The following is a 57671-nucleotide window of genomic DNA, read 5'->3' as shown; positions in this document are numbered from 1 at the left end:
ATCTCCCAATGCACAACAGGACAGTTCATGGTCATACCTTTCACGAGATGGTGTCGACGTATGTAAGTCGTTCCGCTGCCGACGATTCGGGCGCGTGGTACCACTCTCGTCCTGAGACGTAGAGACAGGAAGGTCCGGTAGCCCTCGGTATCGGGGTCGTTGGACCCGGCATGGGTGCATCAGCTGTCGATCGACCTCCGTACCGTGTGCACCGCATGACTTTGGGACCTGGATGGGAGGTCGAAGGTCATCGAGGTGCGAATACCGGCCGAAATGTAGTAGCAGACTGCGGACACTGGTGTATGCACGCCAATGATGTTGTTGCGCAACAATTCGCACACATTCGCAGGAGTTGATCGAAATGTTTGGCTGGCGGAGGTCGTTACTTTCGTTTGTGGGAGCGTTGGGCATCTCGGTAGCGACCGTCACGGTGGCCGCGCCATCCGCCTCCGCAGATATCTGGCAGGCCACCGTCTCGCCCGGTATGAGTGTCGGTCTGGGCGGAACTCAGTACGGCACCAGCTGCACCTACACGGTCACCGTGGAAGGGAGCAGGTGGACGAACGTATGGTTCGACGACAACGTCTCCGCCTCGTTCGCTCCCATCTCGATCAATCTCGGCAGTTCCGGCCGGGCTACCACCAGTTGGACGCCCCATGCACCCGGCTGGCATCGGATCGACGTATGGTCTCCGGACAGCGACCGCGGAATTTGGGTGAATGTCGGAATCGGCATCAATCTCGGCAGCGCTTGCGTGGTGCGTTGACCTCGACATAGACACCAGGTCGTCTCGCTCCTCGGACCGAGGCGACCTGCCGTCCTCAGGTGATGCGCCGTTCGCCATTGTCCGTTACGGCGTGCATATACGGCAGAGTCGAGTGCCATTTTCCTCGCCTACCAATGACCTGTGGCCTGCTCGCGTTCGGCCCTGTCGAAAACCGTTGTGTCCGGCGCACACTCACGACACTAGGTCAGTGAAAGCCGTTGGGGCGCGGGAGCAGAGATGAAGCACAAGAAGGTAGGCGATGTCATGACGCGCGATGTGGTGTCGGTCCGGGCGTCCACATCGTTCCAGCAGATCGTGCGCATACTGGCGGAACAGGACATCAGTGCGGTACCGGTGCTCGGCCCGCGCGGCCGAGTACTCGGTGTGGTCAGCGAAGCCGACTTACTCGCCAGACCGGCGAAGGCCGGCGGCGCACTCCGGGGAGTGGTTCAATTTCTGTTACGGCGCAACGCATTCGCACGCCGCAGCCCGGCGCTTACTGCTGCCGACTTGATGACCGCACCGGCGGTCACGGTGCAGCCGGAGCTCACGCTCACCGCAGTGTCGGCCTTACTGGCCAGGCGCGGGCTCGAGCATCTGCCTGTCGTCGACGCCGACGGCCGACTCGTCGGCATGGTCAGTCGCAAGGATCTGCTCTCGGTCTATCTGCGCGACGATGCGGAGTTGGCCGCCGAGATCGGCACCGAGGTGTTGTTGCACGCGATGTACCTTGCACCTCAGGATGTTTCGGTCGAGGTTGTCGACGGAATTGTCACTCTGCGTGGCAGGGTCGAGCGTCGGAGCATGCTCGATGTGATCACCGCTCTCACTGCGACGGTGGACGGGGTTGTCGATGTCCACAACGACATCGTCGCCGAGGTCGACGACACCCACCTGCCACCGCCCCCGCCGGAGAACGTGGGTATTTTCCATCTGCCCACGAAACACTGAACTCGACCGTACGCGATCTGTCTCGGCACCGAAGCATCGCCTGTGGTGGTCGGCGAGCACACAGCGTAAAAACCTTCCGGTCACTGCGGCGGTAGCCGCGGCCATCGCCAGCCCGCTCAGCGCTGCACCGGCCAGACCGACTGCGCTACCGCGTGTCTGCGGCCACGGCAGTAGAGTGCAGGCGGCGAAGGCCGCGGCTCCAGCGATCCAGGCAACGGCACTTGCCCAGGGCCACAACGGAGCTCGATCCGTCCACCGGCGCAGCAGGTACCACTGCGCGACGCCGACCGTGAGAACGGCTCCCAGCGCGCCTGCGACTTCGACAGGTATCTGAATCGTGGTCGATTGGTTCGCCGACGGCTGCGGGCGCAGCATAGGCGACAGGCCGACGGCCCAGCCGATGCCGACGGCCGCGGCGGTCGCGGCCGTCCAGGCGGAGGACTGGAACCCGATGAGGATCGACCGCAGTATCCGCGCCTGCGACCAGCCGACGGCGCTACCGTGCGCCATGCCCGCAAGGAGCAGCGAACCTGCGGCGATGCTCGGTCTGCTCTGGGTGGCTGCGGCAGCGGTGAGTGTCGCGGGCAGAATGCCGAAGAAACCACCGAGGGTGACCATGGAGAACCAGCGCTGCCGTAACAGCCTGTCGGCAAGGGCTACTTCGTACCGGGTGATCACGGCTGCCTGCCGATGATCTCGCAATTCCACGTCATTGGTTTATGGTGTCGGCGGAGCGGATATCACCCCAGGAGCGAAAGCCCTTACGGTGAAGGCCATTCGACATTCGATTTCGAGTTCGATCGGAGAATGCGAACGAGAAATGCACCGCTGACGGCGGCCATGGTGAGCGCCATCAGTAGTCCGCCGAAGAGTCCGATCAGCGCAACGAGGGCGGTGGATTGCCCGGGCTGCCACAGTGGGGTGGTGACGGCGGTGAAGACGAGCAGCGCGACGAGCCAGGCCGCGGCGTTGGCCCGAATCCATTGGCCTGCATGGTGTATATGGCGGCGCAGAACCAGCCATTGAGCCCCGCCGATCGACAGCAGGATGACGACACCGCCGATGGTCGCGGCGGGAATGACTACAGCGGGTGGCCAGGAGCCGAGCCCTTCGCCGGCGACGACCGGGATCACACCGATGGTCCAGGCCAGTAGTGCGCCCAGTGCGGTCGCGAGAATCCAATCGGCGCGACGCAATCCGGGTATGACGATGTGGAGTACGCGCGCTTGGAACCAGCCGAGGACGGTGCCTTCGAGCGCACCGGCGGCGAGCAGCGCGAGGGCGGCAGTGGCAGGTGCGGCGTCCCGCACGAGTGCTCCCGCCAGCGCGGGTGCCGCGAAGCCGAACAGTTCGCCGAGGGTGACGCTGGTGCACCAGCGTCGCCAGAGGCCGCCATGCTCGGGTTCGGTTGCCCCAGTGCTCGGCAGGTTGTGGGCGGCCTGCAATTCGATCACGACGAAGGGATCTGTCGCGGGGATGACCATGCGGGGATACTTCGCCTGGTAGACCGCTGCCACCTCTTCGTGTTCCAGCGATCCCGGTGGTGTCACGTGACCCGTACCGTATTGCCACCGGCCGTCGAGCCATACCGAGAGCGGCCGGGGTGTACGGAAGTTGCGCCACCACGACTTTGTGTGGGCGCGAGCTACCCGGACGACGACGTTGTCGTCCGAGCGGGCGTAGGACACCGGGAGAGCGACGTGGCGACCCGAAAGTCGGCCCTGGTAGCGCAGTTCCGTGAGATTCCGCCGCAGCCCGGCCGTCATGGGCGAGTGCAGCATCCTCGAGATCACGGATGCGCCGAAGCCTGGTGCCTCGTATCGAGTGGTGCTCGTCATATTTCTATGTTCGTCGGCGCGCACGCTGGTCGGCAGGCCCGAAAGGCTCTTGTTCCAGTTGCCGATGGTCCCTCACCCGCAGGTCCGACCGGCCGTTCCGGGCGCAGGGCGCGCGTCGTCGGTCTGCCGCGGCGTCGTTGCGCCGAGACGCCGGAACCTGGTGGCGAGCGCGTCGGTGAGACTGCTCTGCTCGGTGAGGATGTCCGGGTCGGCGATGACGGTGACGCCCAGGGTGCCCGCGTAGGAGAGCACCGCGAAAGTCACGCCGACGTTGCCCGGTGTGGCCACCATCGGCACGATCGCTTCGATCCGGCTGCCGTCCAGGTGCAGGGCCACCCCCGGTCCGCGCAGGTTCGTCTCGAAGGTGTGGACGAGACGTTGGTGTGCGATGAACGACTGGAACAGTCCGGTGCGTTGCAGCATGCGGAACAGCCCGCCCAGTGGTGCTGCCGAGGAAGCGCGGATGGTGGTCTTACTCAGAGTGTTCGTCACAGCGGTGATGTCGGCGAGTCTGGTCGAATCGTCGTCGATCGCGGGGACCGCGATCGGCCGGACGCCGGTGTCGTTGCCTAGATCGGTCGATCGGCTCACACGACGACCCGAGACAGGTACCGAGAACACCAGCTGGCGTGGCCGCTCACCGCGAGCCCGCAGCGTGTCGAACAATGCACCGCTGATCGCGGCGAGCACGACATCATTGACCGTGCCGTCCGCCGAGTGCGCGGTCGCGAGGATGTCGGCAAGGTCGACGGTCACCCGGGTGAGGCGGCGCCGTGGTGACGTGGGCTGGTTCAAGGAGATTCGTTCGACCGGCCGCATGGTTGTCCAGCCGAACCCGAGTTCACGCAGCCCTACGACTATCTTCCGGATCCCGTGTGGCATCGAGCGTAAGGCGCGCAGCCGTGTGCGAGCGGCATCTGCCGCCAGCGCCCACACGCTGGGCGGCGGCCGGGGGAAATCGGATTCCGCGGGCGCTACCCCTTCGTCTGCGAGCGTCGCGAGCACCGCCAAACCCCCGATACCGTCGGTGAGGACATGGTGCGCGACGACCACCAGCGCCCACCGGCCCGGCGAGCGCATCAAGCCGGCCCGCCACAGCGGCCGGTTCTTCGCCAGCGGTGTGCAGAGCAAGTCGGTGGCGAGATCGAAGAGTTCCGATTCGGAAACCTGAGCTGTCCGGTCGATCACCTGAAGGTGCTGGTCCACGGTGAAGTACGGGTCGTCCACCCAGATGGGACGACCGCAACCGAACGGCGTGCGCCGCAACGTCTGTCGGAATCGCGGTATCCGCGATATCCGCTCGGCCAGCAGTGTGCGAAGGTGTGCCGGATCCGGCGGGCAAGTGCTGTCGAAAAGCAGGATCGCCCCGAGGTGCATGGGCGTCGACCCATGGTCGTCGACCATGACCGTGAGATCTGTCCGGTTCGCGCGGTCGATCACCGGTGGACGGGACCGCGCGGGCCTGCCGGGTACGGGTGCTCTGGTCATCGCTGGACCCTCCGTGCCCCGGCTCAACTGCCCGCGATATCGCGGCGATCGAAAATCGGCAGTGCGGCCAGGACACAGCAGATTCCGGCTGCCGCGAGCCATAGGTAAGAGAGGGGAAGGCCGGCACCCATCGGTCCATCGGCTACCGCCTGGTGGAACGGCGACCACGGTCCCCACGGCTGCACCGCGGTGACCAGTTTGCTCGCTACGTAGAGCACATAGGCGGCTACGGCGAGCACCGAGGCGACAGCGAGCGCGAGCACTCGCCTGCCGGTAGCGGCGCCGATCGCAACGGCGAGCAACCCGAACTCGATACCCAGCAGGGTCATCGACAACGCGCCCGATGCGGCGGCGCTCACCGTCACACCCAAGCCGAAAACGGCCGAGCACACGACGAGGGACCCGAACAGCACCGACCCGAGGACCGCGACGGCGGTCACGACCACGCCAGCCTGCTCCAGCGTCAGCCGTATCGGTGAAACACCGTTCACGAGAAGCACTTCCAGAGTGCCGCGTTCTTCCTCGCCCGCGATGCCGCGCGCGCCGCGACCGATGGCGAAGACCATGAACAGAATCGGCAGCAGCATGCTGAACAGCTCGGCGTTCAAGAATCCGGTTCCGGTGGTGAACTCCTCGAGGTTGAACAGTTTGCGCATGGCCTCCGGGTAGTTGTTCAGGAAGTCCTGCATGCCGGACATATCCGAGAACGTCGGCCAGATCGCGGATTCGAGTAGTACGAGCAGAACTACCCCGATGCTCCAGCCGAGGAGGCCGCGGCGTTGATCACGCAACGATTTGGTGTACACGGTGCGCAGCATGGTGATTCAACCCCGTCCGTAATAGTTGAGGAAGACCTCTTCGAGGTCGGGTTCGTGGCTGACGATGTCGGTGACCTCGAACGGCGCCACGGCACGCAGCAACGCCGCCGTCGATCCCTCCAGGTCGATATGCACCGCCTTGCTGTTGCGTACGACCGATCGCACCCCGCTGAGGTGGCGGAGCCGGTCGAGATCCGGTGGCGTTCCACCGAATACGAGGTCGATGCGGCGTAGCGGGCGCGCGGTCAGCTCATCGATCGAGCGGACCTCCACCAGGCGGCCCTGGCGCAGGATGCCGACCATGTCAGCGACCTCCTGAACCTCCGACAGCACGTGGGAGGACAGGAATACGGTGCGTCCCGCGGCCTTCACCTCGTGGATCAAGGTGTGGAATTCTCGCTGCACCAACGGGTCCAGCCCTGCGGTGGGCTCATCCAAGACCAGTAGATCCGGTTCGGACATGAATGCCTGGACGAGACCGACCTTCTGCCGGTTACCGTGCGACATCGCACCGATGCGCACCGTGGGATCGAGATCGAGTCGTTCGATCAGCTGGGTGCGGACCTTTTCGTCGACTTCGCCGCGCAGATGCGACAGATACCGCAGGTACTGGTCCGCGGTGAGATCGGAATATCCGACGAATTCACCTGGGAGATAACCGATGTGACGTTGCGCCGCAGATCGCCGGCGGACGGTGTCCGCACCGGCGATGGCCACGCTACCGCTCGTCGGGCGCATCAAACCGACCAACAGCCGGATCGTCGTGGTCTTACCCGCGCCGTTCGGCCCCAGGTAGCCGAAGACGACTCCGGCGGGAACTTCCAGATCTACGTCGACCAGGGCGGTCTTGTGCCCGTAGCGCTTGGCCAACCCGGTGGTACTGACTATCGATGGCATGGCAGATGTCTTTCGCGCTGCGACGGCCGGTTCAGCCTGCCGCGCCCGCGGTCGCGCCGCCGTCGAGGACGAATTCCGAACCGGTGGAGAAGGTGGCCTCGGTGATGAGGAAGCGCACCATCGCCGCGACCTCGTCCGGCTCGCCGAAGCGGGCCAATGGCTGGGCGGCCGCCATCGACTCGTCCAGGCCGGCGGTCATCGGCGTGTGGATCGGGCCGGGATGCACCGAGCACACCCGGATGTCGTCGGGGCCGAGCTCGATGGCGGCGGCTTTGGTCAGGCCACGCAGACCCCATTTGCTGGCGACGTAGCCGCCGATGCCCGCGTAACCGACCAGCCCCGCCGTCGAGGAGATATTGACGATCACGCCGCCGCCCCCGGCCCGCAGGTGCGGAACGGCCATGTGCATGCCGAGCCACGAACCGTACAGGTTGACCTCGACGACGTGCCGGAACATCGCCGGTGACTCGTCCTCGATGCTGCCGAAGTCGAGGATGCCCGCGTTGTTGACCAGGATCGCGAGCGGCCCGAAAGTGGCTGCGGTCTGGTCGATGACATCGCGCCACATCGACTTGTCGGTGACATCGAGACGCTGGAACATGACGTTGGGTCCGAGCGAACGGGCGAGTTCGGTGCCTTCCCGCTCGAGCAGATCGGCGACGACGACCGCGATGTTCTCTTTCGCGAGTGCGCGCACGATCGCGGCGCCGATGCCGCGCGCGCCGCCGGTGACGATGGCGCTTCGTCCGGTGAAACTGTTCATGGCGACAACCTCCTGTGTTCGGTGTCCTTAGAGCGTGGCGCGTGACGGTGCCGGGCGAGTCTGGCGAAAGTCCTCAGTGCGCAGGACTATCCGACTCTGTGTCGGGCTACTCGACCGGCAGTCGAGCATCGGCGGGCGTGAGGTCGAATTCGCGGGTCTGTCCGCTGTCGAGGGTCGCCGGCGTTCCCGCGACATCGAGATCGATGGTCGTAGCGCTTGCGGACGGTCGGCTGGTCAGGCGCAGTCGGTGGTGTTCGAGGGCGACATCGATGCGGTGCCCGCGGTAGTGCAGGCCGAACCGGACACCGGAGAGCTGCTGCGGCAGCCTCGGGTCGAAGACGAGCCGATCCCGGTGGCAGCGCAGGCCGGCGAACGCGCGGATCACGATGTCGACCGTGCCCGCCATGGCGGCGAGATGGATGCCGTGCTGGGTGGTGCCGCCCTGGGTGTCGTCGAGGTCGGCCACCAGCGCCTGCTGAAAGACTGCCCAGGCACGCTCGGGTCGCATACGGGCCAGCACCGAGGCGTGTACCACCTGGCTCAGGGTGGATCCGTCGCTGGTGCGGCGCAGGTAGTAATCCACTGTGCGATCGAGGGTTTCGCGCGTACACGAGTAGCCGAGACGATCGAGGAATTCGAGCAGCCGGCCGGCCCAGCAGATAGATGAGCATCAGGACATCGGCCTGTTTCGCGAGCTTGTACCGGTTGGTGGTGTCGCCTTCGGCTTCGAGAATGAGATCGAGCCGGCCGATGTTGCCGTAGCGGTGCCGGTAGTTGGCCCAGTCGAGTTCGGCGAGATCGGCGTAGCCGTCGAATTGGCTGAGCACACCGTCGTGGAACGGAACCGCCATGCGCAGGCTGCGGCGCGTCCACTGCGCGGGTTCCGCAGGGTCATCGATATGCATTCGGCGGCAGAGCGTTTCGCGGGCGTGCCCGGCGAGCAGGTCCAATGTTTCGACCGCTTTTCCGCACACCCAGGCGGCGAGAACGTTGGTATACGCATTGTCGCGCAGCCCGGTCCCCGGGGTATCGGGATACCCGTCGTGGTATTCGTCGGGACCCATCACACCGTCGAGGTGGTAGCGATCGGCGGCGCGGTCATGGCGGGTCATGGCAGTGAACAGCCGCGCCACCTCGATGATCAGTTCGGCGCCGTGCTCGGCGAGCCAGCTGAGATCGCCGGTGCACTCGTAGAACTGCCAGGCGTTGTAGGCGATAGCGAGCCCTACGTGGCGTTGCCGCCACGAGTTGTCGGGCATCCACCGCGTCGAACGCGGATTGAACAGTTGCGCCGGCGTCTCCTCCCGGCCGTCGCTGCCGCTCTGCCACGGAAACATCGCGCCGCGCCAGCCGTGTTCGGCCGCCGCGAAACGGGCGGCGGGGAGCCTGCGCGCGCGGTACCGGAGCACGGCCTTCGCCACTTCGGGCCGGTGCAGGGTGAGCAGCGGCATGACGAACAGTTCGTCCCAGAAGACGTGGCCGCGATAGCCTTCCCCGTGCAGACCGCGCACCGGTATCCCCGCATCATGTTCGGCCGTGTGCTCGGTGAGCGTTTGCGCGAGGTGGAACAGGTGCAGATTCAGCACGAGCCGGGTCTGGGGTGTCGGTCCCGTCGAGGTCGATCGCGAGCTGGTCCCACAGCGCGGCCCAGGCCTCATGATGCTCGACGAGTAGGTCGGTGAAAGTCGCGGGCGCGCGGGTCAATTCGGTGACCGCGCCGAGCGCGGGCGCGGCGATGGCGTGGTCTCTGGACGTGACGATCGCGACGATCTTGTCGATGACGGTGGGTTGTCCGTCTTGCACGGCGACGTGCAGCACTTGGGAGTAGTGCTCTGCGCCATCGTTTTCGGCGATCGCGGGGCTCGCGCTCGTGCCACGCGGCGTGGTCCGGGCCGCGACGGCGATTCGGATGCGGCTCGAACTCGTCTCGGCCTGCACGGTGAAGGTGTGCTCGTCGACCGGATCGGCCTCGATCCGGCTCAGCTGGCGATGGGTGAAGGACGGGTACTCCGTGACGTTGGAGTTCGTCACGCCGGCGTCTACGCCCGATCGAATGTCCACCTCGCCGCTCCACCCCTGTGGGACGAGTGTTGTCTCCAATGCGGCGACGTGTGGCCGGGCCATCGAGACCAGACGGCGCTGAGTGACCAGGAGCGTGCGCCCCTGGGGTTCCACCAGTAATGCGGTCCGCCGGAAGATTCCGGCGCGCAGGTCGAGGTCGCGGCGTTCGTTGCGGACCGCCACCGCATCGTCGGACCACCAGACACCGCCGAAGCGGATGTCCAGCGGGAGCCAATTCGGGACATTGACGATCTGCTCTTCTTCGACCGTGCGCTGCCCGAGGGCGCCGGTGCGACGGTTGTAGACCCCTGCGATGTAGGTCCCCGGGTAATGCGTTCGGCCGCAGAAATATTCGGGGGAGCAACCGCGAGTGCCGAAGTAGCCGTTGGCCAGCGTCGTGAGTGCCTCGCGCTGGCGCTCGTGTGCCGAGTCCGAACCGCCATAGCTGAGCAGCCACGGGTCGGTGAGCAGCACGCCGAGATCGAGCTCGGCGACGTCGCGCACGACGAAATCGGCGCCGGCGGCGGCGAGTCCGTCCGGATGCAGTCGACGATCGATGCCGACGACGAGCCCGAATCCGCCCGCGACGCCGGCCCGAACTCCCGAAGGCGCGTCCTCGACAACGGCCGCTCGCTGTGGTGGGACGCCGAGTCGGTGTGCTGCTTCGAGAAAGAGTGCTGGATCGGGTTTGCCCGGCAGCGCGAGTGTTTCGGCGACATCGCCGTCGATCACCACGTCGAACAGATCGGTGAGCCCCGCCGCGGTCAGGATCGCGCGCGCGTTGCGGCTCGCGGTGACCAGACCGACGGGCACCCCTCCGGTCCGCAACCGGCACACCAGATCGACGGTGCCGGGAAACGCCCGGACACCTTGCTGCGCAAGTAATGTCAGAAAGATCGTGTTCTTGCGGTTGGCCAGACCGTGCACCGTCCATGCGTCGTCCGGGTCCGTGGCGACGCCCAGTGGCAACGTGATGCCACGGGACGAGAGAAAAGCGATGACTCCGTCGGCGCGGGCCCGGCCGTCGATCAGACGGTGGTAGTCCTCGTCATCGAACGGCTGCGCTCGCATCGCCGTGCCGAGTCGGCTATCCCGTAGTACGTTGTCGAACAACTGTTTCCATGCTGCGGCATGGACGGTGGCGGTGTCGGTGACCACTCCGTCCATGTCGAACAGCACGGCGTCGTAGGGCGGTCGAGCGCCGAGTGGCCCGGACTGCGTGGTGTGCTCCATAGCTGCATCGGCCTTCGCGGTCAGCCTGCCTGAACATCGACCGCACGCTCGGAAAGCGGTGTGCTGGTGCGTTCGGCCCGCTGTTTTATGCCGGTGAGCATCTTGCGCTCCATGATCCAGCTGCCGGGCTCCATGACGAGCCGATTGAACAGCTTGGTCGGCAGGCCGGCCTGCGGTGCGGCGATACGGTTGCGGCTCACCAGCCGGGTGCCCGCGTCGGTCGGGTACAGGCCGAACGCCCACACCCAGGTGCCGTCCGTGGCGGCGAAGACCAACGCACGCTCGGGTTCGGCGATCGCCACGCGCATCCGCGGCCCGCTCGCCCCGAGGGCGAAAGTGTCACCGACCGCGATGTTCTGGTACTGCGGGAGGATCTCGTCCGCGCTGTGCATGTTCAGTCCGAGCAGGTTTTCGATCCAGTCGTAGGTGTACGCGCCGCCGCGGCCGGGCCCGAGCTGGGCCAGCCACGGCCAGATCGCCGCCGGGCCGGTCGCGATCGTGATCGCTCTGGTGGCGACGATGTCCGGCGCGGTCAGCAATTCGTCACCCGGCATCGCGCGAGTGACCTCGTCCTCGGTCGCGCCCCAGGTCAGGCACCAGCGCCGCAGCAGCACCTGATAGCCCACGGCCAAACCGGCCAGATACGTCGTGGTTCCCACCGCGAGTGCGGTCTTCGTCTGCATTTCAGGGCTCGTCTGCGTATTCGGCCAGGAGCAGCCGGTGGGCCTCCTGCGCGGCGATTTCGGTTCGCGTGCCGTCAGGCTCGATGTCGGGGCGATATTCCAGCCCGCGCGTGAGCACCGCGACCGCCTCGGTCAGCGTCTGCAGACGCTCGGACAGTTCGGTGAGACGATCCTCCACTGTCTCTTCGTCATTCGGTCCCGGCGAGGTACCCAGCAGGATCCGGTTCAGCGGGGCAGGCAGCCGGGAGAACAGATGGTCGAGCAGTCCGGGAGAGCACAGATCGCGCAACGCGTCGGTGACGATCCACAGCAAGCCGACCGCTTCGTCGTCGGTGACACCGGCCGCGCAGGCGAAGTCAGCGAGCATGTCGTTGACGTCACGCCGTTTCGGCGCGCGGTCGGGCACCCAGCCCTCGAAGAACACGCCGCGCAGCAATTCCGGCAACTGTGCGCTCAGGTGCGCGGCGGCATGCAGTTCGAGCCGGTCGCGCACGGTGTGCAGCCAAGCGCGGGTAGCTCGGTAGGCGAAGAGGCGATCGTCGGTGGCCATCCCATCGGCGATGTGGCGCAACCAGACGTTGGCGGAGTGGACGGCGGGGCCGAACGGATCTCTTTTGTGCGACATGATGGTTCCTCGGTCATTCCTGGTGGGTGACCATGACGGGGCAATGGGCATGCTGGACAAGGAAATTGCTGGTGGATCCCAGCAGCAGTCCGGTGAACGCGCCGTGGCCGCGGGTGCCGACGACGAGCAGCTGGGCCGTGCCCGACAATTCCAGCAACGGCCGCACCGGTCCGCCGGGGCGGAGTTGCCGGGTGACGCGCACGTCCGGGTACTTCTCCTGCCAGCCGGCGAGACGTTCGGCGAGCAACGCGTCCTCGGAATTCTCGATCTCGCTCTCGACCAGGCCGAGATCGGCTCTGCCCGCGAATCCGTAGAAGTTCCAGTCACTCCAGGCGTGGACGACGATCAACTCCGCATCGCGATCCGATGCTTCAGCGAAAGCGGCGCCGATGGCCGCGTCACCCGCGGTGGTTGCGTCGACCCCGGCCACCACCGCACCGGTTCGCTCGCTCACCTGCTCGGATCCGTTGCCGCGCACGACCACGACCGAACCGTGGGCATGGCTGGTGACCGCGAGCAGGGTGGAGCCCAGATGCGCGAAGGTGCCCGCGTTGCCGGTGGCGCCGAGTACGACCAGATGTGCTGTCTGCGAAGCCTGAATGAGCACCTCGGCAGCCTTGTCGTCGGAAACCGCGGTGGTGACGCTGAGTTCCGGGTCGATCTGCAGTGCGAGCCGGTACGCGTCGTCGACGATCTTGCGGCCGCGCCGGAAGCTCATCTCGATGATCGGGACGGTCAAGACGTCGTGTCTGGCGAGTTTGGCTCGGGTGGCGGCAAGGTCGAGTCCGTGTATCAGGTGCAGTCCTCTGCGACGGTGTGCCGCGGTCTGCGCGGCCCAGCGGACTGCGTCGTCGGACCCGGCCGAGCCGTCGACGCCGACCACGATGCGCGCCGACGCGAGGCGGTGCGGGTCTGTGTTCTCCGGGATGTTCATATCGTCTTCCTCGAGGCTCAAAGGGATTGTGATGCGCCGGGCGCGGAGCGGTCGGCCGTGGCGCGGGAGACCATGACCTTGAGTGCGCCGGTCTGCGCCGAGCGGGCGAAAACGTCATAGGCGCTCGGGAAGTCCGACATCTCGAAGCGATGTGTGACGATCGGCGCCGGATCGAGCTGCCCGCTGCGAATCAGTCGGATCAGCGTTGGGGTGGAGTCGGTATCGACCAGGCCGGTGGTGATCGTCAGATCCCGGATCCAGATCCGTTCCAGATGCAAAGTGGCCGGTGCGCCGTGCACGCCGATGTTGGCGACATGCCCACCTGGTCGTACGAGATCGACTGACAGCTCGAAGGTTTCGGGCACCCCGACGGCTTCCATGACGACGTCGGCACCCAGTCCCTCGGTCAGTTGCGAGATACGTGCGCGCACGTCGTCGCGTGTGCTGTTGAGGGTGCTGTCCGCCCCGAGCTTGGTGGCCGCCACCAGCCGGCTGTCGGTCACGTCGACGACCACGATATGGCCCGGACTGTACAAGCGCGCGGTCATGATCGCGGCCAGGCCGATGGGTCCGGCGCCGACGATGACGACCACGTCGCCGGGCCGGACTCGCCCGTTGCGCACGCCCACTTCGTGGCTGGTGGGCAGGATGTCGGCCAGCATCAGCATTTGCTCATCGGTCATGCCGTCCGGGATCGCGTGCGTGGACAGGTCGGCGAAGGGCACGCGGACGAATTCGGCCTGGGTGCCGTCGATCAGATGTCCGAGAATCCAGCCGCCGCCGCCGAGGCACTGGCCGTAGCGCCCCTCTTTGCAGAATCGGCACGCGCCGCATGCCGAGATGCACGAGATCAACACTCGGTCACCGACTTTGCGCGTGCGCACACCTGGACCGACGGCGGTCACCGTGCCGACCGCTTCGTGGCCGAGAATGCGTCCCGGCGTCACTTCTGGGACATCGCCTTTGAGGATGTGCAGATCCGTGCCGCAGATCGTGACGGCGTCCACGCGCACGATCGCGTCGGTGTTGTCCTGGATCACCGGATCGGGAACCTGCTCCCAGCTCGGTTGGCCGGGGCCGCGAAAGGTCATGGCGTACATCGAGATCACCTCCAGATGGTCAGTTCGGCGGGCGGGTGATGATGACGGGGCAGTCGGCGCCGTGCAGTACCGCCTGGCTCACCGACCCGAGTGTCATTCCGGGGAAGCCACCGTGTCCGTGGCTGCCGACCACGATCAGCTGCGCCGAGCGGGCGGCATCGAGCAGACACTTGGCCGGGCGTGCTTCCTTGACGAGCCGGGACACCGCGACATCGGGGTACTTCTCCTGATAGCCGGCGATCGTCTCGGCGAGCACCGTTTCGGCTTCGGTCTGCATGTCCGTGCGCGGGATGTATCGGTTGAACTCCGACCAGGTGAGGACCGCGAGCAAGGGCGCGCCGCGGTGGGATGCCTGCTCGAACGCGACATCGAGTGCGTATGCACCACCGGGCGATCCGTCGACGCCGACCACCACCGGTCCGTCGATCCGCTCCGCAGCGCCGTCGGTCGACTCGGGCACCACCGCGACGGGGCACTTCGCGTGCCGGGCCAAGGAGGTGCTGACCGAGCCGAGCAGACCTCGGCGGATGGCCCCGTATCCATGCGTGCCGACCACGAGTAGACGCGCGTGCGCGGACCGGTCGCGCAGCACCGGGACGGCGGGCGCCTCGACAACGAAGGTGCGGACCTCCAGTTCGGCCGCTCCCGCCGCGGCAACGGCCGTCTCCCTGGCTTCGGCAGTGATGTCGGCGCCGGCCTTCCGGTACGCGTCGTAGTCGATCTGGGCGAACGCGATACCTGGTCCGAAGTCCATCGGAGCGTCGATCGCGTGGACGATGTGCAGGGGTGCGCCGTAGCGGGCCGCGGCGCGGGCGGCCCAGCGCACGGCGACGGTAGCGGCGGGAGAGCCGTCGGTGCCGACCAGTACCGGCGGGTTGATGTCGTTGCTGGACATGTGCTTTCAGCCTTTCGAGGCAGGGGTTGGGGGAGTGGGTCAGGCTCGCGTGGACGACCTGCACCGGGCAGTGCGCGCGCTGGACCAACGCGTTGCTGGTGGAGCCGAGCAGCAGACCGCGGAATCCGCCACGGCCACGGCTACCGACGACGACGAGCTGGGCCGCTTTGGACCACTCGAGCAGATAATGCCGAGGTCCGGACAGATACATCTCGCTGGTGACCACGACCTCGGGGTATTTGTCCTGCCACCCGGACAGCTGCGCGGCGAGCAGAGCGTGCGCCTGAGCCGCTACGGTGGGATCGGTGATGGCGCCGGAGAACCCGGCGAATCTGTCGAAGTGCAGATCGCTCCACGCGTGCACCGCGACCAGGCGCGCGTTGCGGTCCCGCGCTTCGGCGAAAGCGGCGCCGACCGCGATCTCGCTCGCTGAGCTGCCGTCGACACCGACCACCACGGGCTCGGCGCGCACGGACCGCTCTGCGCCGCGGACGACCACGATGGACCCGTGTCCATGGCTTGCGACCGCCAGCAGGGTGGACCCGAGATGACGGACTGTGGCGCCTTCGCCGGATGCGCCGATCGCGACGAAATGCGCCGAAGCGGATCGATCGATCAGCAACTCTGCCGGATTCCCCGGGGAGACTTCAGTTTCCACCACCAACGTCGGCTCGACGCGCAGGGCCAGCGCCCGAGCGGCACTCACCCGGTCGGCCCCCTGACGGCGGATCGAATCGATCACCGCGGGAATCATCAGGTCATAGCTGCCCAGCACGCCCCGCTTGGCGGCGATATCGAGTCCGTTCACGAGCCGCAAGCGACGGCCCCGTGCCGCGGCGGTTGCGGCGGCCCAGCGGACGGCATGGTCGGCGGCGGGTGAGCCGTCGACGCCGACTACCACTGGGGCCGTGGCGATTCGGTGCGGATCATCGGTGAGCTGGGTGGCCATTGGTCTGCCCTTCGGGTGCGGTGTCGCGGTACCTGTACGTTAGGAACGCGGAGGGGTCCGGCGCGTCTGTCGTTGGTCCTGACCTGAGAGGCCCAAAGGCCGTGATCCAGTTCAGGTGTGGTGCGCGAGGCGGTCGTGTTCGGTGTGGGCGAGGCGCTCTGCCCACGCGCGGGCGCGGTCCGGTTCACCCGCACGCAGCGGACCCGTCATGCCGTCGACGAAGAAGTCCACGGGTTCGTCGGCGAGCTCGTAGCCGATGCGGCGCAACCGTTTTCCCGTCGCGTGGGCGGCGGAGCCCGGCAACCACGGCGGCTTGGCCACCTTGGTACCGAACGCCGCCGCGCGACGTCCCTCCGGAACGCCGAGTGCCGCATCGAGCCACTCGCGGATTCCGATCTCCACCACGACGGGTGCCTCGGTGTGTGTCGCGGCGTCGAGCCGGGTCTTTCGCCGACTCAGGCCGAAGGCGTGCGTCGGTGCACCCACGACGAGCAGGTCGACCGTCGGCGCGGGCACGTTCGCGGCGGCGGATACATTGATCACCTCGACGGTGCCGAACTTGCCCAACCCCTCGGCGATGGCTTCGGCGATGGCGGCGGTATTGCCGAACATGGATTCATAGACAACGCGTGATCGCATTGCGTTCTCCTCAGGAAATTTCGGGTTCGTGGCGGCGGCGGCCGGTCTCGAACTGGACTGCGCCGAGACCGAGAACGATCAGGCCGAAGAGCACACAGATCGGTTGGAGCACGCTGAATTCGCGAATTACCGCGAGCTGCACCGCGATCCAGCCGACCAGGGCGAGGCCGGCCAGCATCGCGAAGATCGGCGTCCGCCGGTCGTCTCTAGCCGCGAGCACTCCGGCGACGGTCATCGGCAGGCCGACGACGACGGCCAGCATGATGCCGCCGAAGACCGGGCTGTGAAAGGGGAGCCGTTGATCGAGGTCGGCGCCGAGACCGATGACCCCGGTGATCAGGCCGAGCGCTCCGGCGAAGGCCCAGATCGCGACGACACCGGACACCAGGCACACTGCGGTCTGCAACGTTCCGGCTCTGCGTATGTAAGTAGTGAGTACCATTCACTCACTCTTCGCCGCTCGATCGTCGCGCGGCAGGGCCCGATGGCCCCGGTCACCGGGCCGGAAGTCGTGTTCGGTGGCTTTCGTCGTCCGGTCGCCGCGCGCCGTGCACAATGCTGGAACAGTGCTGAGACGATTGCTGCCGGGGCTCCGGCAATTCGAGGGTTACCAACGGGCGTGGCTGCGGTCCGACGTGGTCGCCGGCGTCACGGTGGCCGCGTACCTGATCCCGCAGGTGATGGCCTACGCGACGGTGGCGGGATTGCCGCCGGTGGTCGGTCTCTGGTCGGCGATCGGTCCGCTGGCCGTGTACACGTTGCTGGCTACCTCGCGGCAGCTGTCGGTAGGCCCGGAGTCGACGACCGCTCTGCTGACGGCGGTGGCGCTGGCACCGCTCGCGTTGGGGGACCCGGACCGATACGCCGCGCTGGCCGCGGTACTCGCTCTGCTGGTCGGCGGGCTGTGCCTGGCGGCTTCGGCGGCCCGCCTCGGGGTGCTGGCCGACCTGTTGTCCAAGCCGGTGCTGGTGGGCTATCTCGCGGGCACGGCGGGCATGATGATCGCGGGCCAGCTCGGGCGGGTCACGGGGGTATCGGTCGAGGGTGAGTCGCTGTTCGCGCAACTGCGCTCGTTCGCAGGTCACGTCGACCAGTGGCATTGGCAGACCAGCGTGCTCGCGGTAGGTGTGCTCAGTGGACTGTTGCTGCTGGCCTGGCGCACACCCCGGATACCCGGTCCGCTGCTTGCCGTATTGCTATCAGCCGGTGTTGTGGCCGCATTTTCCTTGCAGCGCTTCGGGATACGAGTCGTGGGAACGGTTCCCTCCGGCATCCCGGTGCCGGGTCTGTCGGGGGTCGCCTTCGCCGATGTGGCGTCGCTGCTCCTGCCCGCGGTGGGGATCGCAGTCGTCGGATTTTCCGACAATGCGCTCACTGCAAGAGCTTTCGCCGCCCGTCACGGTACGCACGTGGATGCCAACACCGAGCTCGCCGCGCTGGGTGCGACCAATGTGGCGGCCGGACTGACGCACGGATTTCCAGTGAGCTGCAGTGGCAGCAGAACCACGATCGCCGATGTCATGGGGGCGCGGACACAGCTGTATTCCGTTGTCGCGCTCGGTGGCATCCTCGTGGTGTTGTTCGGCGCACGTGGTGTACTCGCCGCCTTTCCCACCGCGGCACTCGGTGCGTTGGTGATCTACGCGGCACTACGGCTGATCGATGTGGCGGAGTTCCGGCGGATCGCTCGATTCCGGCGCAGCGAACTGTTGCTGGCGCTCGGCACGGTCGCCGCAGTGCTGGCGTTGGGTGTGCTCTACGGCGTGCTCGTGGCGATCGCACTGTCGATCTTCGATCTGCTTCGGCGCATCGCCCGCGGCCACGACGCCATTCTCGGATTCGTGCCCGGACTCGCGGGCATGCACGACATCGACGACTATCCGGCGGCGAAACCGCTTACCGGGCTTGTCATCTACCGATACGACGCCCCGCTCTGCTTCGCGAACGCGGAGGACTTCCACCGGCGGGCACTTGCCGCCGTGCAGACGTGGAAGCGGCAAAGCGGCGCGCCGGTGCGCTGGTTCGTCCTCAACGCCGAAGCCAACGTCGAAGTCGATCTGACCGCACTCGACGCGGTCGAACAGTTGCGGGCCGATCTGGCCGCGCAGGGCATCGTGTTCGCGATGGCGCGGGTCAAACAGGACCTGCGCGACGATCTGGATGCGTCCGGGCTGACCGACGCGATCGGTGCGCATCGTCTCTACCCGACGCTGCCGACCGCCATCGCGGCTTTTCGGGCGGACCAGCACGCTGGACCGCCCGAGCCTTGATGCTCCGAATACCCGGGAGCGCTATTGCCCATAGGCCCGTGCGATGCGGGCACCGACGATCAGAGCAGTGACTGCGACGACTCCGACGGCGAAGATCAGACGGTTGATATCGATCGCCGGTTGCCAGCTCACCTGACCGTCTTTGATCACGAAGGCCCCCACCGGCTTTGCTCCGAGACCGAATCCGCCGCCGGAACCCTGCTGCCCTTCGTTGTCGGACCCTTCGCCTGCGCCGCTGCCTCCGGACACTGCTGCGGCCGTGATCACGGTCGTGCCGTCGCGTTCCACCGGCTCAGCGAATACGCGGCCGGCTTTCATCGAATCGGTCGCCGCTGCCAAGACATCTGTAGCTTTCATTGTGATTCACCTATTTCGTTCGGGCGATGATGATCGGAATGTGGACGGCGTGCAGCACGGCTTGGCTGACCGAGCCGAGGGTCATGCCGGCAAACCCACCCCGGCCGTGGCTGCCGAGGACGATCAACTGGGCGTGCGCGGCTTCGGCGAGGAGACGATGCGCGGGACGCTCCTCGACGACGACACGACGCACCGGCACGTCCGGGTACTGATCGGCGTATCCGGCGAGGCATTCGGCGAGCAGTTCCTCGTCTTCCTGCTGCATTTCGACCCGGGAGTTGTAGCGGAAGAATTCGGACCAGGTGTGCACCGCGACCAGACCGACACCCCGGTTGGACGCCTCTTCGAAGGCGATCGCCACCGCGCGCACGCTGCTCGGCGAGCCGTCGACACCGACGACCACCGGCTGCGCGCTTCGGTCCGGCGCGTCGGGGGCGGTCGGCGGGATGACGGCGACGGGGCAGTGCGCGTGCCTGGCGATCGAGGTGCTCACCGAGCCGAGCAGTCCGCGCCCGAGCGCACCCATCCCGCTGGTGCCGACCACGACCATCCTGGATTCCTTGGAACGGGCGATCAGGGTCGGGATCGGCGGGCCGTCGACGACGCGGGCGGTGATCTCGGGCGTGCGGTCCGGCGGCCACAGGTCGGTCGCGAGTTTTGTTGCCTTGGCTAGGATTTGGGTGCCTTCGTGGCGATATCGTTCGGCCTCGTTGGGCAGGTACTCGATGGTGGGTGGGTAGTCGAGGGGTAGGCCGGTGCTGTTGAGCAGCTCCAACGGAGCATGTAGCCGGGCCGCTTCGGCGGCCGCCCATTGGACGGCCACCATCGATGGCTCGGAGCCGTCGACCCCGACCGTGATCGGTCTGTGATGCTCGGTGGACATGGTGACTTCCTTGGTAACTCGTGGGATGGGTTGTCGAACAGACCTATTCGGGGTGCACGACCATGACGGGGCAATCGGCATGCTGCACAAGCCAATTGCTGGTCGAACCGAGCAGCAGTCCGCGGAACCCGCCGCGGCCTCGGCTGCCGACCACGATCAGCTGGGCGGATTCGGACCACTCGCCGAGATGCTTACGCGGCCCGGCGGGATACACCTTTCGCGTGACCGTCACGTCCGGGAACTTCTCCTGCCAACCGGCGAGTCGTTCGGCGAGCAAGGCATTCTCGGCGACATCCAGTTCGGGGATGGGAATATCGAGGTACGAAACACCCGCGAATTCACCGGCGGACAGGTCGCTCCACGCGTGCACCGCGACGAGCTCGGCGCCGCGCAGCGAGGCCTCCGCGAAGGCCGCGCCGATCGCGGCCTCGCCCACGACGCTGCCGTCGACGCCGACGACGACCGGACCGGATGTCCGCGCCACCGGCTCGGTACCGCGCACCACGACGATGGCGCCGTGCCCGTGCGCGGTCACCGCGAGCAGCGTCGAACCGAGGTGGGTGAAGGTGCCGACGCCGGGAGTGCTGCCGAGCACCACCATGTGCGCCGTCTTCGAACGGGCGATCAGCAGTTCGGCGGGCTTCGCTTCGGACAGCTCGGTCGCGATGGTGAGATCGGGGTGTGCCGAGTGCGCGAGCTCACCGGCGGCAGCGAGCACCTGCTCGGCGTGGGCCCGCATCGTGTCGGTGACCGCGGGTGACATGACTTCGTAGTTGCCGAGGACCGCGCGAACCGCGACCAGGTCGAGGCCGTGCTCGATATGCAGAGCGCGTCCCCGTTGCGCCGCGATATCGGCCGCCCAGCGGACGGCCGTCTGTGACGCCGGGGAGCCGTCGGCGCCGACGACCACGGCCGCGGTGACGGACTCGTGCGTAATTTCGTTGTGCTGTGCGGTCATTGCGCTTCGTCCTTCAGGTTTCGGTGATCCGGCTCTAACGCTTCCGGGTGGACTGATAGGTCGAAACGATGACCATCAGCGCGATGACGACGGCGATGATGACGGCGGCAGTGGGCCATTCCATGGTGGCTCCTCGATAGGGGGTGGAATCGCGTGTATCCACTGTCGATGCGTACGGCGTTGAGCTGTAGAGCAATCCGGCTCCCAGGAGAGGTCCATCGGTCACTACTTGCGACGGCGAACGAAGTGCTCTCGGCAGAGGGCCCTGTGGCTCTACTGGCGGGCCTGCCGATTCTGATCTGCTCGATGCGTGACAATCGGTGCACGGACAACGCCACCCGCGACAGCTGGCCTTTCCTCTGGCGAAGCCGCCGAGAGGTTGGCGCGCGACGGCGCGAACGTATTGCCGCAGCCCGCTCCGATCCGACTGTGGCAGAGAATATTCGGTCAGATCCGGGATCCGTTGATCGTGGTCCTGCTGCTCGCGGCCGGATTGACTGCGGTGACCGCCGACTGGACGGACATGGCGGTGATCCTCGTGGTCGTCGTGGTCAACACCGCAGTCGGGGTCGGTCAGGAGATCAGGGCCGATCGGGCGATCTCGGCGTTGTCACGGCTCACCGCGCCGGTGGCGCGGGTGGTTCGTGACGGTGCCCAAAGGCAGGTCGACGCTGCGGATGTGGTCGTCGACGACCTGCTGGTGCTGAGCGAGGGCGATATCGTCCCTGCCGACGCGGTGCTGGTCGAAGCGGCCGCGTTGCTCGTGGACGAGTCGGCACTGACCGGGGAGTCGGTTCCGGTGGATAAAGATGTAGCCGGAAATTCTGCGCTGTCCGCGGGAACGGTCGTCGTGAAGGGCCGTGGCCGCGCGAAGGTCACTGCAGTGGGCGGGGCGAGCGCGACCGGCCGGATCGCCCACCTGATGAAGCGGCCCCTCGAACCGACGCCGTTACAACGGCGCCTCGTGGACGTCGGGCGGTTACTGGCCGGTGTGACAGTGGTGTTGTGTGCTGTCGTACTCGTGCTGGGACTGATCCGCGGACAGCCGGTGGAACTGATGGTGGTGACGGCGATCAGTTTGGCTGTGGCCGCTGTACCCGAGTCGCTGCCCGCCGTAGTCACTTTGAGCCTCGCCATCGGCGCGCGGCGGATGGCCGAGCGGCATGCGTTGATCCGCAGGCTTCCCGCGGTGGAAACCTTGGGTTCGGTGACGGTCCTGGCGACCGACAAGACCGGCACGCTCACCGAGGGACGGATGGTCGTGCACGAACTCTGGACTCCGGTGGCGCGGGCTACCGTGACCGGCGCCGAGTACGCGCCCAACGGTGAAGTACGGGTGGGCGAAACAGTTTTGGGCAACGCGCAGGTGCCTGCCGTGCACGACCTGCTGGCGGCCGGGGTCTTGTGCAACGACGCCAGGTTGTTCGTGGACGAGGACGGCGAGTGGGCCGCGCACGGTGATCCCACCGAGATCGCATTGCTGTCCGCAGCGGCAAAAGCAGGACTTCATCGCGACGAACTGGAGCAGCAGACCCCGCGATATGCCGAACGGCCGTTCGACAGCGAACGTAAACGAATGAGCACCGTGCACCGGCTGCCCGGCGGTCGCTACCGGGTGATCTGCAAGGGTGCGCCGGAGTCGGTGCTGGAACCTGCTGTGGTGCAAGAAGAACCAGAGGTGTTGCGGCAAGCGCTGCGGGAAGCCGACCAATTCGCGCGGCGGGGCTTTCGCGTGCTCGCGGTGGCACAGGGCGATAATTCGTCCGAGCCGCGACCCGGTCTAGATCCCGAACATGGATTGCACCTACTCGGCCTGATCGCGATCTACGATCCGCCGCGCACCGCCGCCGCCGGAACCGTGGCCGCGTGCCGCGGGGCGGGCATCCGCCCGGTTCTGATCACCGGTGACCACCCGGGTACCGCACACGCGATCGCCACCGAACTGGACATCATTTCCGCCGCCGAGCCGGTGGTCGATTGTCGTGATCTGACAACGCGCGATCTGACGACCGGCACCGTGTTCGCGCGGGCGACCCCTGGTCAGAAGCTCGACATCATTCAGGCATTGCGCGAGGACGGGCAGGTCGTGGCGATGAACGGGGACGGCGTCAACGACGGCCCTGCCCTGCGCCGCGCGGACATCGGAGTGGCGATGGGCGGGCGCGGCACCGAGGTCGCGCGGCAGGCGGCAGACCTGGTGCTCGCCGACGACGACCTGGATACCGTGGTCGCCGCCGTGGAAGAAGGGCGCCGGGTCTACGCGAACATCCGACGCTTCCTCGTATACGGGCTCTCCGGGGGTGTCGCCGAGATCTCGGTGATGCTCGCGGGGCCGTTTCTCGGGCTCGCCTTGCCGTTGTTGCCGGCGCAGATCCTGTGGATCAACCTGTTGACCCATGGTCTGCCGGGGGTGGCGCTCGGTGGCGAGCCGGCCGACCCGGACGTCATGTCGCGTCCGCCGCGACAACCGACCCAGAGCATTCTCGGCGCGGGTCTATGGCAGCGTGTGCTGCGCATCGGTGTGCTCCTCACGACAGTGACCCTTGGGGTCGCGGTGTGGGCGTACCACACCGACCGTCCTTGGCAGAGCATGGCGTTCTTCGCTTTGGGCGCAACCCAATTGGGCGTGGCACTCGGTTCCCGTACCCGCCCGTGGACCCTGGCCAACCCGCTGCTGCCGGCCGCCGTCGCGGGCGCCTTCGCATTGCAACTGGCCGGGCTGTATCTGCCACCGCTGCGCGGGCTGCTCGGCACCGAACCGCTGAGCGGTGTCGATCTCGCCATCGTCGGCGCGGTGTCGGCCCTGGGCTACGCGGCAGTTCGACTGGACCGTTCGGTCGCGCGGACCAGGCGCCGGTCGCAAGCCGGGGGAGCGGATCATTCGCGTCGCGCGCAGGTGACATCCGGGAGTCGGACCGTGGACCTTCGGCCCCTGTGATGTGCCGTCGTAACCGGCGATCGTAGGGGGCACGACGGCATGAACGCTGCCACGGACAGCAGCCGTACCCAGGAGGACCCTATGCTCGACTCGACTACGAAAAATGCGACCGACCTTGGTCAAGAGCGGGTGGACTGGCCGGATCCGAGCCCATTGGCGTCGTGGTGGGACCGTGTCATGTATACGAACCACACGTCGAACCCCGAGGTTCGTCGGACTGCACGGTGAGGAAACCTGTCGCGGCCGAACCGGCGGATCCAAATCTTTGCGCCCTGGATTGGAACCGGAACACCCCGCTCTCCTTCGTGAGCGTTTCGGTGACAAAGATAGTGCGCGGCCGGAGCGTTCGACTGCGGCCTCACCTATCTTGCGGCAGTGAAAAGTCAAGTGCTCCAGCAGCTTCGACGGGTATCGGCTGGGCCCAGCGTGACAAGTACGTTTCGTTGGCGGCCAGCGAGCGGGTGAGCGCCTTGTCGATATAGATCGTGCCGTCGAGATGGTCGGTTTCGTGCTGGAAGATGCGGGCGGGCCAGCCGGTGATCTGCTGGGCGTGACGGACGCCGTCGAGATCGTCGTATTCGGCCTGCACGGTTTCCGGCCGGGGTACGACGGCTTGGTAGCCGGGCATGCTGAGGCAGCCCTCGTAGAAGCCGACCGGATCGCCTGTCGCGGTGTAGGCCGGGTTGACGATCGTGAAGTCGGGCACCGGGATTCGTTTTCTCGCCGTCGCGACCTCTTCCGGAACCTCGGCCGTGTCGCCGATCACGGCTATCCGCAACGGGATTCCGATCTGCGGCGCGGCCAGTCCGACGCCGCGGGTGGCATGCATGGTCGCGAGCATGAGTTCGCTCAGCTCTTTCAGCACAGTGGTGTCGATCTGGCCGGTCACCGGGTCGGCGGGGCGGCGCAGCACGGGATCGCCCATCGAAGTCAAGGGGGCGACGCCGCCTCGATACTTGTCCAGTAGTTCGGCAACCATATCGGTGACGTTCATTGCGACCTTTCTGGTCCTGCTGGTTCTACGGGGAGGGCGCGGTCGATGAGGACGGCGGCGATGGCGGCCGCGGTCGGGAGGGTTTCGACGCCGAGCGTGCGAGTGCGGGCGGAAGCGCCGTCGAGGAGGAGCGCGAGCTGTTCGCCGAGTTGTTCGGGGTCGGCGGCGCCGGCGAGGCGGGCGGTTTCGGCGAAGCGGGCCGCGACGGACACCTTGTAGTCGTGAACGCGGCGGCGGGCCGGGTGCTCGGGGTCGGTGATCTCGACGGCGGCTCCGATGAAGGGGCACAGCGGTGTCACCTCGTCCGCCGGTATCGACGGTGGTTTGTCGAAAGCGGCAAGCAGCCGTTCGCGCGGGGTGAGATCGGTGCGGTCGAACACCTCGGGCATGGTGTCGGGATCGTGTCGGCGCAGGTATTCGGCGACGAGCTCGTCTTTGCTGGGAAAGTGTTGGTAGGCAGTGCGTTTCGACACCTCGGCCACCGCGCAGAGTTGGTTCATGCCGGTGTTGTTGATGCCCTGCTCGCGGAACAGCTGCCGGGATGCACCGAGCAGGCGCTCGGACGCGCCTCTGCCGCGGCGTAAGCCCTGCGGTCCTTTTTCCAACTCGGTCATGCTGTCACGATACCCGTTCGGGTAACGGGCGGTGTACTTAGCTTGTCGGCAGCCCGGTGTGCTGCTAGCTTATGTACACCAAATGGTTTACATAAATCGGAGTGATCGTGGGAAAGCTGAATGGCAAGGTTGCGGTGGTCACAGGCGGCTCGAGCGGGATGGCATTGGCCAGCGCCAAACTGTTCGTCGACGAGGGTGCCTACGTCTACATCACCGGTCGGCGGAAAGAAGCTCTGGACGAGGCCGTCGAGTTCATCGGACGCAACGTGACCGCTGTGCAGGGTGATGCTGCCGACCTGGCCGACTTGGACCGGTTGTTCGAGACGGTCGAACGGGAGCGGGGCAGCATCGATGTGCTGTTCGCGAGCGCCGGGACGGCGGAGCCGGCCAAGCTCGGCGAGATCACCGAGGCGCAATTCGACAATACTTTCGGCCTGAACACGCGCGGCACCCTGTTCACGGTGCAGAAGGCGCTGCCGCTGTTCAACGACGGTGGGTCGATCTTCATGACCGGGTCGATCGCCTCGGTGAAGGGCTGGCCGGACTACAGTGTCTACGCCGCGAGCAAGGCCGCGTTGCACGCACTCGCCCGCGTGTGGCTGTACGAGCTGCGGGAGCGGCGGATCCGGGTCAATGTGCTGAGCCCCGGTCAGGTCGCCACCCCGATCCAGGAGCAGTTGTTCGACGCGCAGACCAAGGCACAGTTCGAGGCGTTGATCCCGCGGGGCAAGATGGGCAGGCCCGAGGAGATCGCCACGGTCGCGTTGTTCCTCGCCTCCGATGATTCGTCCTATGTCAACGGCATGGAGCTGGCCGTCGACGGCGGCACCTCGGCGATCTGAACGGTCAGCGGCCGGGGCTCGGCACTTCACGCCCCGGTCGCTGCCACGCCGATCCGATACCCTGGGCGCTGCACTGGAGATTGTCGGATGTGAGGAAGTTTTATGGGAAGCGTTGTTCTCGACGTTGTCGCGTTGCTCGCAAATCGTGCGGCGATGTTCTGGAACTGGATGGCCACCGGCTCGTCCGGATTCCCGCCGCTCTGATTTCGCGGCAGTCGCGAACGCCCTGGTCTGTGGACCGGGGCGTTTGGTTTTCGCGGGCTTGCCCCGAGATCGCCCCGGGGTTGGGGGATTCCGCTGTCCGCGGCGGGCCACACCCGTATCTTGATCACCGTGAGCACCGCCACGACCGCGCGCCGCACACCAGGTTGGTTCGTACTCTGGATGGGGCTCTTGACCGCCCTGATCCTGCTGTGCTGCCTAGCCCTGTTCTGGCAGCTGGCCGCCGAAGGAACCTTCCCCACCAAAGTCGTGTTGTGGTTGGCGATCGGCGTGCTCGGCGCGATCGCGCTGCTCTTCGGCCTGTTCGGCCTGGTCCGCTACCGGTCCTTCTTCTACAGCCTCATCGCGCTGGTCGTGCTGGCCGTCTTCGGTGCGCTCGTCTGGTACAACGTCCCCGAGGACACGGGGTGGAAGCTGTCCCGCGGCATCCTGCAGGACCAGGCGGTCGACTGCAACAACCCCGGTCACCGCACCCGCCTCGGCGTCTACACGATCACTTTCGTCACCCGCCGCGACGGTGGCTGCCTCTTCTACACCCAAGGGGGAGAAACGAATTCGCAACGCGGTTTCGCCTACTTCCCGGAAACCGCGCCGCCGCACCTCGGCGCGCCGCAATCCCCGGGGATCGGGTACGAGCCGTTCGAAGGGCACTGGTACCGATTCACCGAAGAGTCCTGAGCCGCTCGGTCGGCGCCGATCAGATGCGGCAGCTGCAGGCTGTCGATACCGCGGACGACCGGCTCGCTGGTCACCCGCATCGTTCGACGTGCTCGTTCACTGCGCGAGCCGAGCGGACGGTCGCACCTGAATCAGCGCGTCCCATCTACCAGACGACTACGGAGCGGAGCACGTCACCGCGGTGCATGGCGTCGAAGGACTTCTCGACCTCGTCGAGGGAAATGCGTTCGGTGACGAAACGGTCCAGCGGCAGGCGGCCCTGCCGGTACAGGTCGACGAGCATCGGAAAGTCGCGTTCGGGCAGGCAATCGCCGTACCACGACGATTTCAGCGCACCGCCGCGGGAGAAAAGGTCGATCAGCGGGAGGTCGAGGGTCATGTCGGGGGTCGGGACGCCCACCAGCACCACGGTGCCCGCGAGGTCGCGTCCGTAGAACGCCTGCTGCCAGGTTTCGGGGCGGCCGACCGCGTCGATCACGACATCGGCGCCGAAGCCGTCGGTGAGCTCCCGGATCCGCTCGACCACCTCCTCGGTACTGGCATCGATGCGATGGGTGGCACCGAATTCCGCCGCCCAGGCCAGCTTTCGGGGATCACGGTCGATCGCGATGATGGTTTTCGCGCCGGCCAAGTGCGCGCCCGCGATGGCCGCGTCGCCGACACCGCCGCACCCGATCACGGCCACGCTGTCCCCGCGCGAGACCGCGCCCGTGTTCATCGCCGCGCCGATGCCGGCCATCACACCGCACCCGAGCAATCCGGCGATGGCCGGATCGGTACCGGGATCAACTCTGGTGCACTGTCGTTCGTGCACGAGGGTCTTGTCGGCGAACGCGCCGATGCCGAGGGCGGGGGAGAGCTCGGTGCCGTCGGTGAGGGTCATCTTCCGGCTCGCATTGCTGCTGGCGAAGCAGTACCACGGGCGGCCACGGCGGCAGGCCCGGCACTCACCGCAGACGGCCCGCCAGTTCAACACGACGAAATCGCCTGCCGCCACATGGGTTACCGCGTCGCCGACGGTTTCCACGATGCCCGCGGCCTCGTGTCCGAGCAGGAACGGGAACTCGTCGTTGATGCCGCCCTCGCGGTAGTGCAGGTCGGTGTGGCAGACTCCGCACGCCTGCACGCGCACCACGACATCGTGGGCGCCCGGGTCGGGGATCACCACGTCCACGAGTTCCACCGGGGTTCCCTTGCTGCGCGCGATGACGCCGCGAACGGTTTCGAACACGAATCCTCCTACGGGGCGGCGACGGCCGCGGGCCGTCGCTCGATCTGTTTGCGGTAGCGGGTGAACAGGCGGGCGTTGTCGATCGCGAACACGGCAACCGGTTCGCCGTCGCGTTCGTAGAGCGCGGTGCACGAGGGAGCCGACGGGTCGCCGTCGAGGAACCGGAGCGTATCGCCCGCACGGTGCTCGCCCGCGAACTGGATCATGTGGCCGTACTGCTTCGACCAGAAATAGGCGGTCGGCGCACGGTCGGCGGGTGCGCCGAGCACGGCGGCGGCCGCGATCCGCGCTTGGGCGGTGGCGTTGGACCAGTGCTCGCTACGATGGTGCCCGCCCAGCGCGTCGTGGTAGGCGCGAGCACAGTCGCCGATGGCATAGATGCCGGGAATCGAAGTACGGCACCGTGAATCGGTCAGGAACCCGTTGTCGATCCGCAGCCCGGAATGCTGGGCCCACTCGGTATTGGGTGTCGCGCCGATGCCGACGATCACGGTATCGGCGGGCATCACGGTGCCGTCGGTGAGCCGCACGGCCTCGACCCGGCCGCGGCCACGGAATTCCGCGACGGCGACGCCGGTGCGCAGGTGCACCCCGTTGGCTGCGTGCAGGTCGGCGCACAGCGCGCCGAGCAGCGGACCGAATACGCCCGCCAGCGGTGCGGCCGCCAGCTCCACCACGGTCACCTGCACACCGAGAGCCGCTGCGGTCGAAGCGATTTCAGAGCCGATCAGACCTGCTCCGACGATGACGACGGCGCGGGCGGCGCGCAGCGAAGCCCGGATCGCGCGCGCGTCGTCGACGGTGCGCAGCGTGTGGATTCCGTCGAGCGCCGGCGCGCCGGGCAATGGACGGGCACGGGCACCGGTAGCGAGCACGAGCGAACGACCGGTGACCACTGTCCCGTCGTCCAGTGTGACACCGGGACCGGCTGTGGCCCGATTGATTTCGACCGCTCGGTGACCCAGGATCCAGCGGGTTCCCGGATCGTCACCGATCGCGCCGAGGGCGAGATCGACCTCGTCGCGCAGGAATTCCTTCGACAACGGCGGGCGGTCGTACGGGGCGTGCACTTCGTCGCCGACCACGGTGATCGATTCGCCGTAGCCGCGCGCGCGCAACTCGCGAACCAGCGAGAACCCGGCCAGCGACGCACCGATGACGACGACACTCATGGCTGGACCGCGACCACGACAGCACCGTCGAGCACCCGCACGGCGTAGGTGCGCACACCGATTTTGGCGGGCGGCCCCGAGACCTGTCCGGTGCGCAGGTCGAAACACGACTCGTGCAGCGGGCATTCGACCGTGCAATTCTCCACCCAGCCGTCGGCCAGTGACGCATCCTGGTGGGTGCAGGTGTCATCGATCGCGAAAAGCCCACTCTCGGTGTGGAATACCGCGATCGGCGCGCCGCCGTCGGGGTGCACGGTGGCGGCCTCGCCGACCGGCAGGTCGGTCAGGTGTGCGACGAACAGTTCGGTCCCGGAGGTCGCGGCGTGGTTGGCAAGGGATTCCATAAACCCTCCATGAGTTGCTTAGAGCGCAACAGAAATCGCAATACGCAACAGTGTGCATCGGTGACGCGAAGGCGTCAACCCCGGAATCGCCCGGTGAACGGCCGGTTTCCAGCGGTTGACAGCACGCGGTGCAAGGCGGACTATTTGTTGCGTAATACGAATTCGTTGCGCTACTAGCAACAACGGAGGCACCCTTTGGCTCACCGGAAAGTTGTCGTCATCGGAGCCGGGATCGTCGGGGCATCGCTGGCCGATGAAATGACCGCACGAGGTTGGGCCGATATCACTGTGCTCGATCGCGGACCACTGTTCGTCACCGGCGGATCCACTTCGCACGCACCGGGTTTGGTGTTCCAGACCAATCCGTCGAAAACGATGACCGAGTTCGCCCGCTACACCACCGAGAAATTCCGCGGACTCGATCACCCGGCCGGTCCGGCGTTCGATCCGGTCGGCGGGCTCGAGGTCGCGACCACGCCGCAACGCTGGCAAGACCTGCACCGCAAGGCGGGCTGGGCCCAATCGTGGGGTATCGAAGCGCGTTTGCTGAGCGCCGAGGAATGTGTCCGGCTCTATCCGTTGCTCGACGGAGACCGCATTTACGGCGGATTCCACACTCCGACAGACGGTTTGGCGAACGCGGTGCGCGCGGTGGAAGCCCAGGCGAGGTCCGCGACCGCACGCGGTGCGCGCTTCCTGCCCGACCAAGAGGTGCTCGGCATCGCCGAGCGCGACGGCCGAGTGGTCGGCGTCGTCACCGCCGAGGGGACCATTCCCGCCGATATCGTCGTGTGCGCCGCGGGATTCTGGGGTGCGGAGCTGGCGAAGCAGGTCGGCCTGGTCGTACCGCTGGTGCCGATGGCGCACCAGTACGCCAAGACCGGGAGCCTGGCGACCCTGGCCGAGCGCGCGGGCGCACGGGGTACGGCCCCCTTGCCGATCCTGCGGCATCAGGATCAGGACCTCTACTATCGCGAGCACGGTGACCGGATGGGCATCGGCTACTACGGTCACGCGCCGATGCCGGTGGATATGTCCACCCTGGCCGCGGCGACCGCGGGCGAGGCCATGCCCTCGATGCTGCCGTTCACCGATCCCGATTTCGCGCCCGCGTGGCGTGCGTCGATGGAACTGCTTCCCGCACTGGGGGATTCGAAGCCCGAGGAGGGGTTCAACGGCATCTTCTCCTTTACCCCGGACGGTTTCTCGATCATGGGTGAGCACCGCGACCTCGCTGGATTCTGGGTGGCCGAGGCGGTATGGGTGACCCATTCGGCGGGCGTGGCGAAGGCGACGGCGGAATGGATCATCGAGGGCGCGCCGAGCACCGACGTGCACGAATGCGACCTCTACCGTTTCGAGGACGTCGCGCGCAGCGACCAGTTCATTCTGGAGACGAGCGCACAGGCTTTCGTCGAGGTCTACGACATCATCCATCCGCACCAGTTCCGGACGAAGTTGCGCGGCTTGCGCACCAGCCCGTTCTACGCCCGCCAGCAGGAGCTGGGCGCGTTCTTCTTCGAGGGCGGCAGCTGGGAGCGCCCGGCCTGGTATGGGGCCAATGCGGGACTGGCGCAACGGCTTCGGGACGAAGGTGTGCCCTTCCAGGAGCGCGACGCATGGTCGAGCCGGTTCTGGTCGCCGATCTCGATCGCCGAGGCCCGCTGGACCAGGGAGCGGGTCGCGCTGTTCGACATGACGCCGCTGACCCGGTACGAGGTGGCCGGCACCGGTGCGCTCGAGCTGCTCCAGCGGCTCACCACGAACAACCTGGACAAGTCCGTCGGCTCGGTCACCTACACGCTGCTGCTCGACGAAACCGGCGGCATTCGAAGCGATCTCACGGTGGCTCGGTTGGGTCCGCAGCGTTTCCAGGTGGGCGCCAACGGCCCGATGGACTTCGACTGGTTCACCCGCCACCTGCCCGCCGACGGCGCGATCCAGCTACGCGACATCACCGGTGGCACCTGCTGTATCGGCGTGTGGGGACCACGTGCCCGAGATCTGGTGCAGCCTCTGTGTTCCGGCGACCTGGCGCACGAATCGTTCAAGTACTTCCGGGCGCTCCAGACCTATATCGGCGCGATTCCGGTGACCATGATGCGGGTGTCCTACGTCGGTGAACTCGGCTGGGAGATCTATGCCTCCGCCGAATACGGCAGCGCGCTCTGGGATCTGCTGTGGGAGGCGGGCCGCGCACACGAGGCGATCGCGGCAGGCCGGATCGCGTTCAACAGCCTGCGGATCGAAAAGGGCTACCGCAGTTGGGGCACCGACATGACCGCGGAGCACCGGCCCGCCGCGGCCGGTCTCGACTTCGCGGTGCGGATGACCAAGGGCGACTTCGTCGGCCGGGACGCACTGGAACACGCGCCCGCTCCGGCGATGGTGCTGCGCAGCATCGTCTTCGACAGTCCGGCCGCGGTGGTGCTCGGCAAGGAGCCGGTCTACGTCGACGGCGGGTGCGCGGGATACGTGACCAGCGCGGGCTATTCGGCGACCGTCGAACGCACCATCGCCTATGCGTGGCTGCCCGCGACCGTGGACGTGGGTGACCCGGTCGAGGCCGAGTACCTCGGTACCCGCTGGGCCGCGACGGTGCACGCCGAACCGGTGGTGGACCCGGAGATGTCGCGGATCAGGAGGTGAGCGTGATGACTACGGCGACAAAGAGTTACGACGTCATCGTGATCGGTGTCGGCGGCATGGGCAGTGCCGCCGCGTATCACCTGGCGGCCCGCGGGCAACGGGTACTCGGACTGGAGAAGTTCGGCCCTGCCCACGATCGCGGTTCCAGCCACGGCGGTTCGCGCATCATCCGGCAGTCCTATTTCGAGGACCCGGCGTACGTTCCGCTGCTGCTGCGCTCCTACGAACTCTGGGCGAAGTTGGCGGCCGACGCCGACCGGGAAGTGTTCCGGCTCACCGGCGGTCTGTACCTCGGCCCGCCGGACAGTCTCACGGTCGCGGGGAGCCTGCGGGCCAGCCGCGAATGGTCACTGCCGCACGAGGTCTGGGACGCGGCGCAGCTCCGGCGGCGGTTCCCGAACTTCACGCCCGCAGACGACGACATCGCGGTGTACGAGGCGAACGGGGGGTTCGCCCGGCCCGAGGTGACGGTGCAGGCGCATATCGATCTGGCGTTGCGGGCCGGTGCGACTTTGTCATTCGGCGAAGAGGTGCTGGGTTGGGTCGAAACCGCGTCCGGCGTCACGGTGACCACGGCGCGCGCCACTTATCACGCCGAGCAGCTCGTCGTCTGTCCCGGCGCGTGGGCGCCCCAGTTGCTGGCGGACTTCGGTATTCCGATCACCATCGAACGTCAGGTGCTGTACTGGCTCGATCCGATCGGCGGGACCGCGGCGTTCGAGGGTGAGCCGATCTATATCGCCGAGGACGCCTCCGGCATGCAGATCTACGGTTTCCCCGCCATCGACGGCCCGGCGGGTGGGGTCAAGACGGCGTTTTTCCGCAAAGGCATCGTCTGCACCCCCGACACCATCGACCGGGTGGTGCACCCGCACGAGATCGAGGAGATGCGCACCCGGGTCTCCGCGCTGCTGCCTGCGCTGGCCGGCCCGTGCGTGCACTCCGCGACCTGCATGTACTCCAATACCCCGGACGAGCACTTCGTCATCGCCAGGCATCCCCGCGGTACCCGGGTCACCATCGCCTGCGGCTTCTCCGGGCACGGCTTCAAATTCGTTCCCGTGGTGGGGGAGGTGCTGGCCGATCTGGTCATCGACGGCTCGACCACGCACCCCATCGCGCTTTTCGACCCGCAAAGGCTGGTGACCACATGATGGCCGATCCGCCGCCGGTGACCACTCCGGCGCTCATCCCGACGCTCGGGGGCAAGTGGTACGTCGACGACGGTGTCTTCGCGGCCGAGCAGGAGCAACTGTTCGAGCGAATGTGGTTCTGTGCCATCAGATCCGCGGATCTCGCGCAGGCCGGGCAGTTCAAGCGGGTGCAGATCGGCCGGGAGAGCGTGCTGATCGTGCGCGGCCGCGACGGCGCCCTGCGCGCCTTCCTGAACATCTGCCGTCACCGCGGCGCGATGCTGTGCACCGAGGACCAGGGCCAGGTGCGCCGCAACCTGCAGTGCCCGTATCACGCGTGGACCTACGGCCTGGACGGGAAACTGGTGGCCGCGCCGAACATGGCGGCGCTGAAGGACGCGACCGGCGCCGATATCGACCGGGTCGCCTACGGCCTGATCCCGGTCGCGCTGCGCGAATGGCTCGGCTACACGTGGGTCTGCCTGGCCGACGACCCGCCGGTGTTCGAGCACGACGTGGTGGGTGCGGTCACCGAACGACTCGGCGATCCGGCCGCGATCGACGCCTACGAGATCGAGACGCTGGCGGTGGGCCGCCGGGTGGTCTACGACGTGGCGGCGAACTGGAAGCTCATCGTGGAGAACTTCATGGAGTGCTACCACTGCGCAACCATCCATCCGGAACTCACCGAGGTGCTGCCCGAATTCGCGCAGGGCCTGGCCGCACAGGTGTTCGTCGGCCACGGCGCGGAATTCGGCGCCGATATCGCCGGATTCACCGTCGACGGTTCACCGGGTTTCGACCGGCTGCCGGGGGTTACCCCCGAACAGGACCGTCGCTACTACGCCATCACGATCCGGCCGACGGTGTTCGTCAATCTGGTCCCGGACCACATTATTTTCCACCGAATGTTCCCGATGTCCGCGGACCGCACTATCGTCGAATGCGATTGGTTGTACACCAAGGATGTGGTCGCCGCGGGACGAGATGTGTCCCGCTCCGTCGAATTGTTCCACCGGGTGAACGAGCAGGATTTCGCGGCATGCGAGCGAACGCAACCCACCATGTCCTCGCGCGCCTACCGTAAGGGCGGGGTGCTCGTGCCCGCCGAGCATCACATCGCGGAGTTCCACGAGTGGTTGTCCTGTCGTATCGGTGACGTGAGGTGACATGAGATGAACGGTGATCCGGATCTGCTGATCGATGGTCGATGGACGCATGCCGAGGACGGCGGCGTGCGCCAGATCATCGATCCGGCCGACGGCTCGGTGGTGGCGACGGTGGACGAGGCCACCCCGCGCGACGCGCAGGCGGCCGTCGCCGCCGCCCGCGCGACCTTCGACGCGGGCGGCTGGCCTGCGACGCCGGTCGCCGAGCGGGCGGCCCTGCTGCTGCGGATCGCTGATCTCCTGGCCCGCGACAAGGACCGGCTGGCCCGGCTGGAGACCGCGGACACCGGAAAGACCCTGGTGGAGAGCGAGATCGACATCGACGATGTGATCTCGGTGTTCCGCTACTACGCGAGCGCGATCGCGGTACAGGCCGACCGGCTGATCGACGTGGGCGATCCGGCGGTGCTCAGCCGTGTGGTGCGTGAGCCGATCGGCGTCTGTGTGCTCATCGCGCCGTGGAACTATCCGCTGCTCCAGATGTCGTGGAAGGTCGCGCCCGCGCTGGCCGCAGGCTGCACCATGGTGCTCAAGCCGAGTGAGGTCACCCCGCTGAGCACGATCGAGTTCGCGCGGCTCGCCGAGGAGGCCGGGGTGCCCGCGGGCGTGCTGAACCTGGTCCAGGGCAGCGGGGCGGTGCTCGGTGCCGCGCTGACCGGCACTCCCGACGTCGACTTCATCTCGTTCACCGGCGGTCTCGCGACCGGTCGCACGATCAGCAAGGTCGCCGCCGAGCACGTCACCAAGGTGGCGGTGGAACTCGGCGGCAAGAATCCGCACATCGTGTTCGCCGACGCCGACTGGGAGAGCTCGGTCGACCAGGTGCTGACCGGAGTGTTCCTGCATTCCGGGCAGGTCTGCTCGGCGGGCACCCGGTTGATCGTGGAGGAAACGATCGCCGACGACTTCGTCGCCGAGCTGGCGAGCCGGGCCGAGCGGATCCGGGTCGGCCCCGGCCTAGACCCGGCCAGCGAGACCGGACCGCTGGTCTCCGAGCAGCACCGCGAGAAAGTGGAAGCCTATGTCGCGCTGGGTATCTCGGAGGGCGCCAAGCTGGTGACCGGTGGTGCCCGGCCGAGTGATCCCGCATTGCAGGCGGGCAGCTTCTACCTGCCGACGATCTTCGATCACTGCGACCGGTCGATGCGCATCGTGCAGGAGGAGACCTTCGGCCCGATCCTGACGGTGGAACGCTTCCGCACCGAAGCCGAGGCGATCCGGCTCGGCAACGACACCGAGTACGGCCTGGCGGCCGGCGTGCGTACGTCGGACCCGGCCCGCGGCGAGCGGGTGGTGCGCGCGTTGCGTCACGGCACGGTGTGGCTCAACGACTTCGGTTATTACACCGCCGCCGCGGAATGGGGCGGCTTCAAGAAATCCGGTAACGGGCGCGAGCTCGGCCCGACCGGCCTGGCCGAATACCAGGAGACAAAGCACATCTGGCACAACACGGCACCGAAGCCGGCGGAGTGGTTCAAGGGCGTCTGAGCACAAGTTGTAGATCTCGGCCGGACAGCCCGTACGGCCAACCGCGGAAGGCACGGTAGACAATGGTAGCCACGGAACGCAGTGTGTCCGATGACAGCGGAATGGAAGATTTCGGATACAAGGAATCACTCGATCGAAGTATCGGGAAATTCGCCAGCTTCGCGGCGGGCGTCAGTTATATCTCGATACTCACCGGCACCTTCCAGTTGTTCTATTTCGGATTCGGCAGCGCCGGTCCGGCGTATCTGTGGTCGTGGCCCATCGTTTTCGTCGGGCAGCTGGCGGTCGCACTGTGTTTCATGGAACTCGCCGCGCGCTACCCGGTCGCCGGGTCGGTCTACAACTGGTCCAAGCAACTCGGCAGCAGAATCGTCGGCTGGTCCTCGGGCTGGTTGATGCTGACCGCCTCGATCGTGACACTGGCCGCGGTGGTGCTGGCGCTGCAGTTGAATCTGCCGCGACTGTGGAGCGGGTTCCAGATCATCGGCGACGGCACCGGTGAATACGATTACGCCACCAACGCGGTCCTGCTCGGGACGATCATGATCGTGTTCACCACCACGGTGAACGCGCTCGGCGTGCGGCTGATGGCGATGATCAACAGCGCGGGCGTGTTCATCGAACTGATCGCGGCGGTGCTGATCGCGATCATCTTGGCGGCCAACGCCACTCGTGGCCCGCAGGTGTTCTTCTCCACGCACGGCTATGGTGCGGGCGAGGCCGGTGGTTACCTCGGTGCGTTCCTGGTGGCCTCGCTCGCCTCGGGGTACGTGATGTACGGCTTCGACACCGCGAGTTCGCTGGGGGAGGAGACCGTGGAGCCGCGGCGCACGGCGCCCAAGGCGATTCTGCGGGCGGTGCTGGCCTCGTTCGTGATCGGCGGTGCGATCCTGGCGTTCGCCGTGATGGCGGCGCCGGATCTGGCCGATCCGCAGATCGGCAGCTCCAGCGGCGGTCTGCAATACATTGTGGAACAGGTGATGTGGGGTCCGCTGGGCACGATCTTCCTGTGCTGCATCGTGATCGCGGTGACGGTGTGCTCGCTGGCCGTGCATACCGCCGCGATCCGGCTGACCTTCGCGATGGCCCGGGACAACGCCTTGCCGTTCGGTGAGAAGCTGGCCCGGGTGCATCCGAAGACGCAGACGCCGGTGATCCCCGCGGTTTTGATCGGCGTGCTGGCCGCGTTGATCCTGGTGGTCAACATCGGACAGCCGAAGATCTTCACGGTGCTGACCTCGATCGCGATCATCATGATCTATCTGGCCTACCTGATGGTGACCGGGCCGATGCTGAGCCGGCGGTTGCGCGGGCAGTGGCCGCCGAAAGAGCTTGCCGCGGGCGGGTATTTCACGATGGGACGCTGGGGCCTGGTGGTCAACATCGTCGCCGTGGTCTGGGGCGTCGGCATGGCGTTGAACCTGGCCTGGCCGCGCCAGTCCGTCTACGGCACACCTTGGTACAACACCTGGGGTGCGTTCGTCTATATCGGCGCGATCCTCGCGGCCGGGCTCGCCTGGTACGGGATCAAGGGCCGCAAGCGGATCGGAACACTCGCTTCACACGCCGCGGAGGTGCGCAACGATGTCTGACTCGGTGTTCGACTATGTGATCGCCGGTGGCGGTACCGCGGGCTGCGTGCTCGCCGCCCGGCTCAGCGCGGATCCCGACGTGTCGGTGTGCCTGCTGGAGGCGGGCCCCTCCGATGTCGGTGACCGGGCCATCCTCGAACTCGACCGGTGGATGCATCTGCTGGATTCCGGATACGACTGGGACTACCTGGTCGAGCCGCAGGAACGCGGGAACAGTTTTCTGCGGCACGCCCGCGCGAAGGTGCTCGGCGGATGTTCCTCGCACAACTCCTGTATCGCGTTCTGGCCACCCGCAGAGGGTTTGGACGAGTGGGCCGCGCTCGGCGCGAAGGGCTGGAGCTCGGCCGAGGTGCTGCCGTATGTGACCCGATTGGAGAACAACGACGCCCCCGGCCCGCAGCACAGCCGCACCGGCCCGGTGCGGCTGCGGGATGTGCCGCCCGTGGACCCCTGCGGGCTGGCGGTGCTGGAAGCGGCTGCGATGGTGGGTTTGCCGACCGTGCAGTTCAACCGGGGCGCCACCGTGCGCAACGGCGCGGGATGGTTCCAGATCAACGCGGCGGAAGACGGTACGCGCATGTCGACATCGCACGCGTATTTGCATCCCGTGCTGGATTCGCGCCCGAATCTGGTGGTGCGCACCGATTGCTGGGTCAGCGAGATCCTGTTCGACGAGGCGCGCAACGCGACCGGGGTGCGGTATCAGCGGCCCGATCGTACCGGCTACGACAGTGTTTCGGCCCGGCGTGAGGTCGTCGTCACGGCTGGGGCCATCGATACGCCGAAGTTGTTGTTGCTCTCCGGCATCGGCCCCGCCGAGCATCTGCGCGAGATCGGCATTCCGGTGCGGGTCGACGCACCGGGTGTGGGCGCCAACCTCGACGACCATGTCGAGGGACTGGTGTTCTGGGAGGCGGCACGGCCGATGGTCGACACGTCGACCCAGTGGTGGGAGATAGGTCTTTTCGCCACCACCGACGACACCTTGCGCCTGCCGGACGTGATGATGCACTACGGCAGCGTGCCGTTCGACATGAATACGCTGCGCCACGGTTATCCGACCACCGACAACGGCTTCTGCCTGACACCCAACGTCACCCAGGGCCGCTCGCGCGGCACGGTGCGATTGCGCACCAGGGATTTCCGGGACCGGCCGAAGGTCGACCCGCGCTACTTCACCGACCCCGACGGCCACGACGAACGGGTCATGCTGGCCGGAATCCGGTTGGCGCGCAGGATCGCCGAGCAGTCGCCGCTGCGGCCGTGGATCGCCCGAGAGCTGGCACCCGGGCCCGAGGCCACCACCGACGACGAACTGCTGAGCTATATCCACGCCACGCACAACACGGTCTATCACCCGGCCGCAACCGCCAGGATGGGCGCGCCGGAGGACCCGATGGCGGTGCTCGATCCCGAGCTACGGGTGAAGGGGGTATCGCGATTACGGGTGGTGGACGCGTCCGCGATGCCGAAATTGCCCGCGGTGAACCCGAACATTACTGTCATGGCCATGGCGGAGAAGTGCGCGGATCTCATCAGGGCGACGTGAGCCGGAAATGCCTGCGGAGGGCGAACTAGCGGCGTTCCTCGGCGGAAACGCGCCGTTCCAGTCGATGCCGCGCGCCGACCTCGACCGGTTGGCCGCGGCCTCGACCCTGCACGAATTCGCGGCGGGCGCCGTGATCCGCGACTACTCGGCGCAGGTGCCCGACGAGATCTGGATGCTGTGGCAAGGGCGGGTCGCACTGCGGCCCAGCGGCGGCGCCGACGGCGATCGCACCATCGACACCGTCGAGCGCGGCGGCATCTTCGGCTATGTGCCGCTGCTCACCGGCGGTAGCGCCGAATTCGTCGCGCTGGCAATCGAACCGAGTCTGCTGATCCGGCTGCCGGGCGAGCTGGTGCGGGTGTGGTTCGCGCAACCGGACGGACTCGCCTTCCTCGCTTCGTCGAACTGGAAAACCCGGTCCGGCAACCGCGCCCCCGTCTCGCCGGCCCTCGGCAGTCGTCCGGCCGGTGAACTCGTCTCTAGCACACCGGTTTTCGTGACGCCGCAGACCAGCGTTCGCGACGCGGTGGTCCGGATGACCGAGCGCCACGTCTCGTCGGTGCTGATCCGGTTGCCCGACGGCGACTTCGGCATCTTCACCGACCAGGATCTGCGTGCCCGGGTGGTGGCGGCGGGACTGCCGGTCGATGTGGCGATCGCGCGGGTGATGAGCGCCCCTGCGCGGCGGGTCACCGCGGACCTGACCGGCGAGGCCGTGCTGATGGAGATGCTCGACTGCGGGTTGCGGCACCTGCCGGTCGTCACCCGGCGTGGCGAGGTGCTCGGCGTGCTCGAGGACTCGGATCTGCTCGCGGCCTCGGCCCGGCAGAGCTTCACGCTGCGCCGGGCCATCGGCGCGGCGACCGACCCGGCGCAGTTGCAACAGGTGGCCCGCGAAATCCCGGGCACCACCGTCGATCTGTTCCGCAACGGCACCAAAGCGTCCGCGACGAGCGGCATCCTGTCGGTGGTGGTCGATGCGGTGATCCGCAAGGCGCTCGAGCTCGCACGCGCCGAGTTCGGGGACGCGCCGGCCGGCGGATTCTCCTGGCTGACCCTCGGCAGCATCGCCCGGCGCGAGGCGATGCCGTCCTCGGACGTGGACAGCGCACTCTGCTGGAACGACGAGTTGTCCACCGCCAGTGGACAACTGCGCGCAATCGCGCAGCGCACGCACGCCATCCTCGACGCGTGCGGATTACCGGCGGACAGTAACGGGGCGATCGCCGCCAAGCCGAAATTCGCCCGCTCGCAAGGCGAGTGGGCGACGGCCGCGGCACAGTGGCTCGACGACCCGCTGCACGGCCGTGGTCTCATCATGTCCTCGCTGCTCATCGACGGCCGCGTGGTGTGGGGCGATCCCCAGCTGCGCGCGGTGCCCGCGGCCTTCGGGCGGATGGCCGCCGAGCATCCCGACGCATTGCGCCTGCAATTGCTGGACGCGTTGTCCGGGAAGGTTCGTACCCGGTCGCTGCGGGATGTGCTCTCGCGGCGCGGCGGTACCTTCGATCTGAAGACGCACGCACTGGTGCCCATCGTCAACCTGGCCCGCTGGGGCGGTCTGGCCGCAGGTCTGACCGCCGCGAGCACACCCGAGCGGCTCAGCGCGGCCGCTGCGGCCGGGGTGCTCTCCGAACGCGACGCCACCGTGCTGACCGAGGTTTTCGTGACGTTGCAGCGCATGCGGATGGTGCATCAGGTCGGGCAATTGTCCGCCGGTCACCGGCCCGGCGACGTGGTGCTGATGTCGGAGCTGTCGCCGCTGAATCGGAGCCTGCTCAACGAGGCGCTGCGCGAGATAGCCGCCGTCCAGCGACACGTCCGTGTTCGCGCAGCAACCTCGGCTTAGAATGGCGGTGTCATGGCGAATCGAGACGGCGAGGATCGAGGGCGGGCGGCCGCGGTGCAGTCCGTCGACCGCGCCCTGCTCGTGATGGAGATCATCGCCAAGCTCGGGCAGGCCGGCGTCACGGAAATCGCCGCCGAACTGGGCGTACACAAATCTACCGTGTCGCGGTTGGTCGCCGTGCTGGAATCGCGCGGCTACGTCGAGCAGCTCTCCGATCGCGGCAAGTACCGGCTCGGCTTCTCCATCGTCCGGCTCGCCGGATCCACCAGCGCCCAGGTCGATCTCGTCGGGCAGAGTCAGGGCGCGTGCAACGCACTGGCCGCCGAATCGGGGGAGACCACGAATATCGCTGTGCTGGACGGTGATCGGATCATCAACATCGTCGAGGCCGCGGGCACCGGCTCGATCGCGTTGCGCTCCTGGGTCGGGCAGAGCTGCCCGGCGCACGCCACGTCCAGTGGCAAGGTGCTGCTGTCGGGTCTGGAACCGGCGGACATGCGCAAGCGGGTGGGCACCAAACTGACGGCTTACACGCCGCATACCATCACCAAGGTCGCGGACCTGGCGACCCAGTTGGTCGAGGTCCGCGAGAACGGCTGGGCCAGCGTGTGCGAGGAGCTCGAGATCGGCCTGAACGCGGTGGCCGCGCCGGTCCTGGACAACAACGGCGTGATCGTCGCCGCGCTCAGCGTGTCCGGCCCGTCCTACCGGCTCGGTCCGGACCGGTTCGCCGCGATGGCGGAACTGGCGATCGCGAGCGCCGCGGACATCAGCCGCAGACTCGGCTACTACGGCTGACGGACCGCGTTTTGCGGATGGGCTCCGGCGTTGACAACGCGCGCGTTCGCCGACAATACTGAGTCGCATATAGGGCAGTTGTTGCGCTATATGCAACAACTGCATAATCGCCTCACACGCGGCGGGAGATCTCCATCTTCGTGACGGAGAGCCGAAGGAGCAACACCTCCCGGGAATCTCTCAGGCCCAGTACCGCCGCGCCTCGGGCAACTCTGAAAAGTAGTGTCCGCATCGACACTCGCCGACGGGGCAAGCGCGGTCCGCGTGAATCTCTCAGGCCATAGGACAGAGCGGGAGGAGCCACACCCACGCGCGCGACCCGCGTCGACGAAAGGCTCCCTATGGCAGACCCGGCCCTCCGCACCGACCTCGACGTGCCGCTGCACGAATTCGATCCGCTCGTCGCCGAATTGGTCGGCCGCGAACTCGGCAGGCAACAGCACGGCCTGGAGATGATCGCGTCGGAGAACTACGCACCCCTGGCCGTCATGCAGGCGCAGGGCACGGTGCTGACCAACAAGTACGCCGAGGGCTATCCGGGCCGCCGCTACTACGGCGGATGCGAGCACGTCGACGAAATCGAATCGCTGGCCCTGAGCCGCCTGCGCGCGCTGTTCGGCGCGGAATACGCCAACGTGCAACCGCATTCGGGTGCGCAGGCGAACGCGGCGGTGATGCATGCGCTGCTGCGTCCCGGCGATCGGATCCTCGGGCTGGCGCTGGATCACGGTGGTCACCTCACCCATGGCATGAAGATCAACTTCTCCGGGCGGCTGTACGACGTCGCGGCATACCATGTGCGGGCCGACGACCAGCGGATCGACATGGCGGAGGTGGCGCGGCTCGCGCGCGAGCATCGGCCGAAGCTGATCGTGGCGGGCTGGTCGGCCTATCCGCGGCAGCTCGACTTCGCCGAGTTCCGGCGCATCGCCGACGAGGTCGGCGCGTACCTGATGGTCGACATGGCGCATTTCGCCGGCCTGGTCGCGGCCGGGCTGCATCCCTCGCCCGTGCCGCACGCCCACGTGGTCACCTCGACCACGCACAAGACCCTGGGGGGCCCGCGCGGCGGATTCATCCTCGCCACTGCCGAATTGGGTAAGAAGCTCGATTCCGCGGTGTTCCCCGGCCAGCAGGGCGGACCGCTCGAGCATGTGATCGCCGCGAAGGCGGTCGCGTTCAAGATGGCGGCCGAGCCGGCCTTCCGCGACCGCCAGGAACGCACCCTGACGGGTGCACGGCTGCTCGCGGACCGGCTGCTCGCCGAGGACTGCCGTGCCGCCGGCATCGGACTGGTCAGCGGCGGCACCGACGTACACCTGGTGCTGGTGGATCTGCGCGCCGCCGAGCTCGACGGCAAACAGGCCGAGGATCTGCTGCACAGCGTGGGAATCACGGTGAACCGCAACGCCGTTCCGTTCGACCCGCGCCCGCCGATGGTCAGCTCCGGCTTGCGGATCGGCACGCCGGCGCTGGCCGCGCGCGGCTTCGACCGCGCGGCCTTCGTCGAGGTCGCCGACATCATCGCGACGGCCCTGCGGGTGGGGCGGCCCTGGCGCGAATTCGGCGTGCGGGTGGAGGTCTTGACGCAGAAATTCCCGCTCTATGCCGGGTTGCACCAGCACGTCCCGTCGGCCACCGACGCCGCGCGGGAGCTCGCGTGACCATCAGCGTTTTCGACCTGTTCAAGGTCGGCATCGGCCCGTCGAGTTCGCACACCGTCGGGCCGATGCGCGCCGCGGGCGCGTTCGTCGATCGGCTGAAAGGCACCGGCGTGCTGCACGATACGGCCGCGTTGCGGGTGCTGCTGTACGGCTCGCTCGGCGCGACCGGACGGGGCCACGGCAGTGTGGAGGCGATCGTGGCCGGACTGGCCGGTGCCCGCCCGGAGTCCGTCGATCCGGATACGATGCGCGATATCGTGGCCGAGGCGCGCGCCGACGCACGGATCTATCTCGGTGGGGCGCAACCGATCTCGTTCGCGATGGACGAGGACATCGAGCTGCTGGCGCGTACCAGGCTGCCGTTCCACACCAACGGCATGCTGTTCGCCGCACGTGATACGGCGGGACGGGTACTGCTCGAATGCCGGTACTACTCGATCGGCGGCGGCTTCGTCCTGGACGAGGACGAGATCGACGGCCGTGCGGCCGAAGCGCCAACGGAGGTGCCCTACTCGTTCGGCTCGGCGGACGAATTGCTCTCGCTCACCGCGGCCACCGGCCGATCCATCGCCGAACTCGTCCTGGCCAACGAAATGACCAGGCGCAGTGGCGATCAGGTGCGCGCAGACCTGCTCGCCATCTGGGCGGTCATGCAGGGTTGCGTCGAGCGCGGCATGTCGAGCACCGGGGTGCTGCCGGGCACGCTGCGGGTGCGCCGCCGCGCCGCGACCCTGCTCGACCGGCTGCGCGCCGAAGCCGAGGACAACGATCCGCTGCGTGCCATGGAATGGGTCACGCTGTACGCGATGGCTGTCAACGAGGAGAACGCCGCGGGCGGACGGGTCGTCACCGCGCCGACGAACGGCGCCGCGGGGATCATTCCGGCTGTGCTGCACTATATTCAGCAGTTCGTCACCGATGCCGAGGACAGCGTGGTCGAGTTCCTGCTCACCGCGGGCGCGATCGGCCAGCTGATGAAGGAGAACGCGTCGATCTCCGGCGCCGAGGTGGGGTGCCAGGGCGAGGTCGGTTCCGCGTGCGCGATGGCGGCCGCCGGCCTGGCCGCCGTGCTCGGCGGCACCCCGGCACAGATCGAGAACGCCGCCGAGATCGGCATGGAACACAACCTCGGCCTGACCTGCGATCCGATCGGCGGCCTCGTGCAGATCCCGTGCATCGAACGCAACGGCATCGCGGCCGTGAAGGCGATCACCGCGGCGCGCATGGCGATTCGCGGCGACGGGCACCACCACGTCTCGCTCGATCAGGTGATCCAGACCATGCGCGCCACCGGAGCGGACATGCTCGACAAATACAAGGAGACCTCGCAGGGCGGACTGGCTGTCGCGGTCGTCGAGTGCTGAGCAGCGCGCGTTATTCGCCGAGCAGCCAGTCGCTGGGGGCGAAGGATTCGAAATGCACTCGGCCGGAAGGTATTCGCGCGGCGAGCAACTGGGCGCGCACGGACCGCAGGAAGGCGTGGCTGCCGCACAGGTAGTAGTCCGCGTCGTGCGGTAATGCGATGTCGGTGAGGTCGACGCGACCGTGCCCCTCGTCCTGATACCAGGTGTGCAGGTGGACGTTTCGAAGTTCGTCGCACAGCGCACGGACGCGCTCGCGGAGTGGATGGGCGGCGGCACAACGGTCGGCGTGCAGCACGGTGGCGGGCCGGTCCGGCGCATTGGCCGCCAAATAGGCCACGATGCCCGCCATGGGTGTGATGCCGACTCCGGCCGAGATCAGCACCACAGGAGTGTCGGCAGCGGTGTCGAGGGTGAGATCGCCGAAGGGCAAGGTGATTTCGAGGCGATCACCGACGCCGATGGTGTCGTGCAGCCAGGACGAGACCGCACCCGCGGGGGCGTCCGGCTCGGCCGCGACCACGCGAACCGTGAAGGCGTAGCGGCTGGTGCCCGGCGCCTCGACCAGACTGTACTGACGGAGCTGGCGCGCGCCGTCGGGCAGGTCCGCGCCGACCGAAATATAGCTGCCCGGTACGAAATCCGGCAGCGCACAGCCGGGATCGGCCGACTCTACGACGAAAGTCACCACCCCGGATGGATCCTCGACGCGATCGACCACCACGGTGCGGCGGAAGACGTCGCCCGGCGCGACCCCGGCCGCGTCGTAGAGTCCCGCCTCCAGGTCGATGAGCGCGGTCGCCATCAGCCAGTAGACGCGGTCCCAGGCCGCCGCGACCACCTCGGTCACCACCTCCGGGCCGAGCACCTCGACAATGGCGGCGAACAGGTGCCGGTGCACGATGTCGTACTGATCCGCGGTGACGCCGAGTGAGGCGTGCCGGTGCCCGATGCGCGAGAGCAGGTCGACCGGGTGCGGCAGCTCCGGGTCGACCAGATGGCGGGCGAACGTGACGATGGACGAGGCCAGCGCGCGCTGCTGGGTACCCTGTGCCTGGTTACCGCGATTGAACAGATCGCGGCCGAGCGCCGGGTGCGCGGCGAACATCTTGCGGTAGAACAGTGGTGTGACCGCGTCGATCCGGGTGCCGATCAGCGGCAGGGTAGCGCGGATCACCGCTTGATGTGCGGGTTCCAGTTCCGGGGCGATATCGCTGGGCGAACCGGTCGCGGTGGGCATGGCTTCTCCTCAATTCTCGTGCGTGGGCGGGGCGATGGCGGGCAGATGAAGCAGCTCGACGATGCGCGGGCTCACCAGATCGGTGAGGTGATAGTTGTCCAGCTCGCGATAGAAGGCTTCTTTCGCGTTCTGGAGAACTCGTCGCAAACGACAATTGGTCGCCAATGGGCACGGATGTTCGCCGAGGCATTCCACTACTTCGGCGTCGCCCTCGAGAGCCCGGATGAGCTGTCCGACGGTGCCGGCCCGGCCGGCCTCGGTGAGGAAGATTCCGCCGCGACGCCCGCGGTAGGAGGCGACGAAGCCGAGCTCGACGAGTCGCGATACCGCTTTCGCTACCTGGTGCTCCGAGGAATCAACCTGTCGGGCAACGAGTTTGGCGGTCACGCGCTGATCAGCCGATCCGCTGACCGCCAGCCGCATCATGGTCCGCAGGGCGAGATCGGTGGACCGGGCGAGCTGCATGACTTCACCGTACGTAATCGCGCAGGGAAAAAGCGCGTGCCGCGGGTGTGCTGTTCAATACGCGGCTGCGCGCCGATTATGTAAGCCGGACCACAGTGGTGAGGTGAACCCGGTGCTCCGCATAGCGATTTCAGCTATTGCGGAGCACCCGGGCCGGGTAGGTCAGCCGATTCCTATCGACTGCGCCAAGAAAGGCCATGACGTGCGCAGATCGTCTTCCCAGTAGCCCCACGAATGGGTGCCCACCGGGCGGTCGTCGAAGGTCACCGGAATGTTCAACTCGCGCAAGCGGTTCGTCAGATTCACCGTGCAGTAGTGGATGGCCGCTTCGATCGGTCCGCCGAATGCGATCTGCACCGGCAACGGAATTCGGCCCTCCTGCACCCGGCGATCGCCGGGGGTGTCGTGCGGAGCCGCGGCGATACCGCTACCCGAACTCAGGTAAACCGCTGTGCCACGCAAACGTTCGGCGTTGACGAGCGGATCGTTGGCGCGCCACAGCGGTCCGTTGCGCGGACCCCACATGTTCTCGACGCTCTGACCGCCGCCCCAATTCTCCACCGTGAGCCGGACGAATTCCTGGCCGATCGGGTCCGAGGTCTGTGCGCACCCGCTGTAGGAAGCCACGCTGCTCCAGAAGCCGGGCTTGGCGATCGCCAGGTTCAGCACCGAGGTGCCGCTCATCGAAACGCCGGCGAGGGCGCGAGTTCCGTTGGCGCCCAAGAACTCCTCGATGACCGGCGGCAATTCCTCGTTGAGGAACGTCTGCCATTTGTTGTAACCGAGCACCGCGTCCGCGCGGACCCAGTCGGTGTAATAGGAATTGGCGCCGCCGAAGGGCGTGACGACGTTGACGTCTTTGCCGCGCAGAAAACTCACCGCGTCGGTCTGCACATCCCAGCCGCTCTCGTTCGGGCCGCCGCCGGAACCATTGAGCAGATACATCGTGGGCCGTGGTGTCGTCCGGTCGGCGGCCCGGATGATCTGGATCGGGATCGGCCGGTCCATCGCGGGTGAATACACCATGACGGTCTGCTGCCGATCGTTGACATCTGTTACCGACACGATGCCCGCCGGTGCGGCGGTCGCGGTGCCGGCCGCGCCGGCCAGTCCTGCCGCGGTCAGGGTGGTGGCCAGCGCCCAGCGCAGGGCGCTTCGTCGTATCCATCGCCGTGATCTCAAATTGTGGATCCTCTCGTAGCTGCCGCGGTGCACAGCGGCATTACCAGGGATTCGCGCCGCTCGGGCCGCCGGTTTGGTCCGGCGGGCGAGTCAGTCCTTGAAATACGCGAGCTGGTGACTCGTCGCCAGCAGCGCCCCGCCGGGTGTGCACAGTTCCGCGGCGTGATCGAAGAAGCCGTTGCCGAAGCGGCGGCCGCGCGCGGTGGCGAGGACCGGCTGGTCGGCCTGGGTGGCGAGCAGTTCGTCGTCGGCGTGGAAGTACACCGTCAGCGAGACCGTGCCGGCCGGGACGAATCGGCCGATGCGCAGCATGACCCGCGGAAAGAACACGTCGGTCAGTGCGGTCAGCGCCGGATAGTCCAGCGGCCGCGGCGGATGATCGCGCACCCACAGTGTGGAGGTCGAGGACGGCTGGGCGTCTCCCTCCGCCGCGACGAGACCGCCTGTGACGAAACGCATGTCGTAGTTCTCGACCCAGGCCAGGAAGTCCGGCACCGGTCCCTGCGGCACCGTGGCCGCGGGCGGCGCCGGCGGCGCGACGGCCTCGGTGTGCTGCCAGGTCTGGCGCCGGATACCGAAAAGTGCGGTGGCTGTGGTGGTGACGACGCCGTCCTGGGTGATCGTCAACGTCCAGTGCTGAGTGGTCCGGTTCGTGCGGGCCGGTATCGCGCTGACCTCGAACGGGCCCTCGGCGATCGGACCCGCGTAGTTCACCGTGAGCGACAGCGGCGCACCGAGACACTCCGGATGCCGCTGTACCGCCCTGATCACCGTGGCAGCCGTGATCCCCCCGAACGGCCCGACCATATTCGCGTACTCCGGCGTGGTCCGTCCGGTGAACGTCCCCACATCGATGGGCGTGAGCTCGACGGCGGCGTCGAAGGGATGCTGGGTGACAACGCGAGTATGACTCATAGTGGCCCCAGCGTATCTATTCATCGATGCCGCGGGGCTCCGCGCGTGCCTGCTGATCACTGTATGGCGTTGAGCAACGGCGCGAGGATTTGTTCCGGGGGGACGCCGGTGGGGAGGTCGGAGACCTGGCCGTCGCCGACTTCGACGACACGCCAGACGCCGTCTGCTCGCATGGCGAGGTCGGTGGTGACGAAACGGGCGGGCAGTTGCTCGACGTGCGGCGTGATGCGGGCCAGCGCGGGTTCGGGGTGCTCGTCGGGGGTGTCGGGGTGTGCGCCGATCAGCAATGGTTTGCCGTCCAGCCACCACACCCGGGCCTCCCGCGCTCGGTGTGCGCCGGAGCCGAAGGATTCGAAGGCGCGCAGGACTATGCCTCCGGCTAGGTACTTCTCTTGTTCGGCGACGAAGGCGGCCACCACTCGGCGCACAGCGGGGATGTCGGTGAGATCCGGGATGTAGCAAGCTGTTTCCCACCGGTGCTTGGCGGATTTGACGTAGTCCTTCACAATTCCCGGACCATTGCCGAGTGGGGCTGCCAACTCGGCGAGGGTGGCCGCGTCGGGGACACGGCCCCACGGACCCTGCAGCCACCGGCTAGCGGGCGTCGCAGCGGCGAATATCGGGTACCAGCCGGGTAATTCGTGTGCCGTCCGATAGGTCGCGGCATCGACGATCAGCGGCGCGCCGCGAGCGGCGAGTGCGTCGGTCAACGCCGCGTAGGCAAGGGTGGGGATCATCCAGCCGCGATACCAAGCGGGCCCCATATCGCGCGGGACCTTACGCACCGCCGCCGCGGCGTCCCCGCTCAGCAGCGCGTCCAGATCGAGCAGGCCGACCGTTGCGCCGAGTTCGCGCGCAACCAACGTTTCCGCTGCGAAATGCGGATCCGTGCGGCGCGGATCGAGTGGGTCGGCGCAGGACAACAGGCTGAGCATGGTGCCATCATCCTGCGAATACCGGAACCGGCAAACCGCTTTTCGCTTCCGTGGGCTAGCCGGAGCAGGTGGCGGTGATCGCCGCTGTGTCCCAGTAGAAGGGGTTGACTTCGGTGATTCGACCGTCGACGACTGTAATCGTTTGCAGGATAGGGAATTCCAGCTCTCGCCCGGTCCTGCGGGATCTGGCGTGCACCTGGGTCTGGACGACGAGCGGGTTCGACTCGGACAGGAACACTTGGGTTTTCAACTCGAAGCGGTCCCAGGTCGCACTCATGACACAGAAGAACTGCTCGAGCCCCGCGTGTCCGCGCCAGATGCCGCCGTATGGCAGCGAATCCGCCTGCCGGAGCACGACATCCGCTGCGAAGAACGGTTCGAGAGTGTTGAACGACGCCGTGCCGGGGCCGCCGGCGGCGAAGTATTCGGCCTCGGCCGCGTACATGTGCTCGAGTACAAGTCGGGGCGCGGAGGTGAACAATGTCGTCATGGACTCACTATCGATCCGCTGGCCGCGGCTTGCTGGCGGCATTCGGACGCCACGATGTTTCTGATCGTAGCCTAGGGCGAGATCTGTCCTAGGTGGGTTCTACGGTGGAATTCATACCGATGGTCACCAGCATTCGGCCCGGCGCGCCGACGTGCGGACTGTGGGACCGCCGGTCCACTCATTGGGAAAGGATCGACGATCATGGGCATTTCCGAAGCCGCCGACCGGGCCGACACCTTCGTCGCGCACAAGTTCGAGGAGCAGCTCGTGGATCTCGGGGAGATCCGCATGAACTACGTCGCCGAGGGGGACCCTGCGTCGCCTGCGCTGCTGCTGATCCCCGCACAGGGCGAATCCTGGTGGGGCTACGAGAATGCAATCACCTTGCTGGCGAACGAATTTCGAGTCTTCGCGATCGATCTGCGCGGGCAGGGCCGATCCACCTGGACGCCCGGCCGGTACAACCTCAACACCTGGGGCAACGATGTCGAGCGATTCATCGATCTCGTGATCGGACGGCCGACTCTGGTGGCGGGCAACTCTTCTGGCGGTGTCATCGCTGCTTGGCTGGCCGCCTACGGCAAGCCGGGGCAGATTCGTGGTGCGATGCTCGAGGATGCGCCGTTGTTCTCCTCGCAAGCGGCGCCGCCCTATGGCCCCGGCATCATGCAGACCCTCGGTCCGATCTTCGCACTGTGGGCCAAATGGCTCGGACCGCAATGGTCGGTCGGGGACTGGGACGGCATGGTCGCGGCCGCGCCGCGCGAACTGCCCGAGTTCCTGCATCCGGGTATCGCATTCCTGTTCGGTGACGGCACCGGCGAGGGCGCCGCGGCCACGCCACCGCAGCATCTGAAAGAGTACGACCCCGAATGGGCGCGGGCCTGGGTCACCGATGTCGCCAACGCCGGTTGTGACCACGCCACGATGCTCGCGCAGAACAGGGTTCCGGTCCTGTTGACCCACCACTTCCACCTGACGGATCCGGACACCGGTCGGTTGATGGGTGCGATGACCGATATCCAGGCGCGGCAAGCCCGTCGCCTGCTGGCGGCGACCGGTCGACCGGTCACCTTCACCTCGCTCGACGCGCCGCACACGATGCACGATCCCGAGCCGGACCAATACTTCGAGCTCCTCATAGAGTGGGCGTCCGGGCTGGACTGACCGGACCTCGAACGCGGGGTGGCGCGGCCGCGGTCACTCCTGATCGAACAGGTGGTCATACCCGATCGCGAAGGTGCGGTCGGACGGATCGACGAGCACGTGGCGGCGATCGCCTGTCCGCGGGTACGGGACGCCGGTCTGTATCTCGCAGTCCGCCTCGAAAGTGTCGAAACCGGGGCCGCTGATCCGGACCTTCAGCTCGGCCACGTCCGGATTCTCGCCGCCTTCGATTATCCGCACCGCGATGATCTCCGCGGTCGCGCGGACCGCCGCCTTGTCGAATCGTTTTGCATTCCAACGCCATTGGTAAGTGGTCACGGCAAGCGCGAGGCCGATCGGCATGGTGACGATGCCCGGGCACAACCCATCCCACAACGAATCACCGGCCAAAGCGATGACAGGTCCCGCGGCCACGAGCACGGCCGCCACCGCATACGTGAACACTCCGGCAACCGGCCCGATGAGTTCGACCTGCCCTGCGCTGCGTTCTCTCTCGGACATGTCGACACTGTAAGAGCGATCCGGGGGCGGGCAGTTGCGGGAATCGGCGCGGGCGGGGGCGGGGCCGATTACGATCGAGATCGAATTCTCGTGGCGTCGGTCAGGAGGCCGCAATGTTCGGTATCAGAGGTGCGCTGGTGGCGGTGGCGGGAGCCGCGGCCACGATACTGTGCACGACCCCGGCGAGTGCCGCTCCCGAGGACGAGTTCATCACGTTGAATTCCGTGGTCACGCCCTCCCCGGACGGCTTGCAGGCCACCGGCACCTATCTGTGCGCGGCGGGCATCGGTTTTCTCGACGTCTCCGCGCAGATGGGGACCAACGGTAGCGGCACGATCCAGCTGACCAGCTTCCCGCCCGGGGCGACCCTGCAATGCACCGGCCGGATCGAAACCTGGTCAATCGTGCTGAAACCGACCAACGGAATGCCCGTGCTCGTGCCTTACACCGAAGGCACCGGCACCGCACAACTGAACCGGAAATACTGGAAGACCGATTCCGGCCCAGTCGCCCTACATCTCTAGTGCGGTCGAAAGCCTTGTGCACCGGCTCCTTCGACCCGGTGACAAACGGTCATATCAACGTGTTCGAGCGTGCCGCCACCCAATTCGACGAACTCGTGGTCACAGTGATGGTCAACTCGAACAAGACCACCATGTTCACCCTGGCCGAGCGCATCGAGATGCTGCGCGAGGTCACCGCCCACCTCGACAACATACAGGTAGCGTCCTGGTCGGGTCTCCTGGTGGATTTCGCACGCGAACAGCGGATAACCGCGATCGTGAAGGGCCTGCGCCGCGGCGATTTCGACTACGAACAGTCCATGGCGCAAACGCACCGCACCCTCTCCGGCACGGACACCTTCTTCATCGCCGGCGACCCAGCCTACTGTTCCCTGTCCAGCTCGCTGGTCAAAGAGATCGCCGCATCCGGCGGAGACACAGCCGACCTCCTGCCGACAGTCGTGCGCGACAGGCTGTTGCAGAGACTGGTGGAAAGGTCGCGCAGGCGGATGTTGTCTTGGTAGACCATGCGGTGTGGACATTCAGGATCTCCAGACACGCGCCGTGGAAGTGCACGACCTCTACGACGAATTGAACCTCGCCGAGCGGGGCAGGACATGGACTCGGCAGGATTTCATGCTGGGCTTCGTCGGTGACGTAGGTGATCTCGCCAAGCTCGTGATGGCGGCGGAAGGCACCCGCGCCATGCCGGGCGGTAGAGCAGCATTGGAACATGAACTGGCCGACTGCCTTTGGTCCGTTCTGATTCTGGCCCATCGCTACGACGTCGACATCGAAGCAGCTTTCACCAAGACTATGGCTGAGCTGAAGAGCACCATCTCGGCACGGTTGGCCGATCCTTCCGCCCAGCAATGAACTGGACGAGCGAGCGCACTCCGAGCACGAATCGTGCGGCAGGGTGGCCTTTGTAATTGAGGGACCGTTGGGCGGACCGGGGCGTTGGCTGGGCGGGGATTTCGGGGCAGGGTGAGGAGAAAACTCGGGCGTTCCAGGGGGAGTGATGGCAGATCAGGAACCGCGCGTTCGGCGTTACTTCGTCGAAGTCTCGGCGGAAAGTGCGGCCGCTATGCGCGCACTGTCCGGGCGGGGGCTCGATCTGTTCCGGGCTACCGTGGCCGGAGCCGGAGACGCGGTGACGATTGCGGGATATCTTTCGGTCGCCGAGATCGGCGGGCTCGCGGAGGACGGATACACCGTCACGGTCCAGGCCGTGCGCGAAACCCCGCCGCTGGAGATCGCTTCGCCGAAGGTCTCCGCGATTGCGGCGCAAGACGACGAAACGTTCTCCGTCCCAGCCGGTTACCTTCCTTATGGCGAGATCGAGGGTTGGATTTCGTCGATGGTGCGGCTCAGTCCGGCCTTCTGTACGAAGGTGCAGTTGCCGTTGACTTCAGTGGAGGGCAGACCGATCAGTGCGCTGCGCATCCGCGCCGGAGACCGGGCCGAGCGGGACGGGGTGCTGCTGCTCGGCGGCGCGCACGCCCGTGAACTCATCAACCCAGATTTGCTGTGCCACTGGATGTATCACCTGACCTCCGCCTACCGGAAAGACACCGATCTCACCTTCGGGCCGGTCACCTACAGCAACAGCACCGTGCGGTTACTGCTGGAATCGCTGGACATCTTCATCGTTCCGCTGGTGAACCCGGACGGGCGGGAATTCGTGATGTCCGCCGACCGGATGTGGCGCAAGAACCGCTCCTACAATCCGGGATCGGACTGCCGGGGCGTCGACGTGAACCGCAACTACGACTTCCTGTTCGACAGCGGTATCGGCACCAGTGCGTTCCCATGCGACTATCAGACTTACCGTGGACCGCAGGCGTTCTCGGAACCGGAGACCAGGAACGTTCGCTGGCTGCTCGACGTATTCCCGCACATCATCGGCATGGTCGACGTACATTCGTTCGGCGAGATCATCGCCTACCCGTGGGGTCACGACGACAACCAGACCACCGACCCGGCGATGAATTTCCGAGTTCCGCATCCCGACCGGGGGATTCCGGGCGACAACCTCTATCGCGAGTACATGCCCGCCGAGGATCTGGACTGGTACCGGCGCACGGCGGTCTCGATGCGCGACGCCATCACCAAGGTGCGAGGCAGCGTTTACACAGTGCAGCAGAGTGTTTCGCCGCCACTGCTCTACCCGGTTTCGGCGTCGGTGGACGATTACGTCTACTCCCGCAACTTCATCGATCCGGCCAAGCGCAAGGTGCGGTCCATCACCATCGAGACTTCCAAACCGGTGCCGCGCGGTGAGGAACTGCGCGGCTTCCAGCCTGTGTACGAGGAAGCTCGACAGGTCATGGTCGAGAACGGACCGGCGCTGATCGAGTTCTGCCTCAGCGTCATGTGCCCCGGTCGCGGTGCTGCCGCGATGCGCACCACGCTCGATCGCCACCTGCCCGAAGCAGGAGCGGTACGCGACGCCTACGACCACCTGATGAACCTGGCACCCCGCGTCCTGGCAGCGCTGGCCGCAGATCCGGACATGCGTACCGGCGCGGCGAAGGCCCTGGCCCAACTCGCCGACAGATCGGCGCACGACCACGACCCCATCCTGGACGAACAGGCAATCGCCGACCTCACCCCGGTCGCGACCTACCTCGCCCACGCTGTACCCGAAGCCCAACCTGCACTGGACGTCTTGACCGCCTGGCGAAACAGTCGGTAGGCGGCCGGATCAGCCGAGCCTTGTTTTGCTGCTATTAAGATCTGCATCGTTCAGGAGGGATGACCGGAGGGGCGACAGCAGTGACAGGAACCGTGCTCGGACCTCCAGACCGTCGGGCCGTTCATTGACCGGATCGCTGCTCGACGTCGACACCGCGGTCTACTACGACACCGCCACCAAGATCGCGGCCGGTGCGTCCGCATGGTGGTCGGCCATCGATGCGCGCTGGCCCGAACTGGCCAAGGCCACCAACATGACCGGGTCGTACTCCGAAGCCAAGCAGTGGGGCAAGTCCTACGACCAGCGCGCCAAAGACATCTTGTCCATGGTCACCAAGGTCGCCGGCGCCGCGCACGCCTACGCCGTGGTGCTCAACAACTGCGGATACGAACGCGCGCTGGCCGAGCACGGCGCGACCATCGACGCGGGCCCGGCCCCGGTCAAACCACCGGCCCCGATGTACCCGGTCCTCAATTGCCGAGTTCCGCTCCCGTCCGCGGGCGGGCCCGGCAACGGGTTGATCGATGAGGGATTGGGTCTGGTCGAGAAGATCGGGCTCACCGTGCCCGACGGCAACGCCACCACCATTTCCAACGCTGCGATCACCTGGGACGCCACCCGCACCGCAGAAGGGGCGGCAGGGTTCCCTGCGATCCTGGAGGCCGCCGCGGTCGCGTTCGCCGATGTGGTCGCGCCGGAGGTCGAGTTCATCGATGAGGATCTGCGCGCACTGAAAGCGGCCGCAGAGGCCACACTCACCGCAATGGCGGATCTGGCGCAGTCGTGCCGGGATCATCGCGCCGCCCTGGACGAATTGCGAGAGCTGCTCAAACAGCAACTCGAAATGGTGCGCGACGCACTGATCCAAGAGCTGGCGATCACCGCGGCCATCTCGGTCGCTTCCTCGTTCATCACCTTCGGTGCCGGAGCCGCTGTCGGTGTAGTGGGTGCCGCCGCCATCTGCGCGCGCTACGCGCGTCCGATGCGGGCGCTCATCGAACAATGGCTCACCAACCGCCGGATTGCCGCCGGGGTGAAACTCGATGCCGACCTTGCCCGCCACGTCCGCGAATGCGAACGGCTCGAGGAATTGGGTCCGGCCGGACGGCTCAAACCGAAGGCCGATCCGACGCCAGGGTCTCTACTGTCCGATGCTGACCGCGCCGCGCTGTGGGACTACACCGGCCCCGGTGGCTCGGAGGCGCTGAACTGGCAGTTGCGGCATGGTGGTATCAGCCGGTATCAGCAGATGCGCGAGGGCGAGATCAACGCCGCGCTCGACAAGTTGCCCGACTATCAAGGTCCGGTTACCCGGCGTGTGGACCTGAGTGCTGAAGATCTGGCGCGCTACCGCGAGGCAGCCAACCGAAACGGCGTCGTGACCGAGCCCGGTTTCACCTCCGCGTCACGCACGCCTGAAGCCGCCTTCGATCGGCCTGTGGAGTTCCGCATAAGAAGCGAGCACGGGAAGTCCGTCGAGGAATTCGCACGACGACCGAGCGAGCAAGAGGTGCTGTTCAAGTCCGGAACCAACTTCGATGTCCGCCAAGTCGTGGAGAACGACCCGAGCGGGCGAATCATCATCTACATGTACGAGATCCCATAGGAGGAACCGATGGCCGAGTACTACAAAGGACGCAAGTTCAGCAGCCGCGAAGAGTTGGGGCTACCGCCACGCGACCCAGTGCGGGATGCAGAAATCGAGGCGGAATGGGCCGAGTTCAACGCTCGGCGCGAGGCCGTACCGCCCGAGAAACGCATCCATCTGTCGAGCCGGTTCGGTGATGAGGACTGGAACGATGATGCCGACTGGGACGACAGCACCCGATACGCACCACCCGCGCCACCCGCCGACGAGTAGAACGGGGGTGGGCGCTGACGGCTACCGGCGAACCGGCCGTCGACTCTACGGTCGTCGGACCGAAAATTAGGACTACGTCAGCACGGTTTACGGCGGACAGCGGATGCGGAAACTGGCGACTAGGCCCTGTATCGGAGTCCCATCCCCGCCTGCCCAGTTCGGTATACCTGCCGCAGGAGTTACCGGGATAGTGCTGAGCGCGTCGTGTGCCGTACCCGGCTTTAGGTGCAGGTCGGGTGCGCGGGGTGGGGGTTCCGGCGTGGTCGTCTGGCTGTGGTTGCGTTTCGAGCGGCTTGGGAAGAGAGGGGCGGTTGGCCGG

53 protein-coding genes, 2 pseudogenes and 1 riboswitch (1 of these 56 running past the window's edge) are annotated in these 57671 nt (G+C 66.8%); of the genes and pseudogenes, 23 read left to right on the top strand and 32 right to left on the bottom strand.

Features of this window, described 5'->3' with window-relative positions:
• Positions 1-29 carry the 5' end (the start) of a VOC family protein gene (locus NBRGI_RS15215; protein ID WP_029896755.1) on the bottom strand. 319 nt of this gene lie to the left of the window's left edge, so 29 of the gene's 348 nt are visible here — the first part of the coding sequence; the start codon lies at positions 27-29; the stop codon falls past the left edge of the window.
• Between the two features lie 323 nt (positions 30-352).
• Here NBRGI_RS15215 and NBRGI_RS15210 point away from each other — a divergent pair, with 323 nt between their 5' ends.
• Positions 353-766: a hypothetical protein gene (locus NBRGI_RS15210; protein ID WP_148310825.1), complete on the top strand. Its 414-nt coding sequence runs from the start codon at positions 353-355 to the stop codon at positions 764-766.
• A gap of 237 nt (positions 767-1003) precedes the next feature.
• Positions 1004-1717, top strand: coding sequence for a CBS domain-containing protein (locus tag NBRGI_RS15205; RefSeq protein WP_051727788.1), 714 nt, complete (start codon positions 1004-1006; stop codon positions 1715-1717).
• Between the two features lie 761 nt (positions 1718-2478).
• Here the strand turns inward: NBRGI_RS15205 and NBRGI_RS49115 are convergent.
• The 16 genes and pseudogenes from NBRGI_RS49115 to NBRGI_RS15125 form a co-directional block, all read right to left on the bottom strand.
• Positions 2479-3555: a hypothetical protein gene (locus tag NBRGI_RS49115; protein ID WP_235210961.1), complete on the bottom strand. Its 1077-nt coding sequence runs from the start codon at positions 3553-3555 to the stop codon at positions 2479-2481.
• A gap of 72 nt (positions 3556-3627) precedes the next feature.
• The gene (locus NBRGI_RS15190; protein ID WP_158439883.1) at positions 3628-5043 is read right to left on the bottom strand and encodes a wax ester/triacylglycerol synthase domain-containing protein; all 1416 of its coding nucleotides are present in this window, start codon (positions 5041-5043) and stop codon (positions 3628-3630) included.
• A 23-nt stretch (positions 5044-5066) separates the two neighbouring features.
• Positions 5067-5861, bottom strand: coding sequence for an ABC transporter permease subunit (locus tag NBRGI_RS15185; protein WP_029896744.1), 795 nt, complete (start codon positions 5859-5861; stop codon positions 5067-5069).
• A 6-nt stretch (positions 5862-5867) separates the two neighbouring features.
• On the bottom strand, positions 5868-6758 hold the full coding sequence (locus tag NBRGI_RS15180; RefSeq protein WP_029896741.1) for an ABC transporter ATP-binding protein: 891 nt from the start codon (positions 6756-6758) through the stop codon (positions 5868-5870).
• A 31-nt stretch (positions 6759-6789) separates the two neighbouring features.
• A complete protein-coding gene (locus NBRGI_RS15175; RefSeq protein ID WP_029896739.1) occupies positions 6790-7521 on the bottom strand; it encodes an SDR family NAD(P)-dependent oxidoreductase in 732 nt (243 codons plus the stop codon).
• Positions 7522-7627: 106 nt separating this feature from the next.
• Positions 7628-8104, bottom strand: coding sequence for a glycosyl hydrolase family 65 protein (locus tag NBRGI_RS49630; protein ID WP_268808397.1), 477 nt, complete (start codon positions 8102-8104; stop codon positions 7628-7630).
• Positions 8105-8237: 133 nt separating this feature from the next.
• Positions 8238-9107, bottom strand: a pseudogene (locus NBRGI_RS48705) (family 65 glycosyl hydrolase); the annotation flags it as partial.
• Positions 9046-10815: a beta-phosphoglucomutase family hydrolase gene (locus NBRGI_RS48700; protein ID WP_200882172.1), complete on the bottom strand. Its 1770-nt coding sequence runs from the start codon at positions 10813-10815 to the stop codon at positions 9046-9048. The gene NBRGI_RS48700 and the pseudogene NBRGI_RS48705, both read right to left, overlap by 62 nt.
• Positions 10816-10835: 20 nt before the next feature.
• Entirely contained in the window at positions 10836-11498 is a 663-nt protein-coding gene (locus tag NBRGI_RS15165) for a hypothetical protein (protein ID WP_036559187.1), read from the bottom strand.
• A 1-nt stretch (position 11499) separates the two neighbouring features.
• Positions 11500-12123: a DUF2267 domain-containing protein gene (locus NBRGI_RS15160; protein WP_029896735.1), complete on the bottom strand. Its 624-nt coding sequence runs from the start codon at positions 12121-12123 to the stop codon at positions 11500-11502.
• Between the two features lie 13 nt (positions 12124-12136).
• Complete coding sequence (locus NBRGI_RS15155) at positions 12137-13057, bottom strand: universal stress protein (RefSeq protein ID WP_029896734.1); 921 nt, start codon at positions 13055-13057, stop codon at positions 12137-12139.
• A gap of 17 nt (positions 13058-13074) precedes the next feature.
• The gene (locus NBRGI_RS15150; protein ID WP_029896732.1) at positions 13075-14157 is read right to left on the bottom strand and encodes a zinc-dependent alcohol dehydrogenase family protein; all 1083 of its coding nucleotides are present in this window, start codon (positions 14155-14157) and stop codon (positions 13075-13077) included.
• A gap of 19 nt (positions 14158-14176) precedes the next feature.
• Positions 14177-15052: a universal stress protein gene (locus tag NBRGI_RS15145; RefSeq protein ID WP_029896730.1), complete on the bottom strand. Its 876-nt coding sequence runs from the start codon at positions 15050-15052 to the stop codon at positions 14177-14179.
• 109 nt (positions 15053-15161) lie between these two features.
• Positions 15162-16001: pseudogene (locus NBRGI_RS46405) on the bottom strand (universal stress protein); the annotation flags it as partial.
• 111 nt (positions 16002-16112) lie between these two features.
• Entirely contained in the window at positions 16113-16640 is a 528-nt protein-coding gene (locus NBRGI_RS15130) for a flavodoxin domain-containing protein (RefSeq protein ID WP_029896723.1), read from the bottom strand.
• Between the two features lie 10 nt (positions 16641-16650).
• On the bottom strand, positions 16651-17082 hold the full coding sequence (locus tag NBRGI_RS15125; protein WP_148310824.1) for a hypothetical protein: 432 nt from the start codon (positions 17080-17082) through the stop codon (positions 16651-16653).
• A gap of 124 nt (positions 17083-17206) precedes the next feature.
• Between NBRGI_RS15125 and NBRGI_RS15120 the strand changes: the two genes are divergently transcribed.
• Positions 17207-18910: a SulP family inorganic anion transporter gene (locus tag NBRGI_RS15120; protein WP_029896720.1), complete on the top strand. Its 1704-nt coding sequence runs from the start codon at positions 17207-17209 to the stop codon at positions 18908-18910.
• A gap of 21 nt (positions 18911-18931) precedes the next feature.
• On the opposite strand, the gene NBRGI_RS15115 is transcribed toward NBRGI_RS15120, so the two are convergent.
• From NBRGI_RS15115 to NBRGI_RS15105, 3 genes are read right to left on the bottom strand one after another with little or no spacing between them, the layout of a single operon-like run.
• On the bottom strand, positions 18932-19249 hold the full coding sequence (locus NBRGI_RS15115) for a spore germination protein GerW family protein (RefSeq protein ID WP_370627762.1): 318 nt from the start codon (positions 19247-19249) through the stop codon (positions 18932-18934).
• A gap of 28 nt (positions 19250-19277) precedes the next feature.
• Positions 19278-20150, bottom strand: a complete 873-nt coding sequence (locus NBRGI_RS15110) for a universal stress protein (protein WP_029896716.1) — start codon at positions 20148-20150, stop codon at positions 19278-19280.
• A gap of 43 nt (positions 20151-20193) precedes the next feature.
• Positions 20194-21108 carry a universal stress protein gene (locus NBRGI_RS15105; RefSeq protein ID WP_029896714.1) on the bottom strand — a complete coding sequence of 305 codons (915 nt, stop codon included), beginning with the start codon at positions 21106-21108 and terminating at the stop codon, positions 20194-20196.
• A gap of 403 nt (positions 21109-21511) precedes the next feature.
• On the opposite strand from NBRGI_RS15105, the gene NBRGI_RS15095 reads away from it, so the two are divergent.
• On the top strand, positions 21512-24046 hold the full coding sequence (locus tag NBRGI_RS15095) for a cation-translocating P-type ATPase (protein ID WP_235210960.1): 2535 nt from the start codon (positions 21512-21514) through the stop codon (positions 24044-24046).
• 358 nt (positions 24047-24404) lie between these two features.
• On the opposite strand, the gene NBRGI_RS15090 is transcribed toward NBRGI_RS15095, so the two are convergent.
• Entirely contained in the window at positions 24405-25040 is a 636-nt protein-coding gene (locus NBRGI_RS15090; RefSeq protein ID WP_029896711.1) for a peptide deformylase, read from the bottom strand.
• Entirely contained in the window at positions 25037-25654 is a 618-nt protein-coding gene (locus tag NBRGI_RS15085) for a TetR/AcrR family transcriptional regulator (protein ID WP_029896709.1), read from the bottom strand. The genes NBRGI_RS15090 and NBRGI_RS15085 overlap by 4 nt, the downstream gene beginning before the upstream one ends.
• A 107-nt stretch (positions 25655-25761) precedes the next feature.
• Between NBRGI_RS15085 and NBRGI_RS15080 the strand changes: the two genes are divergently transcribed.
• Positions 25762-26496 (top strand): SDR family NAD(P)-dependent oxidoreductase, encoded by a 735-nt coding sequence (locus NBRGI_RS15080; protein WP_029896707.1) that lies wholly within the window; start codon positions 25762-25764, stop codon positions 26494-26496.
• A 333-nt stretch (positions 26497-26829) separates the two neighbouring features.
• A complete protein-coding gene (locus NBRGI_RS15075; protein WP_148310823.1) occupies positions 26830-27396 on the top strand; it encodes a hypothetical protein in 567 nt (188 codons plus the stop codon).
• A gap of 145 nt (positions 27397-27541) precedes the next feature.
• Here NBRGI_RS15075 and NBRGI_RS15070 read toward each other — a convergent pair whose 3' ends face one another.
• Genes NBRGI_RS15070 through NBRGI_RS15060 form a run of 3 tightly spaced genes read right to left on the bottom strand, consistent with a single transcriptional unit; the run spans position 27542 to position 30143 of the window.
• On the bottom strand, positions 27542-28627 hold the full coding sequence (locus NBRGI_RS15070; RefSeq protein ID WP_029896702.1) for an S-(hydroxymethyl)mycothiol dehydrogenase: 1086 nt from the start codon (positions 28625-28627) through the stop codon (positions 27542-27544).
• A gap of 8 nt (positions 28628-28635) precedes the next feature.
• Positions 28636-29799: an NAD(P)/FAD-dependent oxidoreductase gene (locus tag NBRGI_RS15065; protein ID WP_029896701.1), complete on the bottom strand. Its 1164-nt coding sequence runs from the start codon at positions 29797-29799 to the stop codon at positions 28636-28638.
• A complete protein-coding gene (locus NBRGI_RS15060; RefSeq protein WP_200882171.1) occupies positions 29796-30143 on the bottom strand; it encodes a bifunctional 3-phenylpropionate/cinnamic acid dioxygenase ferredoxin subunit in 348 nt (115 codons plus the stop codon). The genes NBRGI_RS15065 and NBRGI_RS15060 overlap by 4 nt, the downstream gene beginning before the upstream one ends.
• Positions 30144-30338: 195 nt before the next feature.
• Here NBRGI_RS15060 and NBRGI_RS15055 point away from each other — a divergent pair, with 195 nt between their 5' ends.
• The 10 genes from NBRGI_RS15055 to NBRGI_RS15010 all read left to right on the top strand — a co-directional run bounded on the left by NBRGI_RS15055 (position 30339) and on the right by NBRGI_RS15010 (position 45398).
• On the top strand, positions 30339-32792 hold the full coding sequence (locus NBRGI_RS15055) for a GcvT family protein (protein WP_029896696.1): 2454 nt from the start codon (positions 30339-30341) through the stop codon (positions 32790-32792).
• A 5-nt stretch (positions 32793-32797) separates the two neighbouring features.
• Complete coding sequence (gene solA / locus NBRGI_RS15050; RefSeq protein ID WP_029896694.1) at positions 32798-33946, top strand: N-methyl-L-tryptophan oxidase; 1149 nt, start codon at positions 32798-32800, stop codon at positions 33944-33946.
• On the top strand, positions 33943-35094 hold the full coding sequence (locus tag NBRGI_RS15045; RefSeq protein WP_051727783.1) for an aromatic ring-hydroxylating oxygenase subunit alpha: 1152 nt from the start codon (positions 33943-33945) through the stop codon (positions 35092-35094). Before solA ends, NBRGI_RS15045 begins: the two co-directional genes overlap by 4 nt.
• A gap of 6 nt (positions 35095-35100) precedes the next feature.
• Positions 35101-36582: an aldehyde dehydrogenase family protein gene (locus NBRGI_RS15040; protein WP_029896690.1), complete on the top strand. Its 1482-nt coding sequence runs from the start codon at positions 35101-35103 to the stop codon at positions 36580-36582.
• A 62-nt stretch (positions 36583-36644) separates the two neighbouring features.
• Entirely contained in the window at positions 36645-38174 is a 1530-nt protein-coding gene (locus NBRGI_RS15035; protein WP_029896687.1) for an APC family permease, read from the top strand.
• Positions 38167-39723: a GMC family oxidoreductase gene (locus NBRGI_RS15030; protein ID WP_029896685.1), complete on the top strand. Its 1557-nt coding sequence runs from the start codon at positions 38167-38169 to the stop codon at positions 39721-39723. Before NBRGI_RS15035 ends, NBRGI_RS15030 begins: the two co-directional genes overlap by 8 nt.
• A gap of 7 nt (positions 39724-39730) precedes the next feature.
• Entirely contained in the window at positions 39731-41572 is a 1842-nt protein-coding gene (locus NBRGI_RS15025; protein ID WP_029896683.1) for a putative nucleotidyltransferase substrate binding domain-containing protein, read from the top strand.
• A 12-nt stretch (positions 41573-41584) separates the two neighbouring features.
• Positions 41585-42370 carry an IclR family transcriptional regulator gene (locus tag NBRGI_RS15020; protein WP_029896681.1) on the top strand — a complete coding sequence of 262 codons (786 nt, stop codon included), beginning with the start codon at positions 41585-41587 and terminating at the stop codon, positions 42368-42370.
• A gap of 202 nt (positions 42371-42572) precedes the next feature.
• Positions 42573-42669: riboswitch (glycine riboswitch) on the top strand.
• A gap of 42 nt (positions 42670-42711) precedes the next feature.
• Positions 42712-44034 carry a serine hydroxymethyltransferase gene (glyA, locus tag NBRGI_RS15015; RefSeq protein ID WP_029896679.1) on the top strand — a complete coding sequence of 441 codons (1323 nt, stop codon included), beginning with the start codon at positions 42712-42714 and terminating at the stop codon, positions 44032-44034.
• Positions 44031-45398, top strand: coding sequence for an L-serine ammonia-lyase (locus NBRGI_RS15010; protein ID WP_029896677.1), 1368 nt, complete (start codon positions 44031-44033; stop codon positions 45396-45398). The genes glyA and NBRGI_RS15010 overlap by 4 nt, the downstream gene beginning before the upstream one ends.
• 10 nt (positions 45399-45408) lie before the next feature.
• On the opposite strand, the gene NBRGI_RS15005 is transcribed toward NBRGI_RS15010, so the two are convergent.
• The 6 genes from NBRGI_RS15005 to NBRGI_RS14980 form a co-directional block, all read right to left on the bottom strand.
• Positions 45409-46635 carry a globin domain-containing protein gene (locus NBRGI_RS15005; RefSeq protein ID WP_029896675.1) on the bottom strand — a complete coding sequence of 409 codons (1227 nt, stop codon included), beginning with the start codon at positions 46633-46635 and terminating at the stop codon, positions 45409-45411.
• A gap of 9 nt (positions 46636-46644) precedes the next feature.
• Positions 46645-47100, bottom strand: a complete 456-nt coding sequence (locus NBRGI_RS15000; RefSeq protein WP_029896673.1) for an RrF2 family transcriptional regulator — start codon at positions 47098-47100, stop codon at positions 46645-46647.
• Between the two features lie 162 nt (positions 47101-47262).
• Complete coding sequence (locus NBRGI_RS14995; RefSeq protein WP_051727791.1) at positions 47263-48282, bottom strand: alpha/beta hydrolase; 1020 nt, start codon at positions 48280-48282, stop codon at positions 47263-47265.
• Positions 48283-48372: 90 nt separating this feature from the next.
• A complete protein-coding gene (locus NBRGI_RS14990) occupies positions 48373-49197 on the bottom strand; it encodes an acyl-CoA thioesterase (RefSeq protein ID WP_029896669.1) in 825 nt (274 codons plus the stop codon).
• A 56-nt stretch (positions 49198-49253) separates the two neighbouring features.
• A complete protein-coding gene (locus tag NBRGI_RS14985) occupies positions 49254-50132 on the bottom strand; it encodes an ATP-grasp domain-containing protein (RefSeq protein ID WP_029896667.1) in 879 nt (292 codons plus the stop codon).
• 55 nt (positions 50133-50187) lie between these two features.
• Complete coding sequence (locus NBRGI_RS14980; RefSeq protein ID WP_081878080.1) at positions 50188-50577, bottom strand: nuclear transport factor 2 family protein; 390 nt, start codon at positions 50575-50577, stop codon at positions 50188-50190.
• Between the two features lie 246 nt (positions 50578-50823).
• On the opposite strand from NBRGI_RS14980, the gene NBRGI_RS14975 reads away from it, so the two are divergent.
• On the top strand, positions 50824-51789 hold the full coding sequence (locus tag NBRGI_RS14975) for an alpha/beta hydrolase (protein WP_029896663.1): 966 nt from the start codon (positions 50824-50826) through the stop codon (positions 51787-51789).
• 33 nt (positions 51790-51822) lie between these two features.
• On the opposite strand, the gene NBRGI_RS14970 is transcribed toward NBRGI_RS14975, so the two are convergent.
• Positions 51823-52290, bottom strand: coding sequence for a hypothetical protein (locus NBRGI_RS14970; protein WP_029896661.1), 468 nt, complete (start codon positions 52288-52290; stop codon positions 51823-51825).
• 113 nt (positions 52291-52403) lie between these two features.
• Here NBRGI_RS14970 and NBRGI_RS49105 point away from each other — a divergent pair, with 113 nt between their 5' ends.
• The 6 genes from NBRGI_RS49105 to NBRGI_RS14940 all read left to right on the top strand — a co-directional run bounded on the left by NBRGI_RS49105 (position 52404) and on the right by NBRGI_RS14940 (position 57352).
• Positions 52404-52814, top strand: a complete 411-nt coding sequence (locus NBRGI_RS49105) for a hypothetical protein (RefSeq protein WP_029896659.1) — start codon at positions 52404-52406, stop codon at positions 52812-52814.
• Entirely contained in the window at positions 52814-53317 is a 504-nt protein-coding gene (gene coaD, locus NBRGI_RS14960; protein WP_029896657.1) for a pantetheine-phosphate adenylyltransferase, read from the top strand. Before NBRGI_RS49105 ends, coaD begins: the two co-directional genes overlap by 1 nt.
• Positions 53318-53327: 10 nt before the next feature.
• Positions 53328-53669 (top strand): MazG nucleotide pyrophosphohydrolase domain-containing protein, encoded by a 342-nt coding sequence (locus tag NBRGI_RS14955; RefSeq protein ID WP_029896656.1) that lies wholly within the window; start codon positions 53328-53330, stop codon positions 53667-53669.
• Between the two features lie 145 nt (positions 53670-53814).
• Positions 53815-55491 (top strand): M14 family zinc carboxypeptidase, encoded by a 1677-nt coding sequence (locus NBRGI_RS14950; RefSeq protein ID WP_051727782.1) that lies wholly within the window; start codon positions 53815-53817, stop codon positions 55489-55491.
• A gap of 124 nt (positions 55492-55615) precedes the next feature.
• The gene (locus NBRGI_RS45200; RefSeq protein WP_051727781.1) at positions 55616-57097 is read left to right on the top strand and encodes an ADP-ribosyltransferase; all 1482 of its coding nucleotides are present in this window, start codon (positions 55616-55618) and stop codon (positions 57095-57097) included.
• A gap of 9 nt (positions 57098-57106) precedes the next feature.
• Positions 57107-57352, top strand: coding sequence for a hypothetical protein (locus NBRGI_RS14940; protein ID WP_029896649.1), 246 nt, complete (start codon positions 57107-57109; stop codon positions 57350-57352).
• The last annotated feature ends 319 nt before the right edge of the window (positions 57353-57671 follow it).

Source organism: Nocardia brasiliensis IFM 10847, assembly GCF_000710915.1.
Taxonomy (GTDB): domain Bacteria; phylum Actinomycetota; class Actinomycetes; order Mycobacteriales; family Mycobacteriaceae; genus Nocardia; species Nocardia brasiliensis_A.
This window is presented reverse-complemented; position numbering and strand designations above follow the sequence as displayed.

Coding starts and splice junctions, on each gene's coding strand:
- NBRGI_RS15205 (WP_051727788.1), top strand. CDS start 1,004: ATGAAGCACAAGAAGGTAGGCGATGTCATGACGCGCGATGTGGTGTCG.
- NBRGI_RS49115 (WP_235210961.1), bottom strand. CDS start 3,555: ATGACGAGCACCACTCGATACGAGGCACCAGGCTTCGGCGCATCCGTG.
- NBRGI_RS15190 (WP_158439883.1), bottom strand. CDS start 5,043: ATGACCAGAGCACCCGTACCCGGCAGGCCCGCGCGGTCCCGTCCACCG.
- NBRGI_RS15185 (WP_029896744.1), bottom strand. CDS start 5,861: ATGCTGCGCACCGTGTACACCAAATCGTTGCGTGATCAACGCCGCGGC.
- NBRGI_RS15180 (WP_029896741.1), bottom strand. CDS start 6,758: ATGCCATCGATAGTCAGTACCACCGGGTTGGCCAAGCGCTACGGGCAC.
- NBRGI_RS15175 (WP_029896739.1), bottom strand. CDS start 7,521: ATGAACAGTTTCACCGGACGAAGCGCCATCGTCACCGGCGGCGCGCGC.
- NBRGI_RS48700 (WP_200882172.1), bottom strand. CDS start 10,815: ATGGAGCACACCACGCAGTCCGGGCCACTCGGCGCTCGACCGCCCTAC.
- NBRGI_RS15165 (WP_036559187.1), bottom strand. CDS start 11,498: ATGCAGACGAAGACCGCACTCGCGGTGGGAACCACGACGTATCTGGCC.
- NBRGI_RS15160 (WP_029896735.1), bottom strand. CDS start 12,123: ATGTCGCACAAAAGAGATCCGTTCGGCCCCGCCGTCCACTCCGCCAAC.
- NBRGI_RS15155 (WP_029896734.1), bottom strand. CDS start 13,057: ATGAACATCCCGGAGAACACAGACCCGCACCGCCTCGCGTCGGCGCGC.
- NBRGI_RS15150 (WP_029896732.1), bottom strand. CDS start 14,157: ATGTACGCCATGACCTTTCGCGGCCCCGGCCAACCGAGCTGGGAGCAG.
- NBRGI_RS15145 (WP_029896730.1), bottom strand. CDS start 15,052: ATGTCCAGCAACGACATCAACCCGCCGGTACTGGTCGGCACCGACGGC.
- NBRGI_RS15130 (WP_029896723.1), bottom strand. CDS start 16,640: ATGCGATCACGCGTTGTCTATGAATCCATGTTCGGCAATACCGCCGCC.
- NBRGI_RS15125 (WP_148310824.1), bottom strand. CDS start 17,082: ATGGTACTCACTACTTACATACGCAGAGCCGGAACGTTGCAGACCGCA.
- NBRGI_RS15110 (WP_029896716.1), bottom strand. CDS start 20,150: ATGTCCACCGAGCATCACAGACCGATCACGGTCGGGGTCGACGGCTCC.
- NBRGI_RS15105 (WP_029896714.1), bottom strand. CDS start 21,108: ATGACCGCACAGCACAACGAAATTACGCACGAGTCCGTCACCGCGGCC.
- NBRGI_RS15090 (WP_029896711.1), bottom strand. CDS start 25,040: ATGAACGTCACCGATATGGTTGCCGAACTACTGGACAAGTATCGAGGC.
- NBRGI_RS15085 (WP_029896709.1), bottom strand. CDS start 25,654: ATGACCGAGTTGGAAAAAGGACCGCAGGGCTTACGCCGCGGCAGAGGC.
- NBRGI_RS15065 (WP_029896701.1), bottom strand. CDS start 29,799: ATGAGTGTCGTCGTCATCGGTGCGTCGCTGGCCGGGTTCTCGCTGGTT.
- NBRGI_RS15060 (WP_200882171.1), bottom strand. CDS start 30,143: ATGGAATCCCTTGCCAACCACGCCGCGACCTCCGGGACCGAACTGTTC.
- solA (WP_029896694.1), top strand. CDS start 32,798: ATGACTACGGCGACAAAGAGTTACGACGTCATCGTGATCGGTGTCGGC.
- NBRGI_RS15045 (WP_051727783.1), top strand. CDS start 33,943: ATGATGGCCGATCCGCCGCCGGTGACCACTCCGGCGCTCATCCCGACG.
- NBRGI_RS15040 (WP_029896690.1), top strand. CDS start 35,101: ATGAACGGTGATCCGGATCTGCTGATCGATGGTCGATGGACGCATGCC.
- NBRGI_RS15035 (WP_029896687.1), top strand. CDS start 36,645: ATGGTAGCCACGGAACGCAGTGTGTCCGATGACAGCGGAATGGAAGAT.
- NBRGI_RS15030 (WP_029896685.1), top strand. CDS start 38,167: ATGTCTGACTCGGTGTTCGACTATGTGATCGCCGGTGGCGGTACCGCG.
- NBRGI_RS15025 (WP_029896683.1), top strand. CDS start 39,731: ATGCCTGCGGAGGGCGAACTAGCGGCGTTCCTCGGCGGAAACGCGCCG.
- NBRGI_RS15020 (WP_029896681.1), top strand. CDS start 41,585: ATGGCGAATCGAGACGGCGAGGATCGAGGGCGGGCGGCCGCGGTGCAG.
- glyA (WP_029896679.1), top strand. CDS start 42,712: ATGGCAGACCCGGCCCTCCGCACCGACCTCGACGTGCCGCTGCACGAA.
- NBRGI_RS15005 (WP_029896675.1), bottom strand. CDS start 46,635: ATGCCCACCGCGACCGGTTCGCCCAGCGATATCGCCCCGGAACTGGAA.
- NBRGI_RS15000 (WP_029896673.1), bottom strand. CDS start 47,100: ATGCAGCTCGCCCGGTCCACCGATCTCGCCCTGCGGACCATGATGCGG.
- NBRGI_RS14990 (WP_029896669.1), bottom strand. CDS start 49,197: ATGAGTCATACTCGCGTTGTCACCCAGCATCCCTTCGACGCCGCCGTC.
- NBRGI_RS14985 (WP_029896667.1), bottom strand. CDS start 50,132: ATGCTCAGCCTGTTGTCCTGCGCCGACCCACTCGATCCGCGCCGCACG.
- NBRGI_RS14980 (WP_081878080.1), bottom strand. CDS start 50,577: ATGTACGCGGCCGAGGCCGAATACTTCGCCGCCGGCGGCCCCGGCACG.
- NBRGI_RS14975 (WP_029896663.1), top strand. CDS start 50,824: ATGGGCATTTCCGAAGCCGCCGACCGGGCCGACACCTTCGTCGCGCAC.
- NBRGI_RS14970 (WP_029896661.1), bottom strand. CDS start 52,290: ATGTCCGAGAGAGAACGCAGCGCAGGGCAGGTCGAACTCATCGGGCCG.
- NBRGI_RS49105 (WP_029896659.1), top strand. CDS start 52,404: ATGTTCGGTATCAGAGGTGCGCTGGTGGCGGTGGCGGGAGCCGCGGCC.
- NBRGI_RS14950 (WP_051727782.1), top strand. CDS start 53,815: ATGGCAGATCAGGAACCGCGCGTTCGGCGTTACTTCGTCGAAGTCTCG.
- NBRGI_RS14940 (WP_029896649.1), top strand. CDS start 57,107: ATGGCCGAGTACTACAAAGGACGCAAGTTCAGCAGCCGCGAAGAGTTG.